Here is a 53937-nt window from a genome sequence, read left to right as displayed (position 1 = left end):
GATGCGGCCCGGCGTCCGCGGCCTGCCAGGGAAACGCACGCAGGCGCGCCTCGATCTGCTGCCGCAATCCGTGATCCGCCTGCATCGCGCTGGGCCGCGGCGCCTCAGCGCGGCACGCGGCTCGCTCCGAGGATGCTGGAACTGGGGACCATGGCGGTTGTCCTTGTGGGCCTCCGATCACGCGAAGATCGAATCGAATTGCTGCCGCAGCGAACGCTTCAGCAGTTTGCCGCTGGGATTCTTGGGCAAGGCGTCGGTGAACACCACGCCCTTGGGCGCCTTGAAGCCGGCCAGGTGCTGCTGGCAATGCGCCAGCACTTCGGGTTCTGCCAGCGCCTGGCCCTGCTTGACCACGATCACGGCCACCACCGCCTCGACCCACTTCGGGTGCGGCACGCCGATCACGGCGACCTCCGACACGGCCGGCAGCCGGTAGATCATCTCTTCCACCTCGCGGCTCGCCACGTTCTCGCCGCCGGTCTTGATCATGTCCTTCTTGCGGTCGACGACGGTGATGAAGCCTTCCTCGTCGATGGTCGCCAGGTCGCCGGAATGGAACCAGCCGCCTTCGAAGGCGGCCTTGGTGCGCTCGTCATCGTGGAAGTACCCCAGCATCAGGTGCGGCGAGCGATGCACGATCTCGCCGACCACGCCCGGCGCGACATCCTTCATCGCGTCGTCCACCACCCGCGTCTCGACGTTCAGCACGGCACGCCCGCACGAACCCGGCTTGCGCAACTGGTCTTCGGGGCCGAGCATGGTGGCCAGCGGCGCGATCTCGGTCTGGCCGTACAGGTTCCAGAACCCGACATCGGGGAGCCGCCGAGCGAGTTCGCGCAGCACCTCCACCGGCATGATGGAAGCGCCGTAGTAGCCCTTGCGCAGCGCGCGCAGGTCCGTCTGGTCGAACAGCGGCGAACGCAGCAACGCGATCCACACCGTGGGCGGCGCGAAGAAGGAGTTGATGCCATGCCGCGCCATCAGCGGCAGCAGGTTGTCGGGCGTGGGCTTGGCCGTGATGATGCTGGTCGCACCCACGTACAGCGCCGGGCCGAGGAAGACGTCGAGCTGGGCGCAGTGGTACAGCGGCAGCGCGTGCAGCAGCACGTCGGTGGAGGCGATGGACGCGTCCACCGCGCAGCTGGCGTATTGCCACAGCACCGCGTCGTGCGTGAGCATCGCGCCCTTCGGGCTCGATTCCGTGCCGCTGGTGTAGACGATCTGCAGCAGGTCGCCGCTCGCCAGGTCCACTTCCGGGGGGGTGGCTTCCGTTGCCGCCAGCGTGTGGAAGGACACCATGCCCGCAACGGGCTCCGTGGAATCTTCGGAGGGCAGCCAGACGAACTGCTGCACGGCGGTTTCGAGCGCCGCCGCCGCTCGGGCCAGTTCCGCCAGGCCCGAATCGGTGGCCAGCATCTGCGCCTGCGCGTGGCGCAGGATGTAGGCGACCTCCTCGGCCTTCAGCATGAAGTTGATCGGCACCAGCACCGCACCCAGCCGGGCCAGTGCGAAGCGCAGTGCCGCGAACGCATGCGAGTTGCGCGACAGGACGGCGACCCGGCTGCCCTTGGCCACGCCCAGCGCGGCCAGCCCGGCGGCGACGCGGTCGCAGACCGCATCGAATTCAGCGAAGGTCCATTGCGTGCCGCCGCACACGATGGCGGGCTTGTGGGGCGTGCGCTTGGCGCTGCGGCGGACGATGTCAGCCAGGGTCTGGCGGCGGACGGCGGTTTCCATGGCTGTGTCTCCTGCGGTAGATTCTGCCTTCGCGCCCCGCGACCTGGGGTTTACCCCAATCCGGTCGAATCCAGCTCGCGCGGCCCGTCGCCCAGGTGAAGCACATTCGCTTCGCAACGAACCGGAGATCAAGATGAAGTTTCTTTGCCTGGGCTACTACAACCGGCGCGCCGTGGAAGCCCTCGGCCCCGACCAGCTGGCCGCCGTCATGAAGCAGTGCGAGCCGCACATGGCGGTCATCGCCGGGTCGGCCGCCGTGCGGATGCACGTCGGCCTGGCGGCGGAGCGCACCAAGCAGATCCTGCGCACCGGCAACGCCGTCAAGGTCATGGACGGGCCGTTCTCCGAAGCGAAGGAAGTGGTCGGCGCCGTCCTGATGATCGAAGCCGAGACCATCGAAGCGGCGATCGAGGTCGCCGTGCTGCACCCGACGACGCAGGTGCCGGCCGGCGAGCAGCTGGGCTGGCGCATGGAAGTGCGGCCCGTGCACTTCCTCGACGGCGTCTCGCTGCCGACGTAGGCTGACGGTGAGCCGGCAGGCGAACCCCAGCTACGCCCGCGGTGGAATGTTCAACCCGCGTTCCACCGCGGGCCGCGCCACGAAGGCGTCCAGCACCCGCTGCACGTTCTTGAACTGGCTGAATTCCACCAGCTCCCCCGCGCCGTAGAAGCCGACGAGATTGCGGATCCAGGGGAAGCTGGCGATGTCGGCGATGGTGTATTCGTCGCCCATCATCCAGTCCTTGCCGGCCAGGTGCTTGTCGACCACGCCCAGCAGGCGTCTGGACTCCGCGACATAGCGGTCGCGCGGGCGCTTGTCCTCGAACTCCTTGCCCGCGAACTTGTGGAAGAAGCCGAGCTGGCCGAACATGGGGCCGATGCCGCCCATCTGGAACATCAGCCACTGGATGGTCTCGTGGCGGCGCGCCGCGTCGGCCGGCAGCAGCTTGCCCGTCTTTTCGGCCAGGTACAGCAGGATGGCGCCGGACTCGAACAGCGCCAGCGGCTTGCCGCCGGGCCCGTCAGGGTCGAGGATGGCCGGGATCTTGTTGTTCGGGTTGAGCGACAGGAACTCCGGCGTCATCTGGTCGTTGGTCGCGAAATCCACCTTGTGCATCTCGTACGGCAGCCCGGTCTCCTCGAGAAAGATGGAGACCTTGACGCCGTTGGGCGTGGGCAGCGAATAGACCTGCAGGCGGTCGGGGTGGCGCGCGGGCCACTTCTTCGTGATGGGGAATGCGTTGAGGTCGGTCATGGTGCGCGGATTGAATCACGCCAGCGAAAACCTTGCAGCTAAACTGCCCGCGAGGAGGGGTTCGATGCTGGCTTCGATCGCCGCGATCAGTGCGGGTGCATCGCTGGGCGCCTTGTTGCGCTGGGCGCTGGCGACCCGCTTCAATGGCGTGTTGCCGGCGCTGCCGCTGGGCACGCTGGCCGCCAACCTCATCGGCGGCTATTGCATCGGGCTGGCGGTGGCCTGGCTGGGCCAGAACCCGCAATGGCCGCCGCAGGTGCGGCTGTTCATCGTCACCGGCCTGCTGGGCGGGCTGACGACGTTCTCCACCTTTTCGGCGGAAGTGGTGATGCAGCTGGAGCGCGGGGACTTCGGCTGGGCGCTGGCGACGGCGGGCGCCCACCTGCTCGGTTCACTCGCGCTCACGGCATTGGGAATCGCGACGGTGCGCTGGGTGGCGGCCTGAGGCGAGGGAGCCCATTCAGGCTTTCGCCGTCTTCCCCGGCTTCGGCGGTGGCTGCAGCGGCGACTTGCGCTCGGCCATCTTGTCCACCAGCCGCTGCATGTTCGACAGCGAGACGAGGTGCATCGAGATGAGGTGCAGTTCGCCCGAGCGGTACAGCGCGAGCGCGGCGGAATCGGGCAGCGCCAGCAGCCTCTTCTCGTCGACCACCAGCAGGCTGCCCACCGTGAAGCTGCGGCCGTCCACCAGGTCGGCCCGCGCGTTCATTTCCGTCAGCAGGCCGAGCTGTTCCAGCTTCTGGCAGAAAGTCTCGGTGCGCAGGTATTCGCGCTGGTACTGCGACAGGAAATCCAGCGCATTGCGCAGGAACGGCGTGTCCTGCCCCTGCGAGTCGAACAGCGCCTCCCCCTCCTTGTCGCCCATGCCCGGGTAAGCCTCGTCGATGCAGACGCCCAGCGCCTGCCCGGGCAGCTCCGCCAGCACGAACGGGTAGCGCCGCACGAACGCCGGCACGTAGCGGCCGGTCCACTCGTCCTTGTCGCTCACGAACAGGTTCTCGCGCGCGCGCAGCCCCAGCATCACCACCGGCACGGTCTTGCCGGCAGCGGAGCGGGTGAAGACGATCGCGTATTCCTTGCAGGCCTCGTTGAACTCGACGCCGGCGAGGTACAGCGAGTTCGCCTTGCGCGCGAAGGCGAAGCTGCTGCTGGCCTTGACCTTGCGCTTGCGGTGCTTGTCGCGGTCCAGCAGGACCGGCTTCTCGTAGTAGACCATGTCGGACATGCCCAGCTCCTCGTTGTTCAACCCGTCCCGTCCGCCGCCGCCGAGTGTGGTTCCCGCTGCGCCAGCACCTTGTCGATGCGCTTGCCGTCCAGGTCGACGATCTCGAAGCGCCACTCCGCGCAATCGATGCGTTCGCCCACGCCGGGCAACCGCCCGGAAATCGCCATGAGCAGGCCCGCCAGGGTGTTATAGCGGCCTTTCTCCTCTTCGGGGAGGTCACGGATGTCGAGCCGCGCCTTCAGCTCCGACACCGGCATCAGGCCATCGAGCAGCCACGACCCGTCCTCGCGCTGGGTGGCCCAGGCTTCCACGTTCGCGCCCGGCTGCAACTCGCCGGTGATGGCTTCCAGCAGGTCGTGCGGGGTGATCAGCCCCTGGACCACGCCGTATTCGTCGACCACGAACACCAGGCGCGCCGCCTGGATGCGGAACTGCTCCAGCAGCTCCATGCCGGTCAGCGTCTCCGGCACGAACACGCCGGGGATCGCGTGCGCTTCCACCGTGCCCTCGTGCTCGGGGCCGAGCGAAAGCAGCTTCGACACGCTGACCAGGCCGACCACGTCGTCGAGCGAGCCTCGGCACACCGGATACCAGGAATGCGCCTCGCTTTCGCCAGCCCGCCGCAGCGCCGCCGCGACGCTCATGGACGCATCGATCCACTGCAGGTCGGAGCGCGGCACCATCATCGAGGCCAGCGAGCGGTCGTCGAGGTGGAACACGTTGCGCACCATCTGGTGCTCGTGCTGCTCGATGACGCCGGCGTCCACGCCTTCTTCGAGGCTGTGCGCGATCTCTTCCTCGGTCATGCCGCGGGTGGCGGTGGTGTCGATCGCCAGCACTTTGAGCACGGCCTGGGTGGAGGCGGAGAGCAGCTTGACGAAGGGCCCGGCCGCCTTGGCCAGCCAGCGCATCGGCCGTGCGGCGAAGCGCGACACCTGCTCCGGATAGAGCTGGCCGATGCGCTTGGGCACCAGTTCGCCGAACAGGATGGTGATGTAGGTGATGATGGCCACGACGATGGCGGTGGCGCCGTATTCCGAGAACTTCGCCGGGACGCCCTGGGCGCGCAGCCATTCGGCCAGCGGGCCGCTGAAGGCGGCCTCGCCGATGATGCCGTTCAGCATGCCGATGCTGGTGATGCCCACCTGGACGGTGGACAGGAACTGCGTCGGATGCTCCATCAGCTTCAACGCGGCCTCGGCCCCGCCGTCCCCCGCCTCCGCCATGGCGGCCAGCCGCGCCTTGCGGCTGGAAGCGAGCGCCATTTCGGACATGGCGAACGCCCCGTTGAGCAGCGTCAGGAACGCAATCAGCAGGTAATCCATGAAAGGGGACAGAATCGCAAGCTACGGACTTTACTTCAACCATGGACGACGACGCGCTCCATCGCACCCTGGCCGCCGACCTCTGGACGGACATGCAGCCCCAGCCCGCGCCGGAACAGGTGCCGCTGCTGGCGCACTACACCTCGATCCTGACGCTGGAGCGCATCTCGCAGACCGGGGAGATCTGGTTCTCCAACCCGCTCTACATGAACGACGTGGACGAGCTGCGCTACGGCATCAACCTGGGCCTGCACGCGGTGCGCAGCCACGCCGGCTTGCGCCAGGCCTGCCCGCCCGATCACTACAACGCGCTGCTGGACGCTTTCGACACGCTGTTCACCGATTTCGACAACGACACCGCCTTCGACGTCTACGTCTTCAGCTGCTCCGAGCACGACGACCAGATCGGCGACGATGGACTGCTGTCGATGTGGCGCGGCTACGGCAGCGACGGCAATGGCGTCGCGATCGTGTTCAACATGGACGCGCTGGTGGCGCTGCCGGGCTCGCCACTGTTGGTCCGCAAGGTGCAGTACCTCTCGTACGAGGAGAGCGAGGCCTGGATCGCCGACAAGCTGCAAAGCTTCGCCGCCACGCTGGAGCGGCTGGCCCTGCCGCTGGAGGCCATGAAGAGCGCGGCCGAAGCGCTGTTCGAGCGCATCAAGCTGTTCGCCCTGTTCACCAAGCACCGGGGCTTCCATGAGGAGCGCGAGTGGCGCATCGTCTACCTGCGCGAATTCGACCCGACCGGGATCCTGCAGCAGCAGTTGCACTACGCCATCGGCCACCGCGGCCGCGGGATCGAGCCGCGGCTGCGCTTCAGCACCGCGGCGCTCGCGGCCGGCGCGCCGACGCTGGAACACATGGTGCAGCGGATCATCCTGGGCCCCGTGCTGGCGACGCCGCTGGCGCTGCGATCCGTGATGCGCATGCTGGAAATCCACCGGCCCGCGTGGGCCGGCCGCGTCACGCGATCCAGCACGCCTTACCGCGCGCAGCGCTGAGCCATGGCCCACTATCTGGTCGGCGATGTGCAGGGTTGCGACGCGCCTTTGGAGCGCCTCCTCGCCAAGATCGATTTCTCGCCCAGCCGCGACACCCTGTACCTCCTGGGTGACCTCGTCAATCGGGGTCCTTCCTCCGCGGCCGTGCTGCAGCGGCTGATGGCGCTGGGCGATGCGGCGCAGTGCCTGCTGGGGAATCACGACCTGAGCCTGCTGGCCGTGGCGCACGGCCATCGCGCACCGCACCGCAACGACACCATGGACGACATCCTGCAGCATCCGGAACGCGAGGCCATGCTGGACTGGTTGCGGCACCGGCGGATGGCGATCCACGCGCGCGGCGTGCTGATGGTGCATGGCGGCGTGCTGCCGCAGTGGACGTTGGCGCAGACGCTGGCGCTGGCCGGCGAGGTGGAGGCGGTGGTGCGGGGGCCCCGGCTGGCCGATTTCCTGCCGCTGATGTACGGCAACCAGCCTTCGCGCTGGGACGATGCGCTGGCCGGCGCCGACCGGCTGCGCGTGATCGTGAACGCGCTGACGCGCCTGCGCTTCTGCACGCCGGACGGCGGGATGGACCTGAAGACCTCGGGCGGCCTCGCGCACTGCCCGCCCGGCTACCTGCCCTGGTTCGACCTGCCCGATCGCCAGACCGCCGGCACCTGCATCGCCTTCGGCCACTGGTCCACGCTGGGCTTGCTGGTGCGCCCTGACATCCTGTCGCTGGACACCGGCTGCGTCTGGGGTGGGTGCCTGACGGCGGTGCGCCTGGATGAGACCGGTCAAGGCCGGCACGAGATCATCCAGGAGAAGTGCGAACAGGCGCAGGCGCCGGGAGAATAACGCGATGGATCCGTCGTTCCCGAATCTCGAAACACCGAATCTCGTCTTGCGGGAGATTGTTGACGCGGACGCCACGGACCTGTTCCGGATCCATGGCGACGCCGAACACATGAAGTGGTTCGGCTCTGACCCCTTGGCCGACATCGAGGGGGCGCGGAAGCTGGTCCAGATGTTTTCGAAGTGGCGTGAGGAGCCTGCGTCCGGTACCCGCTGGGGTCTCCAGTTGCGAAGCACACCCGGCCTCATCGGAACCTGCGGGCTGTTCCGCTGGAATCGAAACTGGAAAACGTGCGTGGTGGGCTATGAGATCTCTCCGTTGCACCAGGGACGCGGCTACATGAAAGAGGCTTTGGCTGCAGCTTTCACCTGGGGATTCGAGGCCATGGCGTTGAACCGGATCGAGGCGATGGTCCATCCCGACAACCAGGGGTCCCTGGCATTGCTGAAGCGTTTCGGCTTCGCCGAGGAGGGGCGCTTGCGGCAGGTCGGCTATTGGGCGGGCTCGCACCATGACTTGATGCTGCATGCCCTCTTGAAGCAGGAATGGAAGGCATGATCACCGCGGCCCATTGCGAGTTGATGGCGCAATACAACGAGTGGATGAACTCCCGGCTGTATGCAGTGTGTGCGTCTTTGCCGGACGAGGAGCTTCGAAAAGACCGTGGCGCCTTCTTCCAGTCGATCTACGGCACCCTGAACCACATCGCCTATGGCGACCTGGCGTTCCTGTCCCGTTTCACCGGCGACCCCAATGTGATCCCCGAGCCCAAGGCCGATCTCTTTGGTTCGTTTGAACGGCTGAAGTCAGAGCGCGCGGGGCTGGACCAGCGCATCCTTGCTTGGTCCGCGTCGCTGACGCCGGCCTGGCTGGCTGAGCCCCTGACCTACACCAGCAAGATCGATGGCAAGACCCGGACGGTTGCCAAATGGGTCCTGGTCACGCACATGTTCAATCACGAGACGCACCATCGGGGACAGGTGACCACGCTGCTCTCGCAAATGGGGCTCGACATGGGTTCTACGGACATACCATTCATGCCTCGATTCGGATAGACACGGCAGTCACACCGATCAAGCAGGCGGCGCCCGCTTTCGCCCCTTCTCCCGCAGCATGAAGAGATGAGGCCTTCCACCTTCTCCCGGGGCCGAGGGCGTCTTGCGCAGGAACTCGCTCGCTTGCCGCTTCAAGCGCCGACACCTTCGAAGAAGGCCAGCTTCTTGTCGCGCGACAAGCCCTTGAGCGCCAGCTCCGCGCGCAACGCTTCGCCCTTGCTCGGGTATTCACGGGCAGCCAGCACCCGCAGCGGGGCGCGCGCGCGGGTGAACCTGGCGCCGCGTCCGAACACGTGCTGGAAGAAGCGCTGTTCGACGTCCAGCGCGATGCCCGCGTAGTAGACCCCGCCCTCGCATTCCAGCAAGTACAACCAGTACGGTGCGGGCGAAGAGGTGGTCATTCGGGACGAGCAAGCTGCTGGTGCGCACGCGAATCATAGGCCGCGCCTTTGAGTTAACCTGACCAGTCCATGAGCAGCTTGTCCCTGACCCGCGTCAAGATCTACCGCACGGTGGCCCGCCAGTTGCACGGGCTGGTGCCTTGCTGGATCTGCAGGGAACCGGTGTCGTTGGTGGACGCAACGCTGGAGCACATCCGGCCACTGGTCGATGGCGGCAGCAGCCACATCGAGAACCTGGCGATCAGTCACCGCGCCTGCAACCACGCCCGCCATGCCAAAGCCGCCGCCGGGACCTGAGCGGTGTCTGACGTGGCAGGAAGGCGGGGCAACGCGCCAGGCCGCCTGGCGTTCGGAGGCGGGCCGGCCCGTGCCGGCGGATGTGCAGCTCGCCGACGACCAGATGACCGCCGACGCTGCCTATCGCCTGGCCAGCGCGGGGACTGCGCTGTTGTGGCGTGGCGACTACCAGAATGCGCGTCAGCTCCTGCAGGCGCTCGCCCGCAGGCTGGACCGCGCCCCGCGCAAGGCGGCGAGCGCGGGCGTGGCGCCCGGCGCAACGTTCTATCGCCACCGCCAGGCGCAGGGGCGCCGCGCGCGGGTGCTTGGCCTGCTGGTGATGGAAGTCGACGGCGACTACGGCATCAACCTGCGCCGGGCGCCCGACTTGCGCGCGGCATGCGGCGAGGCATGGGGGCCGCCGGATGGCCAGCCTTGCGTCGTGGCACTGACCGAACTGCTCGGACTGGTGGGCGCCCACGAATGGCGCAAGAAGGGGGTGGAGGTGCCGGCGCTCGGGCCACCGCCGGCCAACCGCATTCATGCGCACTACGGCGTGTTCTCCCCGGTGCGCGGCGAGTACCTCGACCTGATCGCCAAGGCGGCTTTGCCCGCCGCCGCCGCGCTGGCCTGGGACATCGGCACGGGAACGGGCGTGATCGCAGCGGTGCTCGCGCGCCGCGGGGTCGCGCGCGTCGTGGCCACCGACCTGAATCCGCGTGCCCTCGCGTGCGCCCGCGACAACATCCAGCGGCTGGGCCTGCAGGGCCAGGTCGAGATCTTCGAGGCCGACCTGTTTCCCGCTGGGACGGCTCCACTCATCGTGTGCAACCCGCCGTGGCTGCCGGGCAAGCCCAACTCCCCTTTGGAGCATGCCGTCTACGACCCCGAAAGCCGCATGCTGCGCGGGTTCGTGGGTGGGCTGCGCGAGCGGCTTGCGCCGGGGGGCGAGGGCTGGCTGGTGCTGTCCGACCTGGCGGAGCACCTGGGCCTGCGCTCGCGGGACGAATTGCTGGCGCTCTTTGACGCCGGTGGACTCGTCATTCGGGAACGCCTGGACGTCCGGCCGCGCCATCCGAAGGCCGCCGATGCCAGCGATCCTCTGGCGGCGGCACGCGGCCGCGAGATCACGTCGCTTTGGCGCCTGGCTGCAGTGACTTAGGAGGTTTCGGTCGACTTCTCGGTCGACTTGAACAGCGCCGCCACCTTGCGCTTGGGCTTGATGTTGGCCGAGATGCGGTTGCCGGCCGGCTTGGCATTGGCCTCCCAGGCGGGCGGCGTGTCGACTTGCGGCGTTTCGTAGGGCTGGTCGAAGAACGGGTCGCGCGGCGCGGGCGCCGGGCGCGCCGCGTATTCGCGGCGGGGCCGCTCCGGCGCCTTGTCCAGCACGTCGCGCGGGTCGCCCACCTCACCGGCTTCGCGCCAGGCGCGGCGGCCGTCGTTGATGCGACCGCGGGGCTGATCGTCGTCCCATTCGACCGGCTCGATCTCGATCTTGCGCTTCAGCAGCTTTTCCAGGTCGGCCATCAGGCGGTTGTCGCTGGGCGAGACCAGGGTGACCGCCAGCCCCGAGGCGCCGGCACGGCCGGTGCGGCCGATGCGGTGGATGTAGTCCTCGGCATTGAACGGCACGTCGAAGTTGAAGACCGCCGGCACGTCCTTGATGTCGAGGCCGCGGGCCGCGACGTCGGTGGCCACCAGCAGGTCGACCTCGCCGGCCTTGAACGCGGCCAAGGCCTTCAGGCGTTCGTCCTGGCTCTTGTCGCCGTGCAGCGCCGTGGTATTCAGGCCCTCGCGCTCCAGCGAACGCGCCAGCCGGGCGCAGCCCAGCTTGCTGTTCACGAACACGAAGGCCTGCTTGATGCCGCGCTGGCGGATCACCTGGCGGATGGCGCGGCGCTTGTCGTCGTCGGTGACGCTGTAGAAATGCTGCTCCACCGTCGACGCGGTGGCGTTGGGCCGCGAGACCTCGATGGTCACCGGGTCCTGCAGGTAGCTGCCGGCCAGCCGCTTGATCTCCGGGGAGAAGGTCGCCGAGAACAGCAGCGTGGTGCGCTGCTTGGGCAGGAACGACAGGATGCGCTGCAGGTCCGGCAGGAAGCCGATGTCCAGCATGCGGTCAGCCTCGTCGAGCACCACGTACTCGACCTGGTTGAGGACGGCGTTCTTCGCTTCGATGTGGTCCAGCAGGCGGCCGGGCGTGGCGACCAGGACTTCGACGCCCTTCTTCAGCTCCAGCGTCTGCGGCTTCATGTCGATGCCGCCGAACACCACGGTGCTGCGCAGGTTGGTGTGCTGAGCGTACAGCTTGATCTGCTGCGCGACCTGGTCGGCCAGCTCGCGCGTGGGCAGCAGGACCAGCGCACGCACCGGGTGGCGGGCGGGCGAGGTCGAGGCGTTCTCGTGCTTCAGCAGGCGTTGCAGCAAGGGCAGCGAGAAAGCCGCCGTCTTGCCGGTGCCGGTCTGCGCCGCACCCATCACATCGCGGCCCTGCAGGACGACGGGGATCGCCTGGGCCTGGATGGGGGTCATCGATTCGTAGCCCATGCCGGCCACGGCGCGGGCGAGGGGCTCCGCCAGCGAGAGATTGGAGAAATTGAGGGTGTCTGACATCAACCGGCGATTATCGCACTGATGCAATAAACGGGCCAGCCACAGCCATTCGCCCCGTGGCAGGGGGAACGGCTGAGGTCAGAGCGTCCGCGCGCTGAACGTATCGCACGCCTTCACGCTGCCCGTCTTCAACCCGGTGGCGAACCAGCGCTGGCGCTGCTCGCTCGAGCCGTGGGTGAAGCTTTCCGGCACCACGGCACGGCCGCTCGCCTTCTGCAGCGCGTCGTCGCCGATCTTCTGGGCGGCGTTCATCGCCTCCTCGACGTCGCCCTGCTCCAGGATCTTGCGCGACTTGTCCGCGTGGTGGCCCCAAACGCCGGCGAAGCAGTCCGCCTGCAGTTCGAGACGCACGCTCATGTTGTTGGTCTGCGCCGTGTTGCCGCGCGCGCGGACCTCCTCCACCTTCTGCGTGATCCCGAGCTGGTTCTGCACGTGGTGGCCGACCTCGTGCGCGATGACGTAGGCCTGCGCGAAGTCGCCGGGCGCGCCCATGCGGTTCTTCATGGTCTCGTAGAAGCTCAGGTCGATGTAGACCTTCTGGTCGGCGGGGCAGTAGAACGGGCCCATCGCGGCCTGGCCCGCGCCGCATTGCGTGCGCACGGCGCCGCGGAACAGCACCAGCTTCGGCTCCACGTAATTCGCGCCGCCCTGCGTGAAGATCTGCTTCCACACGTCCTCGGTATCGCCGAGGACGGTGGAGACGAAGGCGGCCATCGGATCATTGGCCGGCGGCGCCGGCGCGGGGCCTTGCTGCTGGGTCGCGACCGGGCCGCCGCCCCCAGTGAGGATGCCGAGGATCGTCAGCGGGTTGATCCCGAAGACCGCGCCACCCACCAGCGCGATGACGATGGTCCCGATGCCGATGCTGCGGCCGCCGAGGCCGAAGCCGCCGCCACCGCCGCCGCCGCTGCGCATGTCTTCCACGTTGGACGACTGCCGATTGCCTTCCCACCGCATGATCTTGTCTCCCTGCTGTACAGTGATTTCATGGTAACGAAACATGCCCCGTCCGGGGGGCCCCTGCCGACGGTATTGGTAACCGGGTTCGACCCATTTGGCGGCAGTCCGACGAATCCCAGCTGGCATGCGGTCCGCGCGCTCGACAACACGGTTGTAGGCGGCCATCGCATTGTGGGGGCGGAAATTCCTACGGTATTCGGTTTATCGCTGCAGCGGCTTGCCGCCCTGGTGGAAAAGCACCGCCCGCGGCTGGTGATCTGCACCGGGCAGGCCGGCGGCCGCGGCAACCTGTCACTGGAGCGGGTCGCCATCAACGTCAATGACGCCCGCATCCCCGACAACGCTGGCGCGCAACCGGTGGACACCGCCATCGTCGAAGGCGGGCCCGATGCCTACTTCACCACCTTGCCGATCAAGGCCATGCTGCAGGCGCTGCTGCTGGAGGGCATCAATGCGGAGGTGTCGCAGACGGCGGGCACCTTCGTCTGCAACCATGTCTTCTATGGGCTGATGCACCTGCTGGCACAGCCCGCGTGGCGAGGCGTGCGCGGCGGCCTGATCCATGTGCCCTGGCTGCCGGAGCAGGGCCAGCCGTCGATGCGGCTGGCGGAGATCGTGCGGGGGCTGGAAGTGGCAGTGGAGGTGGCGCTCACGACGGAGCACGATATCCGGAAGCAGGCCGGGGCGTTGAACTGACGCCTTGTCATTGCGGACTTGATCCGCAATCCATCGTGGCGTATCGACATGCCGCCATGGATCCCGGGTCAAGCCCGGGATGACTAACCCCTAATTGAGGATTGAAAAGGGCCCGCCCTTTTCCAGCGCCCGCTGGTACGCCGGCCGCGCATGGATGCGTGCGAGAAAGTCCATCAGCCGCGGCCGGCCGGCATTCAGGCCCGCCCGCGCGGCCGCCGCCTCCAGCGGAAAACTCATCTGGATGTCGGCGGCACTGAAGGCGCTGCCCGCGAACCAGTCGCGCGTTTGCAGCTCCGCTTCGAGATAGTCCAGGTGCTGCTTGATCTGCGGCACCACGAAACTGGACTTGACCTTGTGCGCGATCGCCTTGGCGAAGGGCTTCGCCACGAAAGGCATCTTCGCCTTCTCGATCTGGTCGAACACCAGTTTCATCAGCAGGGGCGACATCAGCGAGCCCTCGGCATAGTGCATCCAATAGGTGTAACGCACGCGCTCCGGGGTGCCCCGCGCCGGGGCCAGGCGCTCGCCGCCGTACTGCTCGACGAGGTATTCGAGGATGGCGCCGGACTCCGCCAGCACCGACGCACCATCCGTGATGACCGGCGATTTGCCGAGCGGGTGCACCTGCCGCAGTTCGGGCGGGGCCAGCATGGTCTCCTTGTTCCGCTCGTAGCGGCGGATCTCGTAATCGACCCCCAGTTCCTCCAGCATCCAGAGCACGCGTTGCGAGCGGGAGTTGTTCAGGTGGTGCACGACGATCATGTGGTTTCTCCAGCGAAGTGGCTGATGCTAGCGGCTGAGTCTCAGGCCGGAATGAGGGACTTCGCCCCTCCTGCCAGACATTTGCGGGGCCCCCGGCCTAAAATCGGGGGGTGTCCATCCTCAACGCCGACCTGCACTGCCACTCCGTGGTCTCCGATGGCACCATGACGCCGGAAGACCTGGCGGCCCGCGCGGCGGCCAACGGCGTCGAGCTGTGGGCCCTGACCGACCACGACGAGATCGGCGGGCAACAGCGCGCCGCGACTGCCGCCCGGGCACACGGCATGAAGTACCTGACCGGCACCGAGATCTCCGTCACCTTCGCCGACGAGACCGTGCACATCGTCGGCCTGGGCTTCGACCCCGATGATCTCGAGATGCAGCGCGGCCTGCACGAAACGCGCGACGGCCGGGGGCCCCGCGCCATGGAAATCGGCGCCGGCCTGGCCCAGGTGGGCATCAAGGACGCCTACGAAGGCGCGCTGCGCTACGTGGGCAACCCGGCGCTGATCTCGCGCACCCACTTCGCCCGCTTCCTGGTGGAGTCCGGCGTCTGCCGCGACACCAACGAGGTGTTCCGCCGTTTCCTCACCGAAGGCAAGCCCGGCTACGTGCCGCACCGCTGGGCGTCGCTGCGCAATGCGGTGCAATGGATCACGCAGGCGGGCGGCGTCGCCGTCATTGCGCACCCGGCCCGCTACAAGTTCACCGCCAACGAAGAATACGCGCTGTTCACCGAGTTCAAGGCCCACGGCGGCCGCGGCGTCGAGGTGGTCACGGGCAGTCACACCGCCGCGGAATACGTGCGCTATGCCGAAACCGCGCGCGAATTCGGGCTGGCCGCCTCGCGCGGCAGCGACTTCCACAGCCCCGACGAAAGCCACACCGACCTGGGCCAGCTGCCCTACCTGCCGGGCGAACTGACGCCCGTCTGGGACCTGCTGGCCGACCGCATCCAGTGAGCCCGGCGGCGCCGCGGGCCGGCGGCCCGCTGGCCGGGATCGCGCTCGTGGTGGCGGCCACGGCATGTTTCGGGGCCCTGGACACCACGACCAAGCTGGTGAGCGTCTCGGTGCCGCTGTTGATGGCGCTCTGGTTCCGCTACTTCTTCCAGGCCATGGCCACCACGGTGGTGGTGCTGCCGTTGCGCGGCATGGCTGTCTGGCGCACGCGCCGCCTGCCGTACCACCTGCTGCGCGGCTTGCTGCTCCTGGCCAGCAGCCTGCTGGCGTTCGCCAGCCTGCGCCACATGCCGGTGGGCGAGTTCACCGCCATCGTGATGATCACGCCCCTGGTCATCACGCTGCTGGCGGCCACAGTGTTGAAGGAACACGTGTCGCCGCTGCGCTGGGCGCTGGTGGCGGGGGGTTTCGCCGGCACGCTCATCATCATCCGGCCCGGCGGGGACGCCTTCACCTGGGCCAGCCTGATGCCGATTGCGCTGGTCGGCACCAATGCCTGGTTCCAGGTGCTCACCAGCAAGCTGGCCCGCACCGAAGACCCGATGACGATGCACCTGTACACGGGCTGGACCGGGACCGCGCTGGCCGCCGTGGCGCTGCCTTTCGCCTGGACGGCCCTCGCCGATCCCTGGCTCTGGGCCGGCCTGTGTTTCATGGGGCTGATGGGCACCGTGGGCCATTTCATGCTCATCCTGGCCTACCAGCGCGCGCCGGCCGCCACCCTGACGCCCTACATCTACAGCCAGATCGGCTTCGCCATGCTCGGCGGCCTCCTCGTCTTCTCCCACGTGCCGGACGGCTGGTCGCTCACCGGCATCGCGATGATCGCCGTCTGCGGCGCCGCCGGAGCCTGGCTGACCGTCCGGGAACAGCGAGAATCCGCTTCCGCGTCCTGATGCCATGGCCCAGTACTTCGACCTCCACCCCGACAACCCCCAGCCGCGCCTGCTGAAGCAGGCCGTGGCCGTGCTGGCTGCGGGCGGCGTCGTGGCCGTGCCGACCGATTCCAGCTACGCCATCGCCTGCCACCTCGACGACAAGGCGGCGGCCGACCGGCTGCGCCAGATCCGCCGGGTGGACGACAAGCACCACCTCACGCTGCTGTGCCGCGACCTGAGCGAGCTGGCCAACTACGCGCGCGTCGACAACCGCCAGTACCGCCTGCTGAAGTCGGCCACGCCCGGGCCCTATACCTTCATCCTGGAGGCCACGCGCGAAGTACCGCGCCGCGTGAGCCATCCGCAGCGCAAGACCATCGGGCTGCGGGTCCCGGACCACAAGGCCCTGCAGGACCTGCTGGAGGCGCACGGCGCGCCCCTGCTCGCCACCACCCTGATTGCCCCGGACGACTCCGAGCCGATGAACGATCCGAACGAGATCCGCGAACGCTTCCAGCACGAGCTGGCCGCCGTGATCGGCGCGGGGGCGTGCCCCGACCAGCCGACGACGGTGATCGACCTCACGCCCATGGGGACAGGCGGCGATGCGGTGCTGGTGCGGCAGGGGCGAGGCGACGCGGCGGTGCTGGGCCTGTAGAGGACAATCCGCCCGGTGGATTTCAACAACCTCATTCAAACCGTCCTCATCTACGCGCTGCCGGTGCTCTTCGCGATCACCGGCAGCGAAGCGGCCCAGGGCTACGTGGCCCGCGCGCTCGGCGACGACACCGCCACCCGGATGGGCCGCGTGACGCTGAACCCCATCAAGCACATCGATCCCATCGGCACCATCCTCGTGCCACTGGTCATGTACCTCGCGACGGCCGGGGCCTTCCTGTTCGGCTACGCCAAGCCGATGCCGGTGGACTACGGCAAGCTGCGCAAGCCCAAGCGCGACCTCGTCTGGATCGCCCTGTCCGGGCCAGCGGCCAATTTCGCCCAGGCCATCGTCTGGGCCGTGGCCTTCGCGCTGCTCGGTGCCTTCGGCGTCAGCGAGCGCTTCTTCGTCGAGATGGCCAAGGCCGGCGTGCTGGTCAACCTGGTGTTGTGGGCCTTCAACCTGTTCCCGTTGCCTCCGCTCGCCGGTGGACGCATCCTGATGGGCCTGCTGCCGCCGCGCCCCGCGTACCTGCTCAGCCGGGTCGAACCCTGGGGCTTCTTCATCGTCCTGGGCCTGGTGGTGCTGGGCATCGTCAGCACCTACTGGCTGCGCCCGCTACTCACCGTCGGCTATGCGGCGATCCACCTCCTGGTGTCGCCCTTCGTCTCGCTCCTGCAATGACCGCCATGACCATCCGCTACCTCACCGGCATCACCACCACCGGCACGCCCCACCTGGGAAATTACGTCGGCGCCATCCGCCCCACGGTCCAAGCCAGCCGCCGCGCCGGCACCGAAAATTTCTATTTCCTCGCCGACTACCACGCGCTGATCAAGTGCGACGAACCGGCCCGCATCCAGCGTTCCACGCTGGAGATCGCCGCGTGCTGGCTGGCGGCCGGGCTGGATCACGAGAAGGTCTACTTCTACCGGCAGTCCGATATTCCCGAGATCCCCGAATTGACGTGGCTGCTCACCTGCGTCACCGGCAAGGGCGTGCTGAACCGGGCGCATGCCTACAAGGCCCAGGTGGACAAGAACACCGCCGCCGGGGTGGACACGGACACCGATGTGAGCGCCGGCCTCTTCATGTACCCCGTGCTGATGGGGGCCGACATCCTGCTGTTCAAGGCGCACAAGGTGCCGGTGGGCCGCGACCAGGTGCAGCACATCGAGATGGCGCGCGACATGGCGCAAAGCTACAACCACCTCTATGGCGAGCACCTGGTGCTGCCGGAGGCGCAGATCGATGAGTCCGTCGCGCTGCTGCCCGGCCTGGACGGCCGCAAGATGAGCAAGAGTTACGACAACGTCATCGCGCTGTTCGGCCCGCGCGAGCAGATCCGCAAGCAGATCGCCTCCATCGTCACCGACTCGAAGGCACCCGGCGAACCCAAGGACGTTGAAGGTTCCGCCCTGTTCCAGATCTACCAGGCGTTCGCTTCCGCGGACGAGACGCAGAAGCTGCGCCAGGCCTACGCCGACGGCATCGCCTGGGGCGACGCCAAGCAGATGCTCTTCGAGCGCATCGACCAGGAGATCGCGCCCATGCGCGAGCGCTACGAGCACCTGGTGTCGCACCCCGCCGAACTCGAAGCCATCCTGCAGGCCGGCGCCGCCAAGGCGCGCCAGCGCGCCACGCCTTTCATGGCGGAACTGCGGCACGCGGTGGGCCTGCGCAACCTGGCGGTGCAGGCCGGCCCGGCCAAGAAGGACAAGGCGAAGTCGGCGCTGCCCAGTTTCAAGCAGTACCGCGAAGCCGACGGCAAGTTCTATTTCAAGCTGGTGGATGCGCAGGGCCGGCCACTGCTGCAAAGTGCCGGCTTCGACTCGCCCAAGGAAGCCGGCGCGATGGTGGCCCAGTTGAAGCGCGAGCCGCAGAGCTGGGCCAACCTGACCGGAGTCCGTGCCGAGGCGTTGGATACAGAAATTAACGCAGCCTTGCAGGAACTGACATCTTCCGGGAACTAAGGGTTTAGTCGGATGGTTGTCCGACAATCGGCGGTATCCTTTCACCCTATGCCCGCTGCCGCCACCCCCACCAAGAACATGAACGTGTACGTCATCGACGACCACCCGCTGATGCGGGAGGCCGTGGTGATGCTCCTGCGCCGCATGCGCCCCGGCGCCAACGTGGTCGAACTTGACCGCATGGGCGGCATCGAGTCGGCCGTCAAGCAGCACGGGCAACCTGACCTGATTACACTCGACCTCAAGCTGCCGGACACCACCGGCGCGTCGGGCGTGCACGAACTGAAGAAGCGCTTCCCGGAAACGCCGCTGGCCGTGCTGTCGGCCTCGCCCGCTTCCGACGCCGAGGAGCAGTGCATCGACGCCGGCGCCGACATCTACATCGAGAAGTCGTCCGGCGCGCTGGAGATCGGCAATGCCCTGCGCGCGCTGCTTTCCGCCGACGGCCAGTTCGAGGAGCTCACGCCCACCGACAACAAGCTGTCCAAGCGCCAGAAGCAGCTGATCGTGATGCTGGACCGCGGCCTGTCGAACCGCGAGATCGCCGACGAACTGGGCATCAGCGAGCACACCGTCAAGGTGCACCTGTGGCGCCTGTTCCGCCGCCTGGGCGTGAAGAGCCGCACGCAGACCATCCACTACGCCCGGACGCACGGGCTGCTCGGCTCCTGATCTAGGAGTCCTGGCTCTGAAGGTCGGCGGCGCGCAGCCGGCCCGGGAGCAACTGCTGCACCGAAGCCACCGCCCGGGCCGCCGCCGCCTGCGGATCGGTCGGGGTGAGCATCACGCGGAACACCGTGCCCTTGTTCGGCCTTGAAGACAGCGCCAGCGGGTGGCCGAGGATGTGCGTGAGGCGCGCCACGATGTAGAGGCCCAGCCCGAAGCCATCCTCCGTGCCCGCGTGCGTGGGCACCTTGTAGAACTCCCGGAAGATCTCGCGCTGGTGCACCGGTGCGATGCCGACGCCGGTGTCCCAGATCTCGATGCGCCGCCCCGAAGGGGTGACGCGCGAAGCCACCAGGATGCCGCCACGCTGGGTGTACTTGACGGCGTTGGAGATCAGGTTGCCCACGATGCGCTGCAGCAGGATCGGGTCCGACACCGCGACCCCGGGCTGCACGTGCACGCGGAACTGCAGGCCCTTGGCCTCGCACAGCGGACGGTATTGCACCTCCAGGTCGTGCAGCAGCTGCGCCAGATCCACGTTGTCGATGTTCAGCTTGATCTTGCCGGAGTCGAGCCGCGCCAGGTCGAACAGCGAGTCGAACAGCTGGTTCACCGCCTTGGTCGATTCGACGATCTTGGGCGCGAGTTCGTGCACCAGCTCGGGCTCGCTGCCCAGCCAGTCCGCATACAGGCCCAGGGCGTGCACCGGCTGCCGGATGTCGTGCGCCGCGCTGGCGAGGAAGCGGTTCTTGATCTCCACCGCGTCGAGGGCGGCCTGGGTCTGGCGGGTCAGCGATTCGATCAGCTGGTTGTTGCGGTATTGCAGCTCGAAGTTCTTCCGGTGCGTCACGTGCAGCCGCAGCCCCGCCTGCCGCAGCACCTGCCAGAAGATGATCAGGAGCGCCACCAGCCACCAGTGGTACGGCGGGCCACTGAACTCCAGTTCCACCGCCATGCGCCAGCCCATGACCGTCAGGGCCGTGATGGCCAGCGTGTTCAGGTAGGCACGCATCGTCGCGAGGTGGCTCGACAGGCTGTTGATGGAATACATGGCCAGCCCCGCCAGGATCAACCAGCAGATGAACTGGTCGGCGAGCGACGACCGGTCGAAGTACAGCAGCGTGGTCAGCCCCCAGAACAGGGCCGACACTGGCCAGATGAGCCGGCGGCGCCGGAAGAATTCCACCTGCTCCCCGGTGCTCCGCTGCGCCACCTCGCGCGAGTAGTACTGGACGATCGAGAGCCGTGTGGCCGCCGCACCGACCGCGAAGAGAGCCCATGTCAGCAGCAGGCCGCGCATCGCTTCCGCCCAGAGCACCCCCATGAAGATGGGAATGAGGAACAGGCCGATCCATTGCGTGTTGCGCTGGGTGCGCATCAGGTTGCGCACCAGTTCCGCCTCCACCCACTGGGCTTCGGCCGCGGAGGAAACGGCCGGAGAGGTTTCGGGTTTCACATCGCGAGTCTATCGATTTGCGTGAAGGCATCCGCCGACATGCTTATGGGCCCCGTCCTACATGACGGTGCACGGAAGACGAACAGACTCTGCCGTTGCGCTGACCCACTTTCCGCGCACCATCTTCCACCCCTTCCAGCCCAACCCTTGATGAGGACACCATGGATTCGCAAACCAACCACGACACCGACACCGTGAAGCCGGCCGCCAAAAAGTCCCTGCGCGGCTTCGCCGCGATGGACCCGCAGCGCCAGCGCGAAATCGCCAGCCTGGGCGGCCGCGCCGCCCATCAGAGCGGCCACGCGCATGAGTTCACCAGCGAAGAAGCCCGGGCGGCCGGCAAGAAGCGCCACGCCCAGGCCGCCAGCTCGACGGCCAGCACGCCCGGCACCGACAGCCACGCCAGCTGAACCCCGCGCCTGTAGGACGGGGCGGGCCAGGCTTGGTCCGCGGGGCTGACAGCTCAGCCCCGTTTCCCCCTCCTAGCATGGCGCATGCCTTCCGAACCCTCCGTCGAGGCGTCCGCCTCGCACTTTTCCCCCTGCGCTGAACCTTCCTCCGACAGGCAGCAGCTCGTGCTGGCTTGCCGGGCGCTCTGGCTCACCACGCTGTCGCTGATGACGGCTTTCATGCACACCTGCGCCCCGGCCCATCGCCATCTGCTCGCGCGCCGCATCGGCCGCAACCTGGCCACATTGGCCGGGCAGCCCGATGTCTTCGGCGCCGACAACTGCAGCCGGTTCGATCGCCTGGCGGCGCATTGGCAGGCGCAGGCGGAACGCTTCGCGCCGAATGCGGATGCGTCGAGCGGCGGCCGCGGCCTGCTGCACGCGCTCGCCCGCCTCGCACCCTTCGCACGCTGATTCCAGCGCAGCGCCCGCCGGTTGTGGGCAGGTGCCTACAGCACGCGCGGGGCGCGTCCGACAAGGCGGAACTCAGCCTGTTGACGACACTGCAACGATGGCAGAGAACACTCATGGCATGGCGAAATCCTCCACGCGCGCGCTGTGGAAAGGAGCCATCACCTTCGGCCTCGTGCACATCCCGGTGGGCCTGTATTCGGCGACGGAAGAGACCGACGTCAACTTCGACTGGCTGGACCGGCGCACCATGGACCCGGTCGGCTACAAGCGCATCAACAAGCGCACGGGCAAGGAGATCGCCAAGGAAGACGTGGTCAAGGGCGTCGAGCACGGCAAGGGCAACTACGTGATCGTCTCGCCCCAGGAGATCGCCGAGGCCTACCCGCGCACCACCCAGACCATCGAGATCGAGGCCTTCGTCGACGTCGACGACGTGCCCTTCGTCTACCTCGAGCGGCCCTACTACACCGCCCCCATCAACAAGGGCGAGAAGGTCTACGCATTGCTGCGCGAAGCGCTGAAGGAGACCGGCAAGATCGGCCTGGGCCGGGTCGTGATCCAGACCAAGCAGCACCTGGCGATCGTGCTGCCGTGCGGCCCGGCGCTGGTGCTGAACCTGCTGCGCTGGGGCGGCGAGGTCCGCACCTGGGAAGGCCTGCCGCTGCCGAAAAGCGGCAAGGCGGCCGGACTGAAGGATGCCGAGCTGAAGATGGCCAAGGAGCTGATCGCCAGCATGAGCGGCCAATGGGACGCCGCCGAATTCCGCGACGAGTTCCACGACGCCATCATGAAACTGGTGGAGGCCAAGGCCAAGGCCGGCGACACCGAGACGGTGGATCCGCTGGAGGAAGCGCCCGACACCGAAGGCGCCGAGGTGATCGACCTCACCGAGCTGCTGCGCCGCAGCCTGGGCGGCGGCAAGGGCGCGGCCAAGCCGGCTGCCCGCAAGAGCGCGGCGCACGCGCCCGCGAAGGAGCGCGCCGCCGCGGCCGGCAAACCCGCCAGGAAGGCCGCCCGGAAGGCCGCGACCAAGCCGGCCGCCAAGCCACGCGCCAAGCGCGCTGCATGACGGGCCCGGCCATGCAAGCCACGATCTATTACACCGCGTGGATGGTGGCGCTGCTCGCGGCCGTCGCCGTGCTGAGCGTCGCCATCACCCGCCACAAGCGCCGCATCGACCGACGGCGCCAGCAGGCGATCCGCATGCTGCGCGCCCTGACGCTCTATGGCGACTGGGTCAGCGCCCAACGCCTGGTGGCGCTGCCGCAGGGCACGAATCCCGCGGCGGAGGCGGCGCTGGTCGAGGCTTCCGCCCTGGGCGGCGACGCATTCCCGGAGCTCGCGGGGGAGATGGCCGGCCTGCTCGCCATGCACGAGAAGCTGGTTGCCTTCCTGCGGGCGCAGCAGCTGCTGTGGCGGCACGACCCCGGCAACTGGCTCAAGTCGGACCACGACCGCCAGTTCATGGCCCTGTGGCGCCTGCATCGCGCGGCGCTGCAGGTGCTGGAAGAGAAACTGCAGGCCGTGGTGGCTGTGCGGCACCGCGGCACCGCCGGGCGCCGGCAGTCCACCTACGCCTGAAGCGAGATCCAAGATCCAAGGGAGACGACCATGAGAGACACGTTGAGCAAGCTGATGGCGCTGGGCGCCGGTGCCCTGGCGATGTACTACTTCGACCCGAGGTCGGGCGCGGAGCGTCGTGCGCTGCTGGCGGGACTGGTGAAGGGCGGATTGCAGCAGGGCCGCTCGGACGCCCGCCAGGCGGCCATCCGGCGCCGCGGCCGGGGCCGCGCGTTCCACCACATTCCGAGCACGGACCCGCAACGCGATGCCCGGCTGCGCGACCTGATCCGCGAACGCCTGGGCCGCATGGTGAGCCACCCGCGCGCGATCGACGTGCAGGTCGAGGAGGGCGTGGTGCGCCTTTCGGGCGACGTGCTCAGCAAGGAACGCGACGGCCTGCTGCTGCAGGTGAACGACATCCCCGGCGTGGAAAAGCTCGTCAACGCGATGACGGCGCACGAGCACCCAGACAGCCTGGCCACCCTGGAAGCCCGGCAGGAGGCCGAGCTGGCGGGCTGACCACGCATGGGCCGCATTGTCGTCCTGCTGGTGGTGCTCGCCGCGCTGGGCGTGGCGGCGCTGCTCACCGGCGGCAGCAGCCTCGCCAGCGCATTGGTGCTGGTGGGTTTCATCCTGGGCGGCTACGCGATCTACCGCATGCGGGCAGCGCGCGGCGTCAACACCGAAGATTTTTTCGGCGGCGCCGGCGAGGACACCCGCCTCACGGGGCTGCAGGGTGGCGCATCGCCCAGCGAGATGCCGGTCGATCGGGACCGACCGCACTGACGCACGCGCTCGCCTGCGGCCTACAGCGAGCCCGGCAGCGGCCTCGTACCTTGGTGGTATCGAAGTCAAGCCAGGAGGTTCCTCCATGAAAGCCAAACTCCGTCCGCACGTGGCGGCGCTGCTGCTGCTCATCCCGGGCGCCGCGACCCTGACAGCGCTTCCGGCCGCGGCGCAGCAACGCGCAGTCGTCGGCGCGCCCGCCATCCAGTCGATCGCCCTCAACGCGGACGACGGCCTGTCCCCCGGCTCCGTGCTGCAGTTCAACGTCCAGGGGACACCTGACGCGCGCAACGCAAGCGTGACGTTGGCCGGTTCCAACATCACGGTCCCGCTGAGCCAGGAGCGTCCCGGCAGCTACCGCGGCACCTACACCGTGCGGCGCGCCGACCGCATCGACCCCACCAAGGTGATGCAGGCGCGGCTGCAGTACGGCAACCAGACCATCACCCGCAGCTTCACCTATCCGCCGGGCTTCCAGGCCCTGGCGATGGGCGCGCCCGCGGAGCGCACGCGCGACGTGCCGCGCGACCAGCGCGCGCCCTCCATCACCAACCTGACGCCGGCCAACGCCGACAAGCTGGGCGAGCGCGGCCGGGTCCACATCTCGGCCACGCTGGGCGACGAGGGCAGCGGCGTCGACCCCGCGAGCGTCCGCCTGCGTGTGAACGGTCTCGACGTGACCAGCGAGGCACGCGTGTCTCCCAATGAAGTGAACTACCGCGAGAACCTGCCGCCCGGCCGCCACTCGGTCGAGGTGCGGGTGAAGGACGTCGCGGGCAACATGACCACCAAGTCGTGGGGCTTCGACGTGCTGGACCGCGACGAGGCCCGCGAAGGCGGGCGGGACCGGGACCAGGCGCGTGACCGCGACCGCGACGGCCGCGATCGCGACCGCATGAGTGGCGGCTCCATTCCGCTGCGCGTGACCAGCCCGGACAACGGCGGCGTCCTCGATGCGAACCGCAACCTGTTCGTGGAAGGCCGGACTGCGCCGGGCGCGACGGTCCGGGTGCAGGTTGAGGCTGTTTCGTCGGTCGGCGGCGTCCTGGGGCTGAGCCAGCCGGTCGCGGACCAGACGGTGCGCGCCGACCGCGACGGCCACTTCGTCGTTTCGATCCGCCCGAGCGCGCTACCGCTGCCGGGCACGCGGTTCGAGGTGCGTCTGACGGCGAACGACGGCAACCAGACGGCGGAAGAGCGCATCACGGTCCATCAACGGCAAAGTTGACCGACCCCCGAAGCGCCTTCGGCGCCTCCCCCTCAAGGGGGCGCCACCAGCGGCCCGGCAAAGCCGGTTCCGCGGTGGCCCGCGCATCAAGCCAGCGCCGCTTCAGCGCGCCGCGTTGCGCTTGCGTGTGGCCGCGGCCTTCTTGGCCGAAGCGGAGCGCTCGGCCGCCGAACGGGACGCCGATGCGCGCCCGCCCTTCTCGCCGCCCTTGCGCGAGGGCGACTTGTCGACGGCCTTGCCGCGGCCGGAGCCGCTCTTCTTGCCGCCACCGGTTTCCTTGTTGACGGTGGCCCAGGCGCGCGACTCGGCTTCCTTCTTGCCGACGCCGCGCTTCTCGTAGCCTTCCTCGATGTGCTCGGCCTGGCGCTTCTGCTTGTCCGTATAGGACGACTTGTCTCCACGTGGCATGTGGGTCTCCTGGTAGTTGCGAACAGTCAGGAACCTAACTCGGCGACCTGTGCGCGGAGTAGGACGCACGCGGCCTTGGGCGTCGGACCGCGATCCATGAAAAAAGCCCCGCGGCGCGGGGCTTTCCGGCTGGAGAGCACAGCCTCAATTCTGCGGCGACGACTGGTCCCGCGACGTGATCTCCTGCGTCAGCAGCGCCTGCCACACGCGCTTCTGGTCCTCGAAAGCCTTGGTGGCCAGGGGATGGGTGCGCAGGTGCAGCTTGACCGTGGCGTCCTCGCCCAGCTTGCCGATGCCGGCATGCGTGCTGCGCAGCTGCGGGGTGCTGGCGCTCAGGATCGCCTGGCGGAGCATGGCGGCATCCACGATGGCACGCCCGGCCAGATCATTCACTTCCTGGCGGAGTTTCTCGACTTCGTCGTTCATGGGAGTCCTTTCGCGCGGCGGGCCTGCCTCGCTGGCGCGAGTTTAACCATCGGCGCACCGGCCGGCCAGCGACACGTGGGCGCGAAAGCTGCTGCAAGACGGCCCGCAGGACTACAACTGCCTGCACCAGGACCTGTACGGCGAACACGTGTTTCCGTTCCAAGTGGTGATCCTGCTGTCACGGCCACAGCAGGACTTCACGGGCGGCGAGTTCGTCATGACCGAGCAACGACCCCGCATGCAGTCCCGGCCGATGGTGCTGCCGCTGGTGCAAGGGGATGCGGCGGTGATCGCGACGCGATGGGCCGGATCAGGGGGCGCGTGGAACCTACCGCGTCAACTTGCGGCTCGGGGTCAGCAAGGTGCATTCGGGGCAGCGGCGGACGGCGGAGATCATCTTCCACGACGCGGCGTAGGGGCTCGACTTGCCGACTAAAAACAAAAAGCCCCGCAATGACTCGCGGGGCTTTCGGCACTGGGCTGGCGGAGCAGGAGGGATTCGAACCCTCGATACGGGAGAACCGTATACCGGATTTCGAGTCCGGCGCATTCGACCACTCTGCCACCGCTCCTGAATTCGGTTCGCGTGGTGCGAAGCCGATGATTTTAACCCAGGTCAGGCGGCCAGCCGTTCCTTGCCGCCCAGATAGGGCCGCAGCGCCTCCGGCACGGTGACCGAACCATCGGCGTTCTGGTAGTTCTCGAGCACGGCCACCAGCGTCCGGCCGACCGCCAGGCCGGACCCATTGAGCGTGTGCACCAGCTCGTTCTTGCCCTGCGCGTTCTTGAAGCGCGCCTGCAACCGGCGCGCCTGGAAGGCCTCGCAGTTCGACACCGAGCTGATCTCGCGGTACGTGTTCTGCGCGGGCAGCCACACTTCGAGGTCGTAGGTCTTGGCGGCGCCCGCGCCCATGTCGCCCGCGCAGAGCAACATCACGCGATACGGCAGGCCCAGCTTCTGCAGCACGGCCTCGGCGTTGCGCGTCATCTCCTCCAGCGCTTCCATGCTCCTGTCGGGGTGAGTGATTTGCACCATCTCGACCTTGTCGAACTGGTGCTGGCGGATCATGCCGCGCGTGTCGCGCCCGGCGCTGCCCGCCTCCGAACGGAAGCACGGGGTGTGCGCGGTGAGCTTGATCGGCAGCTGCGCCTCGGGCAGCACCTCATCGCGCACGAAGTTGGTCAGCGTCACCTCGCTGGTCGGGATCAGGTACAGCTTCTGCTCGTCTTCCGCGCCCAGGCCATCCTGCCCGCCCTTGCTGACGGCGAACAGGTCGGCTTCGAACTTCGGCAATTGGCCGGTGCCGCGCAGCGTCGCCTCGTTCACGATGTAGGGTGTGTAGCACTCCATGTACCCGTGCTCCTGGGTCTGCACGTCCAGCATGAACTGCGCGAGCGCCCGGTGGAGACGGGCGATCTGCTGCTTCATCACGGTGAAACGGGCCCCGCTCAACTTGATGCCGGTGCCGAAGTCGAGCCCCAGTGGCTCGCCGATGTCCACGTGGTCCTTGACCGCGAAATCGAAGCTGCGCGGCGTGCCCCACTTGCGCACCTCGACGTTGCCGCTTTCGTCATGCCCGAGCGGCACACTCTCGTGCGGCAGGTTCGGCACGGCCAGCAGCAGGGCCTGCATCTCGGGCTGGATCTGGTCGAGCCGGGCGGCGGACTGCTCGAGCTCGCCCTTGAGCTGGTTCACCTCGGCCATCACCGCGTCCGTGGGTTCGCCTTTGGCCTTGAGCTGGCCGATCTGCTTGGACAGCGCGTTGCGCTTCGCCTGCAGCTCTTCGGTGCGCGTCTGGATGGTCTTGCGTTCGGACTCGAGCCGCTGGAAAGCCTCCACGTCCAGGAAGGTCTGGGGCGACTTGCGAGCCTCGAGCCGCGCCACCACGGCGGGCAGGTCTTTTCGTAACAGGTTGATGTCCAGCATGGGTCCATTTTATTCGTGGGGTGCTTACCATCTCCGCTCCCAGTGAAAACGGAGTCCAGACGCCATGCAGATCGAGGCTTACCTCAATTTTCCCGGCAACGCCGAAGAGGCGCTGAAGTTCTATGCCCGATGCCTGGGCGGCGGTGTCGTGGGAGACATCTACCGCTACAGCGCGATGCCTCCCGGCGAGATGCCGGTTCCCCCCGGCTGGGACAACAAGGTGCTGCACGCCACGTTCGAATCCGAAGGCGCCCGCTTCATGGCGAGCGACGTGCCGCCCGAACAGTCCCCGCCCGGCTACAGCGGTTTCGCGATGTCGGTGTACGTCCCCAAGGACAAGGCCAGGGCCCAGAAGGTCTTCAATGACCTGGCCGAGGGTGGGAAGGTGACCATGCCCTTCGCGCCGCCGTTCTGGGGCGGCAGCTTCGGCATGTGCACCGACAAGTTCGGCGTGCCGTGGATGGTGAGCTGCGAGGTGGAGTGAAGAAGCGAGCGCGCGGCACTTCAGGCCCGTGCCTCCGGCAGTGCCTCCCAGTCCGTCGTGTAGTGCGGCGTGCACCACTCCTGCTTCATCGTCCACCCGCGCCGGTCGCCGCCGATCCCGGCGCTGGCCGCGTGCAGCGTGCCCCGCCCGTAGCGGTCGTTGAGCCGGTCCAGCGCGGCTGACAGCTCCCGCCGGCGGGGCGCGGGCTCGTCCTCCAGGTCGAGCTCGCGCTGCTCGATGCCGGCATCGCACAGGTCCAGCAGGATCACGCCCGCCTTGTGGATCTTGTAGCCGGGCCGCCAGACCTCGCGCAGGCCGCGCAGCGCCAGCTGGACGATCGCGCCGGTGTCCGCCGTCGGGCGACGCAATCGCAGCGTGACCGATTTCGCGTACTGCTTCTCGCCGCGCCGGAACGGATTGGTGTGGATGAACACCAGCACCTGTGCGGCATGGCTGTCCTGCTGGCGGAGCTTGAAGGCGGCCCGGCTCGCGTATTCGCTGACGGCTTCCTGCAGTGGCGGCAGCGTGGTGACCGCGACGCCGAATGCGCGGGTCGTCGAGACTTCCTTGCGGGCCGGCGGAACATCCTCGAAGGCCAGGCAGTCCTGGCCCTGCAGTTCACGCACCGTGCGCTCCACCACCACGCTGAAGCGGCGACGCACAGTGGCGGGGTCGAGCCGCACCAGATCCAGAACCGTGTGCACGCCTTCGGCCTGCAACTGTTCCGAGAGCCTGGGGCCAATGCCCCAGACGTTGCGCACGCCCGTGGCTTGCAGCACCGCGTCGAGCTCGCTCGCGGGCAGCGCCGCCAGGTTGCAGACCCTTTCCAGCGCGCGCGGATACGGGTTGCCCGGTTTCCGGTGCGCTTCCTTGGCGACGTGGTTCGCCAGCTTGGCCAGCGTCTTGGTCGGCGCGATGCCGATGCCGCAGGGGACGCCCGTCCATTGCAGCACGCGCCGGCGCAGCGCGTCCGCGCGTGCCACCAGGTCGCCCGGCATGCCCGTCAGGTCGACGAAGCATTCGTCGATGGAATAGATCTCCTGCGCCGGGCCGAGGCCGGCCGCCAGCGACATCATGCGGTTGCTCATGTCGCCGTACAGCGTGAAGTTGGCCGACAGGGCCACCACGCCCGCATCGGGCAGCTTCGCGCGGATCAAGTGCCAGGGTTCGGCCATCGCGATGCCGAGCGCCTTCGCCTCGTCGCTGCGCGCGATCGCGCAGCCATCGTTGTTGGACAGCACGATGACCGGCCGGCCGCGCAGGCTGGGGCGGAACACGCGCTCGCAGCTCACGTAGAAGTTGTTGCCGTCGAGCAGCGCGTACATCGCACGCGGGCCTTTAGCGGAAGCGCTTGATGGTGGCGGTGACGACGCCGACGATGGTGAGCCGCTGGTCTTCCGAGTTCTCGAAGAGGATGTCGGGGAAGGTCGGGTCGGCCGCGCGCAGCTTCACCCGGCCGTTGCGCCGGTGCAGGTACTTCACCGTGAAGTCGTTGTCCACTTCGGCGACGACGATGTCGCCGTGCGCCGGGTTCAGCGCACGGTTGACCACCAGGATGTCGCCGTCGGCAATGCCCGCGCCCGCCATCGAGGTGCCACGCACCCGCCAGAAGAACGTGGCGGCGGGATGCGTGACCAGCAGCTCGTTGAGGTCCTGCCGCTTGACGGCGAAGTCATCGGCCGGCGAGGGAAAGCCGGCGCGGACGGTGCCCTGCACCATCGGCAAAGGCAATGCGGCGCCGGGAATGAAGGGCCAGGGCGCGTGACTGATACTACTGTTCACGCATCCAGTATAGGCGGCAAAGCGCCCCTGGAGGCCTATGCCAGCGTGGCGGGGTCGAGATTGGCGCCGCAGATCACGAGGCTGGGCGTCCCCTCGGCCCGGACGGCGCCGCTCTGCAGCGCGGCCAGGCCCAATGCCGCCGCAGGCTCCACCGCCAGCTTCAGCTCCTTCCACAACGTCAGCTGCGCCTTGCGGATCGCTTCATCCGAGACCAGCAGCGACTCCCTCACATGACGCTGCGTGATGTCCCAGGCGATGCCGCCAATGCGCTTGGCGCCCAGCGAATCGGCCGCGATGCCGCTCACGACCACGTCGACCGGTGCCCCGGCATCGCGCGCGCGATACAGCGTGGGAGCGAGTTCTGGTTCCAGCGCGACGATCCGGCTGCGGTCCTCGAACCAGGCGGCGATGCCGGCGATCAAGCCGCCGCCACCGACGCTCACAAGCACCGTGTCGGGAACACCGCCGCCCTGCTCTTCGATCTCCTGCGCCAGGGTGCCGGCGCCAGTGACCACTTCGGGCTGGTCATAGGCATGCGTCAGCAGCGCGCCGCTTTCCTTCTGCCGGGCCAGGCAGGCTTCCAGCGCTTCCGCATACACCGCGCCCGTCACCACCACCTGCGCGCCCAGCTCCCGCAGCTTGGCCTGCTTGGCCGGGCTGCTGACCGTGGGCACGAAGACTTCGCAGCGCACGCCGAGCGCGCGCGCCGCCGCGGCCGTCGCGATGCCGGCGTTGCCGCCCGACGCCACGATCACGCCTGCTGCCGGAATCTCGTTCGACAACAGGCGGTAGTACATGCCGCGCGCCTTGAAGCTGCCGCTGACCTGCAAGTGCTCCAGCTTGAGCCAGAGCTCGTTGCAATCGAGACCGAGGGCCGAACCCGGCAGCTTCCACAGCGGCGTCCGCCGCACGAAGCGCCGCGGGTCCGCGCGGAAGCGCTCGCTGGCCGCCTCGATCGCTTTGCGGTTCACAGCCGCAGTCCCTTCGGCAGCGGGAACTTCACCGTCTCGATGATGCCGTCCATCTTGCGCACCGAGACCGCGCCCATGCTCTTGATGCGATCGACCAGCTCCTTGACCAGGACTTCAGGCGCCGACGCCCCGGCCGTGACACCGACCCGCGCCTTCCCTTCCAGCCACTCGGCCCGCAACTCGTTCGGGTTGTCGACCATGTAGGCGTCCACGCCCAGCTTGCGCGCCAGCTCCGCCAGCCGGTTGCTGTTGGAGCTGGTGGGGCTGCCCACGACGATCAGCACGTCGACGTCGCGCGACATCAGCTTGACGGCGTCCTGCCGGTTCTGGGTGGCGTAGCAGATGTCCTGCTGCTTTGGCTCGCGGATGCTCGGGAAACGTGCCTTCACCGCGGCGCTGATCTCGGCGGCGTCGTCCACCGACAGCGTGGTCTGCGTCACCACCGCCAGCTTCTCCGTCTGCAAAGGGCGGACATGCTGCACGTCCGCGACGTCCTCCACCAGGTGGATGCCGTGGTCCAGCTGGCCCATCGTGCCCTCCACCTCGGGATGGCCCTTGTGGCCGATCATGATGAACTCGTAGCCTTCCTTGGCCAGCTTCGCCACCTCCACGTGCACCTTGGTCACCAGCGGGCAGGTGGCGTCGAAGATCTGGAAGCCGCGTTGCTCCGCCTCCTGCTGCACGGCCTTGCTGACCCCGTGCGCGGAGAACACCAGCGTGGCGCCGGGTGGCACGTCGGCCAGCTCCTCGATGAAGATCGCGCCCTTGGCCTTGAGGTCGTTCACCACGAAGGTGTTGTGCACGATCTCATGCCGCACGTAGATCGGCGCGCCGAACTTCGCGATGGCCCGCTCGACGATGTCGATCGCGCGGTCGACGCCGGCGCAGAAGCCGCGCGGCTCCGCCAGCAGGATTTCCTGGGGCCCATGCGCCATCACAACACCCCGATCAGTTGCACTTCGAAGGTCACGGGCTGGCCCGCGAGCGGATGGTTGAAGTCGAACAGGACGGCGTCGGGCTTGCCGTCACCGTCCTTGTCGTCACCGAGCTGGCGCACCGCGCCGGCGTACTGGCCCAGCCCGTCCGGCGTGGGGAACTGCACCACGTCGCCGACCGAATAGGTTTCATCGGGGTCGCCCAACTTGGCGAGCAGGCTGCGCCCGACCCACTGCACCATCTCCGGGTTGCGGTCGCCAAAGGCCTCGCCCGGCGGGATGTCGAACTGGGCACGTGCCCCCTCCTCCAGCCCGAGCAGGCGCTGCTCCACGGCGGGCGAGAGTTCGCCGCTGCCCAGCGTCAAGGTGGCGGGCTTGTCGGTGAACGTGTTGATGATGTCGCCACCCGGCCCGGCGAGCCGGTAGTGCAGCGTGAGGAAAGAGCCCGGGTGGACCCGGGGCACAGGGGAAGGCATCACACGAATCTTTGGTGGCGGTCCGATAAACTGCCCCCATTGTAGAAAGACCGACCCCGGGGGGACGCGATGGCGCTGAAAGACCTGCCGGCCGACGCGCGGCCGCGCGAAAAGCTGCTGGCGCGGGGCCCGGCGGCGCTGAGCGACACCGAGCTGCTGGCTCTGCTGTTGCGCACCGGCACGCAGAAGCACGGGGTGCTGCAGATGGCGCAGTCCATCCGCGACCATTTCGATGGCCTGGCGGGCCTGTTGCACGCCAGCGGGGACGACCTGAAGCAGATCCACGGCCTCGGCGGCACCGCCAAGCGCGCCGAGTTGATGGCGGTGCTGGAGTTGGCGCGGCGCGCCGTCGCCGAGCAATTGAAGGCGCGCGAGGTGTTCGGCTCGCCGCAGGCCGTGAAAAATTACCTGCAGCTGCACCTGGCGCACAAGAAGCACGAGGTGTTCGCCGCCTTGTTCCTCGATGCGCAGAACCGTTTGATCGCGCTGGAAGAACTCTTCCGCGGCACGCTGACTCAGACCAGCGTGTATCCGCGCGAAGTCGTCCTCAAAGCCTTGCACCACCACGCCGCCGCGGTGGTGCTCGCGCACAACCATCCGAGCGGCACGGTGCAGCCCTCGCGCGCCGACGAAGCATTGACCCAGACGTTGAAAGCGGCGCTGGCCCTGGTCGACGTGCGGGTGCTGGACCACGTGATCGTGGCGCCGGGCGATGCGCTGTCGATGGCGGAGCGGGGGTTGCTGTGAAGGCCAAGTCGCTGCAGGACCTCGCGGCGATGCGCCTGCACCTGGAGCGGGAGGAAAAGCGCCGCGCCGAACAGGCCGCCGAGCGCGCGGAGACGCTGCGCCGCCTCGAAGCCGAGCGCAGCCTGTTCGAGCGGGCTGCCGGCAAGGTCGCGCGGCTGCCGGCGCATGGCCGCGTGCATCACTTGCCGGAGCCGCCGGCGCCCATCCCCGTGCAGCGGCAGCTGGATGACCAGCGCGTGCTGAAGGAAGCGATCAGCGACGAATTCGATGCGTCGACCCTGCTGGAGGTGGACGACGCCCTGAGCTTCCGCCGGCCGGGCATCGGCATCGACGTGGCGCGCAAGCTGCGGCGCGGCCACTGGAGCATCCAGTCCGAGATCGACCTGCACGGCCTGCGGCGCGAGGAAGCCCGCGAGGCCCTGGCCGAATTCCTGCGCAATGCGGTGCGCGACGGCCTGCGCTGCGTGCGCGTGGTCCACGGCAAGGGGCTGGGGTCTCCGGGCAAGACACCGGTGCTGAAGGGCAAGGTGCACAGCTGGCTGATCCAGAAGGAGCAGGTGCTGGCGTTCGTGCAGGCGCGGGGGGATGAAGGCGGGGCGGGGGCGGTGGTGGTGTTGCTGAAGCCTTCGCCCTGACCCGTCATTCCCGCGAAGGCGGGGATGACGTTCAGCCGTGCGTGTTCCGCATCCAGTCCGCCGTCTGCATGAACGAATCCCGCAACCGCGCACGCAAGGCCTCATCCACCCCCACCTCCCCCATCGCCTGGTCCATGGCCGCCAGCCACTGGTCGCGCTCCTTGATGCCGATCTTGAACGGCATGTGGCGCATCCGCAGGCGCGGGTGGCCGAAGCGGTCGGTGTAGTGCTGCGGACCGCCCAGCCAGCCGCAGAGGAACCAGAAGAGGTTCTGGCGCGCGCGTTCCAGCTCGGTGCCATGCGCCGCGCGCAGCTCGGCGTACTTCGGCTCCAGGTCCATCAGGTCGTAGAAGCGGTCGACCAGGGCCTGCACTTTCTCTTCGCCGCCGATCCACTCGTAAGGCGTGGCGAAGGGCGGCTTGTCTTGGATCTGCATGGCGCCATTGTCCCGCGCCTGTCATTTCCCTGTTACTCGGCGGCTTTGCGCAGCGTCTCCACCACCGGACGGCTCAGCACTTCGCGCAGGCCCCACCAACCGGCCGCCAGCGCCAGCGCGGCGCCAGCCAATGCTCCAGCGAGCGGCACCACCGGCGATGCGGTCCAGGCGAAGTCGAAGGCGTACTTGGCGAGCCCCCATCCGACCACCGAGGCCACCATGCTGGCCAGGAAGCCCGCCAGCAGGCCCACCCCCACCAGCTCGGCGCGCTGCACCTGGCGCAGCAGGCTGCCGCGCGCACCGACGGCCCGCATGATCGCGAACTCGCGCGCGCGCTCTTCACGCGTCGCCGTCACCGCCGCGAACAGCACGACGACACCCGCCGCCAGCGTGAAACCGAACAGGAACTCGACCGCGCGGATCACCTTGTCCAGCACGCCCTGCACCTGCGTGATGGTGGCCGTCATGTCGACGTTGGTGATGTTGGGGAAGGTGCGCACCAGCTCGTTGTCGAAACCCTTCTGCTCGGGCGCCTTGAACGAGCCCATGAAGGTCACCGGCACATCCTTCAGCATGCTGACCGGGTACATCACGAAGAAGTTCGCCCGCATCGAACTCCAGTCGACCTTGCGCAGCGAGGTGATCTTCGCCTCGCTCTGCATGCCCCCCACGTCGAAGCGCAGCACGTCGCCCATCTTCAGCCCCAGCGTGGTCGCGATGCCCTCTTCGACGCTGATGGCGCCGGCCTCCTCCGCTTTCCAGGCGCCCGCAGTCACCTGGTTGTGCGTGGGCAAGTCCGCCGCGAAGGACAGGTTGAACTCGCGATCGACCAGCCGCTTGGCGCGATCCTCGACATAGTCGTCGGGCGTGACGGCCTTGCCGTTCACGGCAACCAGCCGGCCGCGGAACATGGGGAACCAGTCGAGCCGCTTCACGCCGGCTTTCTGCAACGTTTCGACGAAGGGCTTGCTCTGCTCCGGCATCACGTTGATGACGAAGCGGTTGGGCGCGTCCGGCGGCGTGGCCTGCCGCCAGCTGGCGATCAGGTCGGTCCGCAGCAGGACCAACAGCACCAGCGCCAGCAAGCCCACGGCGAGAGCGCTCGTCTGCACCACGGTGTAGGCCGGCCGCGCGCTGATCTGCCGCGTGGCCAACACCAGCCAACGGGGCGCGGTCGCTTCGTTGACGACCCGGCGCAACAGCTTGACCGCCACCCAGCTGAGCCCCGCGAACACCAGCACGGCGACGCCGAAGCCGCCCACGGCGATGCCGCCCAGCTTCAGGTCGCTGCTCGCCGCCAGCAGCAACGCAGCGAAACCTGCGACGCCGACCGCCAGCACGGCCAGCGAAGCCGGCTTGAGATTGCCGACATCGCGGCGGATCACGCGCAAGGGCGGCACCTGCGCGAGCTGCAGCACCGGCGGCAGGCCGAAGGCGAACAGCAGCGTGAGCCCCATGCCCAGCCCGAACAGCACCGGCCAGATGCCGGGCGCGGGCAGCGTCGTTTCCACCAGGCCGCCCAGCAGCGCCACGAACACGAAGTGCACCGCGAAGCCGACCGCCACGCCCAGCAGGCTGGCGGCGACGCCGATGACGGCGAACTCGTACGCATAGCTCATGGCGATGGTCCGCTGGCTTTGGCCGAGCACCCGCAGCATGGCGCAGTCATCCAGGTGCCGCGCGGCGAAGCCGCGTGCCGCCAACGCCACTGCCACCGCGCTCAACAGCGCGGCCAGCAGCGCCACCAGGTTCAGGAATTTCTCGGCGCGGTCCAGCGTCTGGCGCATCTCGGGCCGGCCGCCTTCCAGGGACTCGAGCCGGACACCGCGGACCTCGGGCCGCTTGACTTCCAGCGCGGCCCAATCGGCGAAGCGGGCGACCTCACGGTCGCGTCCCGCGACCGCGAACCGGTAGCCCACCCGGCTGGCCGGCTGGATGAGCTTGGTCACCGCCAGGTCGTCGACGTGGATCATCACGCGCGGCGCGAAGTTGAGGAAGCCGCCGCTGCCGCGGTCGGGCTCCACCGTGATGACACGGGCGATGCGCAATTGCGCGTCGCCCAGCAGCAGCGGATCGCCCACCTTCAGCGCCAGCGCTTCCAGCAAGGGCGCATCGACCCAGGCCTCGCCGCGGCCGGGCACCGCGCGCGTCTTCTCCCCGGTGACGCCGGGCTCGCCCGCCACCTGCAGGTTGCCGCGCAGCGGATAGCCGGCGGGGACGGCCTTCAGGCCGACCAGGCGGCTGGCTCCGCCCAAGCCGTCCGGCGCGCGGCCCATGGAGGGAAAGACCAGCGTGGTGACACTGTCCAGCCCCAGCTCCCTGGCCTTCTGGACGAAGGCGGCCGGGGTGGGCACGTCGCTCACGATCACCGCATCGCCGCCCAGCAACTGGCGGGCATCGCGCGCGAGGCCGCCTTTCAGGCGGTCGGCGAAGAAGCCGACGGCGGTGAGCGCAGCCACGGCCAGCGTCACGGCGACGATCAGCAGGCGCAGCTCGCCGGCACGCAGGTCGCGCCAGAGGGTGCGCCAGCCCAGGGACCAGGGGGATTGGGGCGTCATGGGCGCCACCTTACTCCGAAACCGTGAGCTGGGAATGAGGGCCGGGACCGCTAGGGCTTCGGCCGAGCGTCCAGGCGCTCCTCCAGCGCCTTCAGCACCGGCCGGATGCCCTCCCCCACCTCGATCTGCGGATTCGAGAAGCCGTCGGGCTTGCCGGCGTCGATTTCGCGCTGCTTGATCACCGGGACGGCCGCGGCGAACGCCTGCTCGAAGGAATGCGTCTTGCGCAGCTGCTCGGCGAACATCGCGCGGCCGAAGAAGGTGAGCTCCGACTTCCGGCCGCAGCCGTAGGACGTATGGGTGGCATCCGCCGCCGTCATCACCAAGGAGGTGTTGCTGCCGAGCGGGCCGACCCAACCGCCCGAATAGCAGGCCGAGATCGCGATCACCCGGTGCCGCACGCCGGCTTCGTCGAGGGCCACGCGCAGCTCGCCCGGGCTCACCGTGTCCACCTGCAGCGGCCCGTGCGACGCGGCCAGCTTGAAGTCGCTCGCGCCATGCGAGGTGAGGTAGACCACCAGCAGGTCGTTCTCGCGGTCCATGCGGGCGGCCACCGCTTCGATCGCCCGCTTGAGGTTGAGCGGCGTTGCCCAGGGCCGCGAATCCGCGGTGCTGGCGTGATTGACCAGGTGCAGCACGCGGCCTTCGGCATCGAAGCGCTCGGCCAGCGTCTTGGCCACCATGGTGCTTTCGCGCAGGAACACGTCTTCCTCCGCGAACGGGGCGAAGACCACGCCATAGACGTCGGTCACGCCGGGGCGCTCCGGCGCCAGCCCGGCCACCGCCTTGTCCCACAGCGCCACCTGCGTTTCGAAAACTTCCTGGCTCAATTGGAGGACGGGTGGGCCCTGCTCTTCCACCGCCACCTGTTCGGCGGTCCACGGCTGGTCCTGGAACTGCCACACCTGCACGCTGAAGAGCGCCACCATGCCCACGCCCAGAAGCGCCAACCGGCGGCCCGTCACACCGAACTGCCGGCTGAGCCAGATCCCGGCGCCGAGCACCCAGGCGATGAGCGCGAGGTAGATGGCCCAGGCGGACCAGGGCGACGTCTCCAGCAACCTGGGCAACGCCTCGTGCGCGCGGGCGATCCCGAGGAGCTGCGACACCACGCCACTGGGCAGCATGGCCATGAGCCACAAGGCGAACCAGGCTGCCAGCCCCACCGGGCGCGCGTGCTCGCCCGCCGGCACGTCGCGCAGCGCCGCCCAGACCAGGAAGATCATCACCGCGATGGCCCACCACTCCGAAATCCAGGAACGCAGGCTGAATTGCGCGGGACCATTGATCTCGAGCCGGCCGAGGCCGAGCTCGATGGCGGCGGCGAGGGCCACCAGCGCCAGCAGCTGCCACGCCTCCGGCTGCGCGCCGCCGGTGCGCGGACGCAGGAAGAGGCCGGCGCGCAGCCCTTCGCGGATCCATGCGGCCAGCGGCAGCCGCGGCGCGGCGGCGGGTGCCGGGCCGGCGGGCAAGGTGCCGGCAGCGCCCGTGGGTTCTCTCTCGTCTGTCATTTGGCGAAAGTCTACGTGCTGCGTTCGCGCCCGTCTTGCATGAAACGGACGAAGCGTGACGAAAGTCAGCGTGACGCCGCGGGCCGCTCCGGTTTGGTGCCCGCCAGCTCCGGCTGGAGCTGCAGCCTCGTCACACCGGTGTAACAAAGGAAGTGCCTGCCCGTCGCGCGGCCGATCGTGCACAGGCCCACGCGCTCCGCCAGCTCGAACCCCATCTGCGTGATGCCGCTGCGCGAAACCACGATGGGCACCCCCATCTGCGCCGACTTCATGACCATCTCGCTGGTGAGCCGCCCCGTGGTGTAGAACACCTTGTCGCCACCCTCCATGGCGCTGTCCTGCAGCCACATCCAGCCGGCGATGGTGTCGATGGCGTTGTGGCGCCCGACGTCCTCGACAAAGAGCAGCAGCTCCTCGCCCCGGAACAGGGCGCAGGCGTGCACCGAACCGGCGGACTTGTACGTGCTCTCCTTCAGCCGGATCGCGTTGACGATGCCATAGAGCTGCGCCTGCGTGAGCGTCGCGTCGGGCAGCGCCAACGCATCGAGTTCATCCAGGATCCCGCCGAAGACGCTGCCCTGGCCGCAGCCGGTGGTGACGATGCGCGAGGCGGTGCGCTCCTCGATGTCCTCGATGCCGGCGCGGGTCTTGACGGCGGCGGAGCCGACGTCCCAGTCGACGGTGACGGACTCCACCTCGTCCAGCGAGCGCACCAACCGCTGGTTGCGCAGGTAACCCAGCACCAGCCATTCGGGGTGCGCCCCCAGCGTCATCAAGGTCACCAGTTCGCGCTTGTCCACGTAGACGGTGAGCGCGCGCTCCGCGGGGATCGAGACGGTCTCGCGCTCGCCTTGCGGATTGACGACTTCGACCGTGCGCGTCAGGGGCGCGTGCGCGGCGGTGAGGAAGGGAGTGGCCATGGCAAGAGGCTACCGCAAATGGTGCGTGGGATATGCTCCCCGTGCCCGCCCACCACGATGACGCAGCCTGAAACCGACCGCCCCCGCACCAGCGCGCGCCAGAACCGCGAACGGGTGCTGGCCGCGATCCGCGCGGCCGCCATCGCGGAATTCAGCCAGCACGGCCTGAAGGGCACGTCGACCCAGGCCATCGCCGAGCGCGCCGGCCTCACCAAGCCGCAGCTGCACTACTACATCTCGGGCAAGGAGGAGCTTTACCAGGAGCTCCTGATGTCCGTGGTGGCCGACTGGAAGGGCATGTTCGATGCCGCCTCCAATGACCCGGCGAAGGTGCTGGGCGAGTACATCCGCGCCAAGCTGCAGCTGGCTTTCGACAAGCCGGAGATCTCGCGCATCTTCACGCGCGAGGTCCTGGACGGCGGCCGCAACCTCGAGCGCTTCTGGCCGGACGCGCGCAAGAAGACGCGCGAGAAGGTCGCGGTGATCAACGGCTGGATCGCGCGCGGGCTGATCGAGCCGGTCGACGCCCACGTGCTGCTGATGGGCATCTGGGCGACGACCCAGTTCTACGCCGACTCCGCGCTGCAGGTGCAGCAGCTGCGCAAGCCCGGACAGGCCGGCTGGACGCCGGAACGCGAAGCCCTGACGCGCGAGGTGACGGCCTTCATCCTGCGCGGCTGCGGGATCCGCAAGACCCGCTGATTCACCGGCGGCAGGCAGGGGCTGGCACGCCCCTTGCTGAATCTGACCAAACGATCAGATTGTTTGGTCAAGATGCACCGTCCGCTCCCCCATCGCCCGCCAGCCTGCGCCGTTCCGGTGCGCAGCCACTGAGGACGCACCATGCACGTCCTCGTCCTCTATTGCCACCCGGTCGAGACCAGTTTCGCGGCCGCGCTGCACGCGGAAGTGGTGAAGAACCTGCTGGCCGCCGGCCACACGGTGGACGATTGCGATCTCTACGCCGAAGGTTTCAATCCGGTGATGTCGCGCGAAGAGCGCCTGGGTTACCACGACGTGCCGCGCAACCAGCAACCGCTGCAGCCGTATATCGACCGGCTGCGCCGCGCGGATGCGCTGGTGCTCTGCTTCCCGACCTGGACCTTCGGCCTGCCCGCCATGCTCAAGGGCTACTTCGACCGCATGTTCATGCCGGGCGTGGCCTTCGACCTGAGCGATCCCGCCAACGTCAAGCCCATGCTCACGCACATCAAGCGCATCGCGGCGGTGGTCACCTACGGCCGGCCGCGCTGGATGGCCTGGTACATGGGCGATCCGCCGCGCCGCATCGTCACGCGCTATTTGCGCCGTCTCACCGGCAATCGCGCGCGGGCGGATTTCCACGCTTATTACCACATGAACGTGGCGACCCCGCCGCGGCTGGCCCGGTTTATGCGCGATGTCGGCCAGGCCATGGCCCGTTTCGCTTGAAAGCACTTCCATGATGCACGGCTACATCCCTCCGCACCGTTTCCTGCCCTACCTGAGCTGGACGGAGATCAACGCACTGCCCGACCGCGAGAACACCGTGATCGTGCTGCCGGTGGGCGCCATCGAGCAGCACGGGCCGCACCTGCCCTGCAGCGTCGACACGGTCATCTCTTCCGGCGTGATGGGCAAGGCGCTCGAGAAGCTGCCGGCCGAGATCCGCGCTTTCGGCCTCGCGCCCATCACCTACGGCAAGTCCGACGAGCACCTGCACTTCCCGGGCACCATGACCCTCACCGGCCCGACGCTGCTGAACATGGTGCAGGAGGTGGGCGAATCGGTCTACCGCGCGGGCTTCCGCAAGCTGGTGCTGGCCAATGGCCACGGCGGCCAGCCGCAGGTGATGGAAATGGCGGCGCGCGAACTGCGCCTGCGGCACGGCGACTTCGTCATCGTGCCGCACCACGTGTCGCGCCTGCCCAACTCGTCGGGCAAGTACATCTCCGAGCAGGAGAAGCGTCTCGCGATGCATGCGGGCCACTCCGAGACCGCGCTGATGCTCGCGCTGGCCCCCGACACCGTGCACATGGAGCGCGCGGTCGCCAACTTCCCGCCCGTGTTCCCGTCCAAGGTGCTGTCCGGCGACGGCCGCCCGGCCTGCGCCTGGACCGCCCGCGACTTCGGCCCCAGCGGCGTCATCGGCGACCCCAACGGCGCCACCCGCGAACAGGGCCTGGACATCCTCGACACGCTGTCCGACAGCTGGGTGCAGGCCATCACCGACCTGTTCCACATGCAGTGGGTCGTGCGCGACGTCGCGTCCTGGGGCCACGGCCACCAGCGCGGCCACATCCAATCCAGTCTGACCTAAGAGAGGCTCCCCATGAAATCGACTCTTGCCCGCACCTTCCTCGCCGCCGCCTGCGGCCTCGCCTGCGCCGCCGGGGCGCAGGCCCAGGAAAAGGTCACCTACATGACCAACTGGTATGCGCAGGCCGAGCACGGCGGCTTCTACCAGGCGGTGGCCACCGGCATCTACAAGAAGTACGGCCTGGACGTCACCATCAAGATGGGCGGCCCGCAGGTCAACATCTTCCAGATGCTGGGCGCCGGCCAGGCCGATTGCGTGATGGGCTCCAGCGACCTGCAGATCATGGTCCAGCGCAGCAACGGCCTGCCCGTCGTCACGCTGGCCGCGAGCTTCCAGAAAGACCCCCAGGTGCTGATCGCGCACGAGGAGGTGAAGAAGTTCGAGGACATGAAGGGCAAGACCATCCTCATCGCCACCACGGCGCGCCAGGGCTACTGGCTCTGGCTGAAGAACAAGTACGGCTTCGACGACAGCCAGACCAAGCCCTACACCTTCAACATCCAGCCCTTCGTGGCGGACAAGAACACGGTGCAGCAGGGCTACCTCACCTCGGAGCCGTTCGCCGTGCAGAAGGCCGGGGTGAAGGCCAACACTTTCCTGTTCGCCGACCACGGCTGGCCGTCGTACAGCACCACGATTTCCTGCATGGAACAGACCGTGAAGGACCGCCCGAAGGCGATGGAAGCCTTCGTCAGGGGCACGATGGAGGGCTGGAAGTCGTTCCTGGCCGACCCGGCGCCCGCCGCCGCGCTGATCAAGAAGGACAACCCCAACATGACCGACGAGCAGATGGCGTACAGCGTTGCCAAGCTCAAGGAGATGGGCATCGTCACCGGCGGTGGCGCGGCGAAGAACGGCATCGGCAGCATCGATCCGGAGCGCACCAAGGCCAACTACGCCTTCCTGGTCGACAACAAGCTGATCGACCCGGCCAAGGTCAAGGTGGGCGACGCGTACCGGCTGGACTACATCAACGGCCTGAAGGTGATGCCCTGATGGACGACGTGCTCAGCACGCAGGCGCTGGGGCGCCCGCCGGCGGCCGTCGAGGTGCTGTCGGCGCACAAGACCTACCCCAACGGGACGGTCGCGCTGCAGCCGGTGGACCTGTCCATCGCGGAGGGCGAGTTCGTGACCCTGCTGGGACCGTCGGGTTGCGGCAAGAGCACGCTGCTGAAGATGGTCGCGGGGCTGCTGGAACCCACCGACGGCCGCATCGCCCTGTGGCGCAAGCCGGTGCAGCGCCTCGAGGAGTCCGGCAAGCGCATGGCGTTCGTCTTCCAGGCGCCGACGTTGATGCCGTGGGCCAGCGTGGAAAGCAACGTGCGGCTGCCACTCGACCTGAGCAAGGTGCCACGCAGCGAGGCCGACGGCCGGGTGGCCGATGCGCTGGCGCTCGTGGGGCTGACCAAGTTCGCCAAGGCCCTGCCGCGCGCGCTTTCGGGTGGCATGCAGATGCGCGTGTCCATCGCGCGCAGCCTGGTCGTGCAACCCAACCTGCTATTGATGGACGAGCCCTTCGGGGCACTGGACGAGATCACCCGGCACAAGCTCGACGCCGACCTGCTGGAGCTCTGGCGCGAGAAGAAGCTGACCGTGATGTTCGTGACGCACTCGATCCATGAAGCGGTGTTCCTCTCGAACCGCGTGGTGATGATGGCCGCACGGCCGGGGCGGATCGTGGAAGAGGTTGTGATCGACGAGCCGTATCCGCGCCAGCCGGAGTTCATGGTGACGCCGCGCTTCGCGGAGTATGCGAAGCGGCTGCAGGACAGCCTGCTGCGGGCGAGCCTGGAGACGGATGAAGAGGTGGTGTCGTGAGCGCGGTCCCTTCGGATGTTTCTCCTTCCCCCTCTGGGGGAAGGCAGGGATGGGGGCTCCCGAGTGGCACGAACGTGTCGTCGCGCGAAGCCCCCACCCCAGCCCTCCCCCAGAGGGGGAGGGAGGAAGTCAAGAAGGTGCGGCGCAACTACGACAAGGTCCTCTACCCCGTCCTCGTGGCCATCGTGCTGCTGACGGCGTGGCAGGGGCTCGTCACCGGCTTCAAGCTGCCGCCCTACCTGGTGCCGTCGCCCATCCTCATGATGCAGACGCTGTTCACCGACTGGCAGATGCTCGGCATGGCGCTGCTGTTCACGCTGAAGATCACGCTGCTGTCGTTCAGCATGGCCGTGGTGGTGGGCGTGCTGATCTCCTTCCTGTTCGTGCAGAGCCGGAAGATCGAGACGGCGCTCTTCCCCTATGCGGTCCTGCTGCAGGTGACCCCCATCGTGGCCGTGGCGCCGCTGATCATCATCTGGGTGAAGAACCCGACGCTCTCGCTGGTGATCTGCGCCGCACTGGTTGCACTGTTTCCCATCATCTCCAACACGACGCTGGGCCTGCGCAGCATCGATCCTGACCTGCAAAGCTACTTCGCGATGAACCGCGCTTCGCGCTCGCAAACGCTGCTGCGCCTGCGCATCCCGAGCGCACTGCCGTACTTCTTCGGCGGGCTGCGCATCTCGAGCGGGCTGGCGCTGATCGGGGCGGTCGTGGCGGAATTCGTCGCCGGCACGGGCGGCAACAGCACCGGACTGGCCTACCAGATCCTCTTCGCCGGCTACCAGCTGAACATCCCCCGCATGTTCGCTGCCCTGCTCCTGATCTCGTTGACGGGCGTGGCGCTGTTCGTGCTGATGGCCTGGTTGTCGAAACTTGCGCTCGGGTCCTGGCACGCGAGCGAACTCTCCCGCGATTGAAGATGAACGCCCCCACCCACCCCATCGAGCAACTGCAGATCGCGTTGCCGGACCTCGACTGGGTCACCGACACCAACCGCATCGCCCGGTTGTCGCAGGACTTTTCCTGGTTCAGCCCGGTACTCAAGCGCCAGTTGACCGGCAAGACCGCCGACTGCGCCGTGCGTCCGCGCAATGAGGACGAGATCAAGCGCCTGGTCAGCCTGTGCGCCCGCCTGCGCGTGCCCATCACCATCCGTGGCACCGGCACGGGCAACTACGGACAGTCCGTGCCGCTGCAGGGCGGTGTGGTGCTGGACATGAGCGGCTTCAACCAGTTCCTCTGGGCCCGCAATGGCGCCGGCCGGGCACAGGCGGGCATGCGCCTGTCGGAATTCGAAAAGGAAGCGCGGAACGAGATCGGCATGGAGCTGCGCTGCATGCCCTCCACCTACCGCAGCGCCACGCTGGGCGGCCTGTTCGGTGGCGGCTTCGGCGGCGTCGGTTCCATCAACTACGGCCCGCTGGGCGCGCGCGGCAACGTGCTGGGGGTGAAGGCGATCACGATCGAAGAAGAGCCGAAGATCGTCGAGCTGCGCGGCCCCGAGGCGCTGATGATGCACCACATGTGGGGCACCAACGGCCTGGTGCTCGAGCTCGAGCTCGCCCTGGCGCCCGCGGTGCCGTGGCAGGAGCACCTGGTGGTGTTCGACAGTTTCGACGACGCGCTGGAGTTCGGCAACGCCGTCGCGCTGGCGCCCGGCATCGTCAAGCGCGAAGTGGCGTTTTTCGCCGCCCCTGTGCCCGACTACCTGAAGCAGTTGGCCGAGCATCTGCGCCCCGGCTGCCACGCCGTGCTGCTGGCCATCGCGCCCGAGAGTGAACCCGCCATGCTGGAGCTGTCCGCGCAATGGCGCGGCTGGGTCAGCTACAGCAAGTCCGCCGAGGAGATCGCGCGGACCAACCGGACGCTGCTGGAATACACCTGGAACCACACGACGCTGGTGGCCTTCAAGACGGACAAGACCATCACCTACCTGCAAAGCGCGTTCATCGCCGGCCAGCACCTGGAGCAGGTGCGCCGCATGGAGAAGCTGCTCGCGCCCGAGGTGCAGATGCACTGCGAATTCATCCGCAACATGGATGGCCTGGTCACCTGCACGGCGCTGCAGATCGTGAAGTTCACGACCGAGGAACGGCTGCAGGAGATCATGCAGATCCATCGCGACAACGGCGTGCGCATCAACGATCCGCACGTCTTCGTGGTCGAGGACGGCAAGGCCGGGGGGTTGCTGCCGCCGGCCAGCCACCAGATCAAGCGGCGCTTCGACCCGTTGAACCTGCTAAATCCGGGCAAGGTGCGCGCGTGGACGGACGGGGTGCCGGATTGAGCGTGCAGATGGGTCAACCCATGGCGCACTACGCGGCGGCGCGCCGCGCGGGTGACTTCGTCTTCGTGAGCGGCGTGGTCGCAGTCGACCCTGGCCGCCAAGCCATCGTGCAGAGCTACGAAGAACTGCCGCCGCATGCGCGTGAACAGTTGCGCGGCATCGGCTACGACACCGGCCAGATGACGGTGGACCTCTACGAAGCCCCGGCCGTGGCCCAGAGCTGGTTCGTGCTCGAACGCATCCGCCAGATCGCGCAGGAGCACGGCGCGGAGATGGCCGATGCGATCAAGCTGGTGCAGTACTTCCGCGACCTGCGCCACTACCCCTTCTACAACCGCGTCCGCTCCCTCTTCTATCCCACCAACCCGCCGGCCAGCACGGTGGTGGAGGTGGCACGGTTCATGCCTGGAGATGGCGCGCTGATCGAAGTCGAAGCCACGATCCACATCAAGTAATTCCCGCAGAGTAGAAGCAGGCAGTGGCACACGAAGCCACGGGTCATTGCTCTGATTTGTTCCACGTTCTCACTGGAGAAAATGAAATGAAATCTGCACTCACCGCCATCGCGTTCGTCACCATGGCCGCCACGGCGACCCTGGCCCAGGCCCAGGACAAGGTCACGTTCCTCACCAGCTGGTACGCGCAGGCCGAGCACGGCGGCTACTACCAGGCCATCGCCAACGGCATCTACAAGAAGCACGGGCTCGACGTCACCATCAAGATGGGCGGGCCGCAGGTCAACGCCGTGCAGCTCGTTGCCGCCGGCCAGGCCGACTTCTTCATGGGCAAGGACTTCCAGGTGCTCTCGGCCATCGAGCAGGGCGTGCCGCTCACCACCGTGGCCGCGCTGTTCCAGAAGGAGCCGCAGGGGATGGTGACGCACACCGACGTGAACACCCTCGCCGACCTCAAGGGCAAGACCGTGCTGGTCGCCACCAGCGGGCGCAGCACCTGGTGGCCCTGGCTGAAGGCCAAGTACGGCCTCACCGACGACCAGGCCCGGCCCTACACCTCCAACATGCAGCCGTTCTTCGCCGACAAGACGATCGCGCAGCAGGGCTACCCCGGCTCCGAGCCGTACACGGCCGAGAAGGCTGGCATGAAGGTGAAGTTCTTCCTGTTCGCGGACGACGGCTACCCACCCTACGGCAACACCATCGCCACCATGCAGAAGACGGTGAAGGAGCGCCCGGACCTCACGCAGCGCTTCGTGCGCGCCACCGTCGAAGGCTGGAAGAGCTACCTGGAGAATCCCGCACCCGGCAACGCGCTCATCAAGCAGGACAACCCGAAGATGGACGACGAGATGCTGGCCTTCGCCCATCGCAAGCTGAAGGAGATGAAGTTCTTCGACGCCGGCGACGCCGCGAAGCAGGGCGCCGGCATCATGACCGACGCGCGCTGGAAGAACACCTATGACTTCATGATCTCGAGTGGCCAGATCAAGCCGATCCCGAACTGGCAGCAGGCCTACACCCTGCAGTTCGTGAAAGACCTCAAGGTGATGCCTTAAGGCGCGCGCCATGCTCGTCACCAAGCAACCCGTGCTGCGGCGCTTCTGGTACGCCGTGATGCCCATGGACCGGTTGGACGCCGGCCCGCAGCCCTTCACCCTGCTCGGCGAGAACATCGTGCTGTGGAAGCAGGCCGACGGCACGCCGGCGGCGCTGCGCGACCGCTGCTGCCATCGCACTGCGAAGCTCTCCAAGGGGACCGTCGGTGCCGACGGCCACATCGTCTGCGGCTACCACGGCTGGACGTACGACTGCACCGGCGCCTGCGTCAAGATCCCGCAGCAGCCCGACATGCAGATTCCCGCCGGCGCCCGCGTGCCGGCGTTCAAGGCGCAGGCCCGTTTCGGCTACGCGTGGGTGTGCCTGGGCGAGCCGCTGGTGCCCTTGCTCGGTACGCCTGAAGACGACCTGGGCTGGCGCCGCATCCACCAGTTCGACGAGACCTGGAAGACGGGCGCCCTGCGGCTGATGGAGAACTCTTTCGACAGCGCGCACTTCGCTTTCGTCCACAAGGGCACGTTCGGGCAGGCAGGCCAGCACAAGCCGAAACACTTCGCCCTGGACGAAACCGACTACGGCTTCGAGGCGCGCATGGTGCTGGAGATCAACAACCCGCCGGAGTCCCACCAGATCACCGGCACGACCGATCCGCTGACCACGCGGACGTTCTCCAACCAGTGGCACCTGCCGTTCCTGCGCAAGCTGGGGCTGGGCTACCCGAGCGGTATCCAGCACGTCATCTACACCTGCGCCACCCCGATCGACGACGAGCGGATCCAGATCATCCAGTGGCTGTACCGGAACGACAGCGAGGAAGATTGCCCGGCCGCGCTGCTGAACGATTGGGACACGCGCGTGGTGCTGGAAGACAAGGTCATCCTGGAGTCGGTCAACGCCGACGCGCCGGTGGACGTGGTCCGCCGCGACGAGCAGAGCATGGCCAGCGACCGGCCCGGCATGCTGATGCGCAAGCGCCTGCTGGCGTTGCTGAAGGAACATGGCGAGACGGAAGCGCACCGCTGGACCCGGATCTCCGTCATTCCCGCGAAGGCAGGAATCCAGGAGGTGCCCGCATGCTGACCACTCGCCAAAAAGTCCTGCGCCGCTTCTGGTACGCGCTCATGCCCGTGTCCCACCTGGACGACGGCCCGAAACCGTTCAGGCTCATGGGCGAGGACATCGTGCTGTGGAAGCAGGCCGACGGCACGCCCGCGGCCGTGCGCGACCGCTGCTGCCACCGCACGGCGCAGCTGTCCAAGGGGACCGTGGAGAACGGCAACATCGTCTGCGGCTACCACGGCTGGACGTACGACTGCACCGGCACCTGCGTGAAGATCCCGCAGCAGCCCGACATGCAGATCCCGGCCGGCGCCAGGGTGCCCGCCTACCGCGCACAGGAGAAATACGGCTACGTGTGGGTGGCGCTCGACGATCCGCTCAAGCCCATCCCCCACTTCCCGGAAGACGGCGCACCCGGCTACCGGCGCATCTTCCAGTTCTACGAGGAATGGAAGACCAGCCCCCTGCGCATGATGGAGAACTCCTTCGACAACTCGCACTTCTCGTTCGTGCACAAGGGCAACTTCGGCCTGCTGGACCAACCCAAGCCCGCGCCGTACGAGTTCCGCGAGACCGATTACGGCTTCGAGGCCGAGACGCTGGTGCCCATCCGCAACCCGGAAGCCTCGTTCAAGATCACCGGCACCACCGAGCCCATCACGCACCGCCACCTGGTGAACCGCTATTACCTGCCGTTCTCCCGCCGCTTCGGCTGCAGCTACCCGGCCAGCGGCCGCGACCACATCATCTACAACTGCGCAACGCCGATCGACGACGACCGCATGATGCTGGTGCAGTGGCTGTACCGGAACGACAGCGAGGCGGAGTGCAGCACGCAGGCCCTGATCGACTGGGACGCGACCATCACCGCCGAGGACCGGGACATTCTCGAAGCGACCGACTACGACGCCTGCATCGACACGACCCGCAAGGTGGAGTTCCACATGCCTTCGGACAAGCCGGGGCTGGTGATCCGCAAGCAGTTGCTGGACCTGTTGCGCGCGCATGGTGAAGAAGAAATCCACCGCGGCAACTTGGCGCAGTCCGCCGCACCTGAATCCCTGGGAACGCCCGCATGACCGACTTTCTGATCCGCAACGCGACGGCCATCCTGACCGGTCTGGCAGGCGCGGCCGCCCGTGCCCCGGGGCCCGACGTGCGCGTGCGCGCCGGCCGCATCGCCGCCATCGGCGCGCTGACGCCCGAGCCCGGCGAGCGCCAACTCGACGCCACCGGCTGCGTCATCTACCCGGCCTGGGTCAACACCCACCACCACCTGTTCCAGTCGTTGTTGAAGGGCGATCCGGTGGGGCTGAACGCCACGCTGACACCATGGCTCACCGCCACACCGATGCGCCTGCGTCCGCTGATGAACGAGAACGATTTCCGGCTGGCCGCGCGCATCGGCCTGCTGGAGCTCGCGCTCTCTGGCTGCGGCACGGTGGCGGACCACAACTACCACTACTACCCTCACATGCCGTACGACACGTCGGCCATCCTGTTCGACGAGGCGGAAAAGCTGGGGCTGCGTTTCGTGCTGTGCCGGGGCGGCGGCACGCTCTCGCGTGTCGCGGACACGAGCAACCTGCCGCCGGCTTCACGTCCCGAGACGCTGGACGGCTTCATGACCGACATCGAGCGGTTGGCGCAGCTGTACCACGACCCGGCGCCGGACGCGATGCGCAAGCTGGTCTCGGCGCCCACCACGCCGCCCCACTCCATGCGCCCGCAGGAACTGCGCGATTGCGCGGCGCAGGCGCGGCGCCTCGGCCTGCGGCTGCACTCGCACCTGTCGGAGACGGTGCATTACCAGGACACGGTGGACAGCCAGCACCAGATGAAGCCCGTGCAGTTCTGCGAGACCATCGACTGGCTGGGCCCGGACGTCTGGTTCGCTCACCTCGTGAAGCTGGACGACGACGAGATCGCGCTCCTGGGCAAGACGCGCACCGGCATCGCCCACTGCCCCCAGAGCAATGGCCGGCTGGGCAGCGGCATCGCGCCGGTGCGGCAGCTCGATGCCGCCGGCGCGCAGATCTCCATCGGCGTCGATGGCGCGGCCTCGAACGAAGCCGCCGACATGATCTCCGAGACGCACGCGGCCTGGCTGATGCAGCGGGCGCGGGCGGGTTATGAAGCCGTGCCGTACTTCCGCGGCGGGCAGGGAGAGGCGGAGGCCGCATCCACCACCGTGGAGGACGTGGTGCGCTGGGGCACGGCCGGTGGCGCGAGGCTGATGGGCCTGGACGCGGTCGGCACGGTGGAGGTGGGGCAGGCCGCGGACTTGTCCATCTATGGCATCGACCGCGACCCGCGCTACTTCGGGCTGCACGATCTTGCGATCGGGCCCGTGGCGAGCGGAGGCACGGCGGACCTCCGCTGGATGTTCGTCGGCGGCAAGGAGGTGGTGCGCGACGGGCGCCTGCCGGATCTCGATGTCATCGAGCTCGGCCGGCAATCGCGAGACGCCGTGCGGGCACTGCTCGCGCGGCTGTAGGCCGGGCTCACTGCGGCCGGAGCCGCTCCAGGCGCCGCATCTCCCCTGGGCGGACATTGAACGCCTTCGCGAACGCCGAGGTCATATGGCTCTGGCTGGCGAAGCCAGTCTCGGCGGCGATGGTGGTGAGGGGTTGGTCGCTGGCCCGCACCAGCTCACGCGCCACTTCCAGGCGGGCCTGAAAGAGGTACTGGTAGGGCGTGCAGCCCACGGTGTTCTTGAAAAGCCGGACGAACTGGGCCGGGCTGAACCCGCTTTCGCGCGCCAGCGCGGCCAGGCAAAGGTCCTTGCCGAGGTCGGCGCGAATCAGTTCCTGGACCTTCCTCAGTTGCTCGCCGCTCAGCTTGCCGCGCTCGCGTGCGGTGCCGTAGCGGGCGTTCTTGCGTTGCTGCAGGCGCAAGGCAACGCCCAGGGAAAGCGATTCCGCATACAAACGTCCGTTCGCGTTGCCGCCCGCGATCTCGAGAACCATGGCGCGCACCACCGCGGTCAGTTCGGGATCGCGAAACTCGATCTCGGTGGGGCCACAGAACCCTTGCAGGGTTTCCAGCGCGCAGCCCGGCAGGGGCGCGTCCAGGTCGATGCGGACGCGCCGCGTCGGCGTCCAGCGCCACTTGCTGAGCCGCAGCTCGGTGCCAGGCGTGAACAGGCCGATCGAGCCGGGCTGGAATTCCCACGACATGGCGCGCTTGCCATAGTGGAAGTCGGCCTGCGTGCTGCCCGTGTCGATCATGACGAGGGCATTGCGCTCGGTCAGCAGTTCCGCATGCACTTCGTGGGGTGAAGCTTCGATCCAGCTCACCGGAAACCCGCGCCATCCATCGACGGCCTCGGTCGTCAGCAGGCTGCGCTCGAAGACAGGGTCCCCACATGCGCTTCCGGAAGCCGGGTCCTGCATCCAAAACTCCTTGTACCGCAGACCCCGCATTTTGCGGTTTGGCGCCGTGCAGTGCTATCGAATTTCGCTATATCTGCTAGGCGCAACGCCGGGTCGGCGTTTACCCGAACGGACGCGCACGCACTGCAAAAACGATCGGATTCTGCAAGACACCACACCGGCCTTCAAGCTGCAATCGCGGCTGCATCACTGGAGACCACCTTGAACCCATCATTTCGATCCAACAACGCGCGGGCCAGCCTCGCGGCCGCCGTCGCCGCTGCTGCCCTGGCGGCCTGCGGCGGCAGCGACAACGCACCGCTGCCCGACGTGCCCGAACTGCTCTCCATCGACCCCGTGAAGGCTTGCACGATGCAGGGCATCGGCGCCGTGAACCTGACCGCGGATGCGAAAGTGACGATTCTTGAAGCCGCTCCGGGCTCGACCGGCACGGGCCCGGCCGACAAGCCGTACTGCCTGGTCAAGGTGCTGGTGGAACCGCAGGTGAACATCTGGGTCACGTTACCCACGGCCGCCTGGAACGGGAGGTTCCGCGCGGAAGGCAACGGCGTCTACGCCGGCAACACGCAACTGGCCGCCGCGGTCGACTCCGTACGGCAGGGGTTCGTCGGCGTCAAGACGGACACCGGTCACACCGGCAATTCGCTGTCCGGCGCGTTCGGCATGGCCGAGCCGGGCAAGCCGAACACCCAGCTGCAGATCGACTTCGCCTACCGCTCGGAACACCTGATGGCCGAGGTCGGCAAGCAACTGGTGCGGGCCTACTACGACAAGGACCCGGTCCGCTCCTACTGGTACGGCTGTTCCACCGGCGGCCGCCAGGGGCTGATGATGGCGCAGCGCTACCCGAAGGACTACGACGCGATCCTCGCCGGCGCACCGGCGGTCCACTGGGACCGCTTCCAGGCCTACCAGATCTGGCCGCAGGTGGCGATGAAGGCGGAAGCCGGCGGTCCGCTGTCCGCCGCGAAGCGCACGCTCGCGACGACCCGCGCGGTCGCCGCGTGCGATGCGGCGGACGGCGTCACCGACGGCGTGATCGATGACCCGCGCAACTGCACCTACGATCCGACGAAGGACGCGGCCATCACCACGGCCTCCTGCACGGCGGCCGACGGCACCTGCCTCACCGGAGGCGAAGCCAAGGCCCTGCAGAGCATCTGGGGTGGCGCACGCAACACGGCCGGCCAGCTCCTCTGGCCGGGCGTCGAGCGTGGTGCCGACCTGGGGGCGCTGGCGGGCGCCGCCCCGTTCCCGATCCCCATCGACCAGGCCCGGTACTGGGTCTACTTCGATCCCAACTGGGACTGGAATACGCTGACGCTGGGCAACTACGAGGCCTTCTTCAACAAGAACGCCGAGATGGTCGGCCCGCTCATGGCCACCGACAACCCGGACCTGAACGCGTTCAAGGAACGGGGCGGCAAGCTGATCATGTACCACGGCTGGAACGACAACCTCATCATGCCGCAGGGCACGTTGCGCTACTACGATCGCATGAAGCAGGCGACCGCCCGCGCGGACGAGTTCTCTCGGCTTTACATGGTGCCGGGCATGGGGCACTGCGGCGGCGGCCCGGGGGTGAACCAGTTCGGCCAGGGATCCAGCGGCCTGGTGCCGGCCACGCCCGACCGCGACGCTTTCCGGGCGCTCATGGCCTGGTCCGAGAAGGGTGTCGCTCCGTCGTCGATCACGGCGGCGCGCATCGACAACAACGCGACCACCCGGACCCGGCCGTTGTGTCCCTACCCTCAGGTGGCGCGCTACAAGGGCAGCGGCAGCACGGACGATGCGGCGAACTTCAGCTGCGTGGCGCCATGACCAACGTCAAGCCGATCATGATCCAACGTCGTACCCTGCTCAAATCCGGCGCCGCCGCGGCCCTCGGGGGTTCCTCTCTGAGCGGCCTCGCCCAGCAAGCCGTCACCCTCAAGTTCCACACCTTCATGGCGCCGCAGTCCAACGTGTGGCTGACCATGCACAAGCCGTGGATGGAAAAGGTCGAGAAAGAGTCGGGCGGCCGCATCAAGTTCGAGGGCTACCCCGCCATGCAGCTGGGCGGCACCCCGGTGCAGCTGTACGACCAGGCCAAGGACGGCGTGGTCGATGTCTCCTGGACGCTGCCCGGCAACACCGCAGGCCGCTTCCCGCGCATCGAAGTCTT

61 protein-coding genes, 1 tRNA gene and 2 pseudogenes (1 of these 64 only partly in view) are annotated in these 53937 nt (G+C 67.9%); 40 read left to right on the top strand and 24 right to left on the bottom strand.

Going from position 1 to position 53937, the window contains the following annotated elements:
- Window positions 1-85, bottom strand: the start of a protein-coding gene (locus FN976_RS00320; protein WP_145889804.1) for an NUDIX hydrolase. Its footprint begins 575 nt before the window's first position; 85 of the gene's 660 nt are visible here — the first part of the coding sequence; the start codon lies at window positions 83-85; the stop codon falls past the left edge of the window.
- A gap of 92 nt (window positions 86-177) precedes the next feature.
- Window positions 178-1737: a fatty acyl-CoA synthetase gene (locus FN976_RS00315; RefSeq protein WP_145889802.1), complete on the bottom strand. Its 1560-nt coding sequence runs from the start codon at window positions 1735-1737 to the stop codon at window positions 178-180.
- Between FN976_RS00315 and FN976_RS29730 the strand changes: the two genes are divergently transcribed.
- Window positions 1658-2257: a YciI family protein gene (locus tag FN976_RS29730; RefSeq protein WP_145889800.1), complete on the top strand. Its 600-nt coding sequence runs from the start codon at window positions 1658-1660 to the stop codon at window positions 2255-2257. The two genes, FN976_RS00315 and FN976_RS29730, sit on opposite strands and share 80 nt — an antisense overlap.
- A 30-nt stretch (window positions 2258-2287) precedes the next feature.
- On the opposite strand, the gene FN976_RS00305 is transcribed toward FN976_RS29730, so the two are convergent.
- Window positions 2288-2992 carry a glutathione binding-like protein gene (locus tag FN976_RS00305; protein ID WP_145889798.1) on the bottom strand — a complete coding sequence of 235 codons (705 nt, stop codon included), beginning with the start codon at window positions 2990-2992 and terminating at the stop codon, window positions 2288-2290.
- A 64-nt stretch (window positions 2993-3056) separates the two neighbouring features.
- Here FN976_RS00305 and crcB point away from each other — a divergent pair, with 64 nt between their 5' ends.
- On the top strand, window positions 3057-3437 hold the full coding sequence (gene crcB / locus FN976_RS00300; RefSeq protein WP_145889796.1) for a fluoride efflux transporter CrcB: 381 nt from the start codon (window positions 3057-3059) through the stop codon (window positions 3435-3437).
- Window positions 3438-3452: 15 nt separating this feature from the next.
- Here crcB and FN976_RS00295 read toward each other — a convergent pair whose 3' ends face one another.
- Complete coding sequence (locus FN976_RS00295) at window positions 3453-4217, bottom strand: SapC family protein (RefSeq protein WP_145889794.1); 765 nt, start codon at window positions 4215-4217, stop codon at window positions 3453-3455.
- 17 nt (window positions 4218-4234) lie between these two features.
- Complete coding sequence (locus FN976_RS00290) at window positions 4235-5542, bottom strand: hemolysin family protein (RefSeq protein ID WP_145889792.1); 1308 nt, start codon at window positions 5540-5542, stop codon at window positions 4235-4237.
- A gap of 41 nt (window positions 5543-5583) precedes the next feature.
- Between FN976_RS00290 and FN976_RS00285 the strand changes: the two genes are divergently transcribed.
- The 4 genes from FN976_RS00285 to FN976_RS00270 are packed head-to-tail and all read left to right on the top strand — an operon-like array spanning window position 5584 to window position 8439.
- Entirely contained in the window at window positions 5584-6546 is a 963-nt protein-coding gene (locus FN976_RS00285; protein WP_145889791.1) for a DUF2971 domain-containing protein, read from the top strand.
- Window positions 6547-6549: 3 nt separating this feature from the next.
- Window positions 6550-7386: a symmetrical bis(5'-nucleosyl)-tetraphosphatase gene (locus FN976_RS00280; protein ID WP_145889789.1), complete on the top strand. Its 837-nt coding sequence runs from the start codon at window positions 6550-6552 to the stop codon at window positions 7384-7386.
- Window positions 7387-7390: 4 nt separating this feature from the next.
- Window positions 7391-7942, top strand: a complete 552-nt coding sequence (locus tag FN976_RS00275; protein WP_145889787.1) for a GNAT family N-acetyltransferase — start codon at window positions 7391-7393, stop codon at window positions 7940-7942.
- Complete coding sequence (locus FN976_RS00270) at window positions 7939-8439, top strand: DinB family protein (protein WP_145889785.1); 501 nt, start codon at window positions 7939-7941, stop codon at window positions 8437-8439. The genes FN976_RS00275 and FN976_RS00270 overlap by 4 nt, the downstream gene beginning before the upstream one ends.
- A gap of 131 nt (window positions 8440-8570) precedes the next feature.
- Here the strand turns inward: FN976_RS00270 and FN976_RS00265 are convergent, their stop codons facing one another.
- On the bottom strand, window positions 8571-8840 hold the full coding sequence (locus tag FN976_RS00265; RefSeq protein ID WP_145889783.1) for a GIY-YIG nuclease family protein: 270 nt from the start codon (window positions 8838-8840) through the stop codon (window positions 8571-8573).
- A 69-nt stretch (window positions 8841-8909) separates the two neighbouring features.
- On the opposite strand from FN976_RS00265, the gene FN976_RS00260 reads away from it, so the two are divergent.
- Window positions 8910-9137 carry an HNH endonuclease gene (locus FN976_RS00260; RefSeq protein WP_145889781.1) on the top strand — a complete coding sequence of 76 codons (228 nt, stop codon included), beginning with the start codon at window positions 8910-8912 and terminating at the stop codon, window positions 9135-9137.
- Window positions 9112-10278 (top strand): methyltransferase, encoded by a 1167-nt coding sequence (locus tag FN976_RS00255; RefSeq protein ID WP_145889779.1) that lies wholly within the window; start codon window positions 9112-9114, stop codon window positions 10276-10278. The genes FN976_RS00260 and FN976_RS00255 overlap by 26 nt, the downstream gene beginning before the upstream one ends.
- Here the strand turns inward: FN976_RS00255 and FN976_RS00250 are convergent.
- Complete coding sequence (locus FN976_RS00250) at window positions 10275-11729, bottom strand: DEAD/DEAH box helicase (RefSeq protein WP_145889777.1); 1455 nt, start codon at window positions 11727-11729, stop codon at window positions 10275-10277. The two genes, FN976_RS00255 and FN976_RS00250, sit on opposite strands and share 4 nt — an antisense overlap.
- A 78-nt stretch (window positions 11730-11807) precedes the next feature.
- Entirely contained in the window at window positions 11808-12686 is an 879-nt protein-coding gene (gene ypfJ, locus FN976_RS00245) for a KPN_02809 family neutral zinc metallopeptidase (protein WP_145889775.1), read from the bottom strand.
- Window positions 12687-12749: 63 nt separating this feature from the next.
- Between ypfJ and pcp the strand changes: the two genes are divergently transcribed.
- A complete protein-coding gene (gene pcp / locus FN976_RS00240; RefSeq protein ID WP_145890035.1) occupies window positions 12750-13385 on the top strand; it encodes a pyroglutamyl-peptidase I in 636 nt (211 codons plus the stop codon).
- A 90-nt stretch (window positions 13386-13475) separates the two neighbouring features.
- On the opposite strand, the gene FN976_RS00235 is transcribed toward pcp, so the two are convergent.
- Window positions 13476-14147: a glutathione S-transferase family protein gene (locus FN976_RS00235; RefSeq protein WP_145889773.1), complete on the bottom strand. Its 672-nt coding sequence runs from the start codon at window positions 14145-14147 to the stop codon at window positions 13476-13478.
- A gap of 110 nt (window positions 14148-14257) precedes the next feature.
- Between FN976_RS00235 and FN976_RS00230 the strand changes: the two genes are divergently transcribed.
- From FN976_RS00230 to FN976_RS00205, 6 genes are all read left to right on the top strand, one after another.
- Window positions 14258-15109, top strand: coding sequence for a 3',5'-nucleoside bisphosphate phosphatase (locus tag FN976_RS00230; protein ID WP_145889771.1), 852 nt, complete (start codon window positions 14258-14260; stop codon window positions 15107-15109).
- On the top strand, window positions 15106-16005 hold the full coding sequence (locus FN976_RS00225) for a DMT family transporter (protein ID WP_145889769.1): 900 nt from the start codon (window positions 15106-15108) through the stop codon (window positions 16003-16005). Before FN976_RS00230 ends, FN976_RS00225 begins: the two co-directional genes overlap by 4 nt.
- Window positions 16006-16009: 4 nt before the next feature.
- Window positions 16010-16645, top strand: coding sequence for an L-threonylcarbamoyladenylate synthase (locus FN976_RS00220; RefSeq protein ID WP_145889767.1), 636 nt, complete (start codon window positions 16010-16012; stop codon window positions 16643-16645).
- 15 nt (window positions 16646-16660) lie between these two features.
- Window positions 16661-17329 carry a site-2 protease family protein gene (locus FN976_RS00215; protein ID WP_145889765.1) on the top strand — a complete coding sequence of 223 codons (669 nt, stop codon included), beginning with the start codon at window positions 16661-16663 and terminating at the stop codon, window positions 17327-17329.
- On the top strand, window positions 17326-18618 hold the full coding sequence (locus FN976_RS00210) for a tryptophan--tRNA ligase (protein WP_186510696.1): 1293 nt from the start codon (window positions 17326-17328) through the stop codon (window positions 18616-18618). Before FN976_RS00215 ends, FN976_RS00210 begins: the two co-directional genes overlap by 4 nt.
- 78 nt (window positions 18619-18696) lie before the next feature.
- Window positions 18697-19290, top strand: a complete 594-nt coding sequence (locus FN976_RS00205) for a response regulator transcription factor (RefSeq protein ID WP_145890032.1) — start codon at window positions 18697-18699, stop codon at window positions 19288-19290.
- A 1-nt stretch (window position 19291) separates the two neighbouring features.
- On the opposite strand, the gene FN976_RS00200 is transcribed toward FN976_RS00205, so the two are convergent.
- Window positions 19292-20740, bottom strand: a complete 1449-nt coding sequence (locus FN976_RS00200; protein ID WP_255440012.1) for a sensor histidine kinase — start codon at window positions 20738-20740, stop codon at window positions 19292-19294.
- Window positions 20741-20901: 161 nt separating this feature from the next.
- Between FN976_RS00200 and FN976_RS00195 the strand changes: the two genes are divergently transcribed.
- From FN976_RS00195 to FN976_RS00165, 7 genes are all read left to right on the top strand, one after another.
- Window positions 20902-21150: a KGG domain-containing protein gene (locus FN976_RS00195; protein ID WP_145889761.1), complete on the top strand. Its 249-nt coding sequence runs from the start codon at window positions 20902-20904 to the stop codon at window positions 21148-21150.
- 84 nt (window positions 21151-21234) lie between these two features.
- Window positions 21235-21603 carry a hypothetical protein gene (locus FN976_RS00190; protein WP_145889759.1) on the top strand — a complete coding sequence of 123 codons (369 nt, stop codon included), beginning with the start codon at window positions 21235-21237 and terminating at the stop codon, window positions 21601-21603.
- Between the two features lie 97 nt (window positions 21604-21700).
- Complete coding sequence (gene ku / locus FN976_RS00185; RefSeq protein WP_255440011.1) at window positions 21701-22672, top strand: non-homologous end joining protein Ku; 972 nt, start codon at window positions 21701-21703, stop codon at window positions 22670-22672.
- A gap of 11 nt (window positions 22673-22683) precedes the next feature.
- A complete protein-coding gene (locus tag FN976_RS00180; RefSeq protein WP_145889755.1) occupies window positions 22684-23184 on the top strand; it encodes a hypothetical protein in 501 nt (166 codons plus the stop codon).
- Between the two features lie 30 nt (window positions 23185-23214).
- A complete protein-coding gene (locus FN976_RS00175) occupies window positions 23215-23685 on the top strand; it encodes a BON domain-containing protein (RefSeq protein ID WP_145889753.1) in 471 nt (156 codons plus the stop codon).
- 6 nt (window positions 23686-23691) lie between these two features.
- Complete coding sequence (locus FN976_RS00170) at window positions 23692-23952, top strand: hypothetical protein (RefSeq protein ID WP_145889751.1); 261 nt, start codon at window positions 23692-23694, stop codon at window positions 23950-23952.
- Window positions 23953-24037: 85 nt separating this feature from the next.
- Window positions 24038-25180: an Ig-like domain-containing protein gene (locus tag FN976_RS00165; RefSeq protein ID WP_145889749.1), complete on the top strand. Its 1143-nt coding sequence runs from the start codon at window positions 24038-24040 to the stop codon at window positions 25178-25180.
- A 102-nt stretch (window positions 25181-25282) separates the two neighbouring features.
- Here the strand turns inward: FN976_RS00165 and FN976_RS00160 are convergent, their stop codons facing one another.
- Window positions 25283-25588, bottom strand: a complete 306-nt coding sequence (locus FN976_RS00160; RefSeq protein ID WP_145889747.1) for a plasmid stabilization protein — start codon at window positions 25586-25588, stop codon at window positions 25283-25285.
- Between the two features lie 144 nt (window positions 25589-25732).
- Window positions 25733-26014, bottom strand: coding sequence for a hypothetical protein (locus FN976_RS00155; RefSeq protein WP_145889745.1), 282 nt, complete (start codon window positions 26012-26014; stop codon window positions 25733-25735).
- Between the two features lie 88 nt (window positions 26015-26102).
- Between FN976_RS00155 and FN976_RS00150 the strand changes: the two are divergent.
- Window positions 26103-26430: pseudogene (locus FN976_RS00150) on the top strand (2OG-Fe(II) oxygenase); the annotation flags it as partial.
- 65 nt (window positions 26431-26495) lie between these two features.
- Here FN976_RS00150 and FN976_RS00145 read toward each other — a convergent pair.
- Together FN976_RS00145 and serS are read right to left on the bottom strand one after the other, a co-directional pair.
- Window positions 26496-26586 (bottom strand) — tRNA-Ser (locus FN976_RS00145).
- A gap of 44 nt (window positions 26587-26630) precedes the next feature.
- Window positions 26631-27941, bottom strand: coding sequence for a serine--tRNA ligase (serS, locus tag FN976_RS00140; RefSeq protein WP_145889743.1), 1311 nt, complete (start codon window positions 27939-27941; stop codon window positions 26631-26633).
- 64 nt (window positions 27942-28005) lie between these two features.
- Between serS and FN976_RS00135 the strand changes: the two genes are divergently transcribed.
- The gene (locus FN976_RS00135) at window positions 28006-28425 is read left to right on the top strand and encodes a VOC family protein (protein ID WP_255440010.1); all 420 of its coding nucleotides are present in this window, start codon (window positions 28006-28008) and stop codon (window positions 28423-28425) included.
- Between the two features lie 20 nt (window positions 28426-28445).
- Here FN976_RS00135 and FN976_RS00130 read toward each other — a convergent pair whose 3' ends face one another.
- From FN976_RS00130 to FN976_RS00110, 5 genes are all read right to left on the bottom strand, one after another.
- The gene (locus tag FN976_RS00130; RefSeq protein WP_145889741.1) at window positions 28446-29750 is read right to left on the bottom strand and encodes a Y-family DNA polymerase; all 1305 of its coding nucleotides are present in this window, start codon (window positions 29748-29750) and stop codon (window positions 28446-28448) included.
- Window positions 29751-29763: 13 nt separating this feature from the next.
- A complete protein-coding gene (locus FN976_RS00125; protein ID WP_145890027.1) occupies window positions 29764-30144 on the bottom strand; it encodes a LexA family protein in 381 nt (126 codons plus the stop codon).
- Between the two features lie 98 nt (window positions 30145-30242).
- Complete coding sequence (locus tag FN976_RS00120; RefSeq protein WP_145889739.1) at window positions 30243-31178, bottom strand: threonine/serine dehydratase; 936 nt, start codon at window positions 31176-31178, stop codon at window positions 30243-30245.
- Window positions 31175-32113: a 4-hydroxy-3-methylbut-2-enyl diphosphate reductase gene (ispH, locus tag FN976_RS00115; RefSeq protein WP_145889737.1), complete on the bottom strand. Its 939-nt coding sequence runs from the start codon at window positions 32111-32113 to the stop codon at window positions 31175-31177. The genes FN976_RS00120 and ispH overlap by 4 nt, the downstream gene beginning before the upstream one ends.
- Entirely contained in the window at window positions 32113-32589 is a 477-nt protein-coding gene (locus FN976_RS00110; protein WP_145889736.1) for an FKBP-type peptidyl-prolyl cis-trans isomerase, read from the bottom strand. The genes ispH and FN976_RS00110 overlap by 1 nt, the downstream gene beginning before the upstream one ends.
- 69 nt (window positions 32590-32658) lie before the next feature.
- On the opposite strand from FN976_RS00110, the gene radC reads away from it, so the two are divergent.
- Both radC and FN976_RS00100 read left to right on the top strand, forming a co-directional pair.
- Entirely contained in the window at window positions 32659-33336 is a 678-nt protein-coding gene (radC, locus tag FN976_RS00105; protein WP_145889734.1) for a RadC family protein, read from the top strand.
- A 29-nt stretch (window positions 33337-33365) separates the two neighbouring features.
- The gene (locus FN976_RS00100) at window positions 33366-33971 is read left to right on the top strand and encodes a Smr/MutS family protein (RefSeq protein WP_145890024.1); all 606 of its coding nucleotides are present in this window, start codon (window positions 33366-33368) and stop codon (window positions 33969-33971) included.
- A gap of 31 nt (window positions 33972-34002) precedes the next feature.
- Here the strand turns inward: FN976_RS00100 and FN976_RS00095 are convergent, their stop codons facing one another.
- From FN976_RS00095 to FN976_RS00080, 4 genes are all read right to left on the bottom strand, one after another.
- Window positions 34003-34407, bottom strand: coding sequence for a group II truncated hemoglobin (locus FN976_RS00095; RefSeq protein ID WP_145889732.1), 405 nt, complete (start codon window positions 34405-34407; stop codon window positions 34003-34005).
- 32 nt (window positions 34408-34439) lie between these two features.
- Window positions 34440-36965 (bottom strand): ABC transporter permease, encoded by a 2526-nt coding sequence (locus FN976_RS00090; protein ID WP_145889730.1) that lies wholly within the window; start codon window positions 36963-36965, stop codon window positions 34440-34442.
- A 50-nt stretch (window positions 36966-37015) separates the two neighbouring features.
- Window positions 37016-38476, bottom strand: a complete 1461-nt coding sequence (locus FN976_RS00085) for a C13 family peptidase (RefSeq protein WP_145889728.1) — start codon at window positions 38474-38476, stop codon at window positions 37016-37018.
- Between the two features lie 65 nt (window positions 38477-38541).
- Complete coding sequence (locus FN976_RS00080) at window positions 38542-39396, bottom strand: formate dehydrogenase accessory sulfurtransferase FdhD (protein ID WP_145889725.1); 855 nt, start codon at window positions 39394-39396, stop codon at window positions 38542-38544.
- Between the two features lie 57 nt (window positions 39397-39453).
- Between FN976_RS00080 and FN976_RS00075 the strand changes: the two genes are divergently transcribed.
- The 12 genes from FN976_RS00075 (at window position 39454) to FN976_RS00020 (ending at window position 50875) form a co-directional block, all read left to right on the top strand.
- On the top strand, window positions 39454-40098 hold the full coding sequence (locus FN976_RS00075; protein ID WP_145889723.1) for a TetR family transcriptional regulator C-terminal domain-containing protein: 645 nt from the start codon (window positions 39454-39456) through the stop codon (window positions 40096-40098).
- 141 nt (window positions 40099-40239) lie between these two features.
- Entirely contained in the window at window positions 40240-40827 is a 588-nt protein-coding gene (locus FN976_RS00070) for an NAD(P)H-dependent oxidoreductase (protein WP_145889721.1), read from the top strand.
- A 10-nt stretch (window positions 40828-40837) separates the two neighbouring features.
- Window positions 40838-41695: a creatininase family protein gene (locus FN976_RS00065; RefSeq protein WP_145889719.1), complete on the top strand. Its 858-nt coding sequence runs from the start codon at window positions 40838-40840 to the stop codon at window positions 41693-41695.
- A 12-nt stretch (window positions 41696-41707) separates the two neighbouring features.
- Window positions 41708-42691: an ABC transporter substrate-binding protein gene (locus FN976_RS00060; protein ID WP_145889717.1), complete on the top strand. Its 984-nt coding sequence runs from the start codon at window positions 41708-41710 to the stop codon at window positions 42689-42691.
- A complete protein-coding gene (locus tag FN976_RS00055; RefSeq protein ID WP_145889715.1) occupies window positions 42691-43515 on the top strand; it encodes an ABC transporter ATP-binding protein in 825 nt (274 codons plus the stop codon). The genes FN976_RS00060 and FN976_RS00055 overlap by 1 nt, the downstream gene beginning before the upstream one ends.
- Before the next feature lie 137 nt (window positions 43516-43652).
- Window positions 43653-44435 (top strand): ABC transporter permease, encoded by a 783-nt coding sequence (locus FN976_RS00050; protein ID WP_255440009.1) that lies wholly within the window; start codon window positions 43653-43655, stop codon window positions 44433-44435.
- A gap of 2 nt (window positions 44436-44437) precedes the next feature.
- Entirely contained in the window at window positions 44438-45805 is a 1368-nt protein-coding gene (locus FN976_RS00045) for an FAD-binding oxidoreductase (RefSeq protein ID WP_145889711.1), read from the top strand.
- 2 nt (window positions 45806-45807) lie between these two features.
- Window positions 45808-46260: a RidA family protein gene (locus FN976_RS00040; RefSeq protein WP_145889709.1), complete on the top strand. Its 453-nt coding sequence runs from the start codon at window positions 45808-45810 to the stop codon at window positions 46258-46260.
- Window positions 46261-46346: 86 nt separating this feature from the next.
- Window positions 46347-47318 (top strand): ABC transporter substrate-binding protein, encoded by a 972-nt coding sequence (locus FN976_RS00035; RefSeq protein WP_145889708.1) that lies wholly within the window; start codon window positions 46347-46349, stop codon window positions 47316-47318.
- A gap of 10 nt (window positions 47319-47328) precedes the next feature.
- Complete coding sequence (locus tag FN976_RS00030; protein ID WP_145889706.1) at window positions 47329-48399, top strand: aromatic ring-hydroxylating dioxygenase subunit alpha; 1071 nt, start codon at window positions 47329-47331, stop codon at window positions 48397-48399.
- A complete protein-coding gene (locus FN976_RS00025) occupies window positions 48393-49457 on the top strand; it encodes an aromatic ring-hydroxylating dioxygenase subunit alpha (protein WP_145889704.1) in 1065 nt (354 codons plus the stop codon). The genes FN976_RS00030 and FN976_RS00025 overlap by 7 nt, the downstream gene beginning before the upstream one ends.
- The gene (locus FN976_RS00020) at window positions 49454-50875 is read left to right on the top strand and encodes an amidohydrolase family protein (protein WP_145889702.1); all 1422 of its coding nucleotides are present in this window, start codon (window positions 49454-49456) and stop codon (window positions 50873-50875) included. The genes FN976_RS00025 and FN976_RS00020 overlap by 4 nt, the downstream gene beginning before the upstream one ends.
- A gap of 7 nt (window positions 50876-50882) precedes the next feature.
- On the opposite strand, the gene FN976_RS00015 is transcribed toward FN976_RS00020, so the two are convergent.
- Window positions 50883-51773 carry a helix-turn-helix domain-containing protein gene (locus FN976_RS00015; protein WP_186510694.1) on the bottom strand — a complete coding sequence of 297 codons (891 nt, stop codon included), beginning with the start codon at window positions 51771-51773 and terminating at the stop codon, window positions 50883-50885.
- A gap of 201 nt (window positions 51774-51974) precedes the next feature.
- On the opposite strand from FN976_RS00015, the gene FN976_RS00010 reads away from it, so the two are divergent.
- Together FN976_RS00010 and FN976_RS00005 are read left to right on the top strand one after the other, a co-directional pair.
- On the top strand, window positions 51975-53594 hold the full coding sequence (locus tag FN976_RS00010) for a tannase/feruloyl esterase family alpha/beta hydrolase (RefSeq protein WP_145889697.1): 1620 nt from the start codon (window positions 51975-51977) through the stop codon (window positions 53592-53594).
- 17 nt (window positions 53595-53611) lie between these two features.
- Window positions 53612-53937: pseudogene (locus FN976_RS00005) on the top strand (C4-dicarboxylate ABC transporter); the annotation flags it as partial.

Source organism: Caenimonas sedimenti (assembly GCF_007833165.1).
Taxonomy (GTDB): Bacteria; Pseudomonadota; Gammaproteobacteria; order Burkholderiales; family Burkholderiaceae_C; genus Ramlibacter; species Ramlibacter sedimenti.
This window is presented reverse-complemented; position numbering and strand designations above follow the sequence as displayed.

Excerpts from the sequence above, each read along its gene's own strand:
- FN976_RS00055 (WP_145889715.1), top strand. The coding sequence starts at position 42,691 with ATGGACGACGTGCTCAGCACGCAGGCGCTGGGGCGCCCGCCGGCGGCC.
- FN976_RS00250 (WP_145889777.1), bottom strand. The coding sequence starts at position 11,729 with ATGTCAGACACCCTCAATTTCTCCAATCTCTCGCTGGCGGAGCCCCTC.
- ku (WP_255440011.1), top strand. The coding sequence starts at position 21,701 with ATGGCAGAGAACACTCATGGCATGGCGAAATCCTCCACGCGCGCGCTG.
- FN976_RS00100 (WP_145890024.1), top strand. The coding sequence starts at position 33,366 with ATGCGCCTGCACCTGGAGCGGGAGGAAAAGCGCCGCGCCGAACAGGCC.
- FN976_RS00170 (WP_145889751.1), top strand. The coding sequence starts at position 23,692 with ATGGGCCGCATTGTCGTCCTGCTGGTGGTGCTCGCCGCGCTGGGCGTG.
- FN976_RS00190 (WP_145889759.1), top strand. The coding sequence starts at position 21,235 with ATGCCTTCCGAACCCTCCGTCGAGGCGTCCGCCTCGCACTTTTCCCCC.
- serS (WP_145889743.1), bottom strand. The coding sequence starts at position 27,941 with ATGCTGGACATCAACCTGTTACGAAAAGACCTGCCCGCCGTGGTGGCG.
- FN976_RS00015 (WP_186510694.1), bottom strand. The coding sequence starts at position 51,773 with ATGCAGGACCCGGCTTCCGGAAGCGCATGTGGGGACCCTGTCTTCGAG.
- FN976_RS00195 (WP_145889761.1), top strand. The coding sequence starts at position 20,902 with ATGGATTCGCAAACCAACCACGACACCGACACCGTGAAGCCGGCCGCC.
- FN976_RS00235 (WP_145889773.1), bottom strand. The coding sequence starts at position 14,147 with ATGATCGTCGTGCACCACCTGAACAACTCCCGCTCGCAACGCGTGCTC.
- FN976_RS00070 (WP_145889721.1), top strand. The coding sequence starts at position 40,240 with ATGCACGTCCTCGTCCTCTATTGCCACCCGGTCGAGACCAGTTTCGCG.
- FN976_RS00285 (WP_145889791.1), top strand. The coding sequence starts at position 5,584 with ATGGACGACGACGCGCTCCATCGCACCCTGGCCGCCGACCTCTGGACG.
- FN976_RS00315 (WP_145889802.1), bottom strand. The coding sequence starts at position 1,737 with ATGGAAACCGCCGTCCGCCGCCAGACCCTGGCTGACATCGTCCGCCGC.
- FN976_RS00090 (WP_145889730.1), bottom strand. The coding sequence starts at position 36,965 with ATGACGCCCCAATCCCCCTGGTCCCTGGGCTGGCGCACCCTCTGGCGC.
- FN976_RS00085 (WP_145889728.1), bottom strand. The coding sequence starts at position 38,476 with ATGACAGACGAGAGAGAACCCACGGGCGCTGCCGGCACCTTGCCCGCC.
- FN976_RS00275 (WP_145889787.1), top strand. The coding sequence starts at position 7,391 with ATGGATCCGTCGTTCCCGAATCTCGAAACACCGAATCTCGTCTTGCGG.
- FN976_RS00030 (WP_145889706.1), top strand. The coding sequence starts at position 47,329 with ATGCTCGTCACCAAGCAACCCGTGCTGCGGCGCTTCTGGTACGCCGTG.
- FN976_RS00135 (WP_255440010.1), top strand. The coding sequence starts at position 28,006 with ATGCAGATCGAGGCTTACCTCAATTTTCCCGGCAACGCCGAAGAGGCG.
- FN976_RS00095 (WP_145889732.1), bottom strand. The coding sequence starts at position 34,407 with ATGCAGATCCAAGACAAGCCGCCCTTCGCCACGCCTTACGAGTGGATC.
- FN976_RS00290 (WP_145889792.1), bottom strand. The coding sequence starts at position 5,542 with ATGGATTACCTGCTGATTGCGTTCCTGACGCTGCTCAACGGGGCGTTC.
- FN976_RS00025 (WP_145889704.1), top strand. The coding sequence starts at position 48,393 with ATGCTGACCACTCGCCAAAAAGTCCTGCGCCGCTTCTGGTACGCGCTC.
- FN976_RS29730 (WP_145889800.1), top strand. The coding sequence starts at position 1,658 with ATGGCGGGCTTGTGGGGCGTGCGCTTGGCGCTGCGGCGGACGATGTCA.
- ispH (WP_145889737.1), bottom strand. The coding sequence starts at position 32,113 with ATGGCGCATGGGCCCCAGGAAATCCTGCTGGCGGAGCCGCGCGGCTTC.
- FN976_RS00205 (WP_145890032.1), top strand. The coding sequence starts at position 18,697 with ATGAACGTGTACGTCATCGACGACCACCCGCTGATGCGGGAGGCCGTG.
- FN976_RS00075 (WP_145889723.1), top strand. The coding sequence starts at position 39,454 with ATGACGCAGCCTGAAACCGACCGCCCCCGCACCAGCGCGCGCCAGAAC.
- FN976_RS00305 (WP_145889798.1), bottom strand. The coding sequence starts at position 2,992 with ATGACCGACCTCAACGCATTCCCCATCACGAAGAAGTGGCCCGCGCGC.
- FN976_RS00110 (WP_145889736.1), bottom strand. The coding sequence starts at position 32,589 with ATGCCTTCCCCTGTGCCCCGGGTCCACCCGGGCTCTTTCCTCACGCTG.
- FN976_RS00130 (WP_145889741.1), bottom strand. The coding sequence starts at position 29,750 with ATGTACGCGCTGCTCGACGGCAACAACTTCTACGTGAGCTGCGAGCGC.
- FN976_RS00045 (WP_145889711.1), top strand. The coding sequence starts at position 44,438 with ATGAACGCCCCCACCCACCCCATCGAGCAACTGCAGATCGCGTTGCCG.
- FN976_RS00295 (WP_145889794.1), bottom strand. The coding sequence starts at position 4,217 with ATGTCCGACATGGTCTACTACGAGAAGCCGGTCCTGCTGGACCGCGAC.
- FN976_RS00020 (WP_145889702.1), top strand. The coding sequence starts at position 49,454 with ATGACCGACTTTCTGATCCGCAACGCGACGGCCATCCTGACCGGTCTG.
- FN976_RS00160 (WP_145889747.1), bottom strand. The coding sequence starts at position 25,588 with ATGCCACGTGGAGACAAGTCGTCCTATACGGACAAGCAGAAGCGCCAG.
- FN976_RS00180 (WP_145889755.1), top strand. The coding sequence starts at position 22,684 with ATGCAAGCCACGATCTATTACACCGCGTGGATGGTGGCGCTGCTCGCG.
- FN976_RS00155 (WP_145889745.1), bottom strand. The coding sequence starts at position 26,014 with ATGAACGACGAAGTCGAGAAACTCCGCCAGGAAGTGAATGATCTGGCC.
- ypfJ (WP_145889775.1), bottom strand. The coding sequence starts at position 12,686 with ATGCGGTGGGAAGGCAATCGGCAGTCGTCCAACGTGGAAGACATGCGC.
- FN976_RS00125 (WP_145890027.1), bottom strand. The coding sequence starts at position 30,144 with ATGGTGCAGGGCACCGTCCGCGCCGGCTTTCCCTCGCCGGCCGATGAC.
- FN976_RS00255 (WP_145889779.1), top strand. The coding sequence starts at position 9,112 with ATGCCAAAGCCGCCGCCGGGACCTGAGCGGTGTCTGACGTGGCAGGAA.
- FN976_RS00220 (WP_145889767.1), top strand. The coding sequence starts at position 16,010 with ATGGCCCAGTACTTCGACCTCCACCCCGACAACCCCCAGCCGCGCCTG.
- FN976_RS00060 (WP_145889717.1), top strand. The coding sequence starts at position 41,708 with ATGAAATCGACTCTTGCCCGCACCTTCCTCGCCGCCGCCTGCGGCCTC.
- FN976_RS00165 (WP_145889749.1), top strand. The coding sequence starts at position 24,038 with ATGAAAGCCAAACTCCGTCCGCACGTGGCGGCGCTGCTGCTGCTCATC.
- FN976_RS00035 (WP_145889708.1), top strand. The coding sequence starts at position 46,347 with ATGAAATCTGCACTCACCGCCATCGCGTTCGTCACCATGGCCGCCACG.
- FN976_RS00270 (WP_145889785.1), top strand. The coding sequence starts at position 7,939 with ATGATCACCGCGGCCCATTGCGAGTTGATGGCGCAATACAACGAGTGG.
- FN976_RS00080 (WP_145889725.1), bottom strand. The coding sequence starts at position 39,396 with ATGGCCACTCCCTTCCTCACCGCCGCGCACGCGCCCCTGACGCGCACG.
- FN976_RS00280 (WP_145889789.1), top strand. The coding sequence starts at position 6,550 with ATGGCCCACTATCTGGTCGGCGATGTGCAGGGTTGCGACGCGCCTTTG.
- FN976_RS00265 (WP_145889783.1), bottom strand. The coding sequence starts at position 8,840 with ATGACCACCTCTTCGCCCGCACCGTACTGGTTGTACTTGCTGGAATGC.
- FN976_RS00175 (WP_145889753.1), top strand. The coding sequence starts at position 23,215 with ATGAGAGACACGTTGAGCAAGCTGATGGCGCTGGGCGCCGGTGCCCTG.
- crcB (WP_145889796.1), top strand. The coding sequence starts at position 3,057 with ATGCTGGCTTCGATCGCCGCGATCAGTGCGGGTGCATCGCTGGGCGCC.
- radC (WP_145889734.1), top strand. The coding sequence starts at position 32,659 with ATGGCGCTGAAAGACCTGCCGGCCGACGCGCGGCCGCGCGAAAAGCTG.
- FN976_RS00065 (WP_145889719.1), top strand. The coding sequence starts at position 40,838 with ATGATGCACGGCTACATCCCTCCGCACCGTTTCCTGCCCTACCTGAGC.
- FN976_RS00260 (WP_145889781.1), top strand. The coding sequence starts at position 8,910 with ATGAGCAGCTTGTCCCTGACCCGCGTCAAGATCTACCGCACGGTGGCC.
- FN976_RS00210 (WP_186510696.1), top strand. The coding sequence starts at position 17,326 with ATGACCGCCATGACCATCCGCTACCTCACCGGCATCACCACCACCGGC.